The following is a 56,348-nucleotide window of genomic DNA, read 5'->3' as shown; positions in this document are numbered from 1 at the left end:
AGGAAGATCTCCAATCTCCCGATGGCAAGGATGATCCATGGGTCGAGAAAGATTCTGTCGTTATTCAATTACAGGATAGTGGTCCATATAATAACAAACTGATTGTAAGGTTGAAAGGTGGTAGTGAGACTATTGAGCAGTATCAATTTGAGGTGCTCTCAGATGAGTATCGGATCTGCCGGCCGGAAGATGAGGATATACCAATTATAATTCTCCACTATGTTGCTGAGTTTGGATACTACGTCGAAGGAAGTGAGAACGGCCCTTGGGGGCAATATGAGTACTTAATTGATGCAGCCGGTCGCTTCCAGGAGCGAGCGCAGCAGGCAGATAGCCCGGTTACTAACTATCTTTTCCGTATTGTCTCGTCTCAGGTTGAACTGTTGTGTGTGAAACTGGCCTCGGAGTCCAAGCTTAACGATGAAAAGTATGATTTAGAAGCATTAGAGCAAGGAACTGAGGCGGACAGTACAGAGGAAGCAGAATTTATACACGGAACGGTACAGCTTAACAAGCTCCCTCTCTCCGATAGCACGATAATACCTGAGCAGCTCAAAGAATTCGATCTAACTTCCGAGATCGTTCGCCCAAATGAGGGACTTCATGGAGTTGATGTCAATCACTACTACGAGGAGCACCACGGTACTATCGCGGTGATTGTAACCCTTCCGTGGGGGATGAAGTACTTCAAATTTGATGGGGAAGTAAACGGTAAATGCACTCTTGAATTCACAGGTCGAGAAGAGTTACCGGGAATCTTCATAGAAGAGTATCTCAAGAATGAGGCTAATGCAGAAGTTATGAATATTCCAAGAGTTAGAGCCTCAGACTCGAATTTGGAGATGCTCAGAAATTGCCGGATGCTGCTGGATAATATCCGTGAGACTGAGGGGATAAAAAATAGTTCGAGTATGGATTGGTTAGAAACGACTGAGCTTAGGATCAATCTTAGTGAGATGTACTTGAGTCTTCAGGAGTCAGTTGGTGAGGAACAGTTCTTACAAGTTCTAGATGACGTGTTGTCCGAAAGAACAGATGATCTCCGTGTTGATGACTTACGAGAGGCGTCTTTCGAGCAATCTGAAACGATCGTGGTGCTACTTGGATTAGCAGCGCGGCAGTTAGATGCAGATGAAAAGCAAGAGGCCAGTGCCTATATTGAGCGGAAGAATCTGGATGAAGTTGATACTGATGTAATCAGCATCGAGGAATATACGGAATATCTCGCCAAGAAATTATAGTGCTACTGTTGGCTCTCTTACGCACCTGTAGGCGGTGATACACTTGCCGAAGTAAAACGAAAGCTGCGTCAGTCGGTTCCGCTCTTTGTCTCACCGTGACTACGATCTACTGCTGGCGAGTACCGGGACTCGCCGGAAGGAGTTGGTTCGTCCGTCCCGGTTCGTTAACTCCCACGTATAGAGACTAATACGTGCCAGTTGACGAAGATCTCTATCGTCGTCGAGTTCTTTCGGTTCAACAGTCGGGTCAGGCATCCAGAACGCTTGCTGAGTACGGCACTTGTGTGCCTAGCGTGATTCAGGGAATACGTGAACCTAAGGTTCCTCAGGTGCGCCAGGAACACAGTGTTGTTGAGGACTACGAAGTCGTTGAGTTGGATGAACGAAGTAAGGATGTCCAGTTGCACTAGGAGCTTAGTGTACATCCGGGGATGAGCGGTCCTGTACAACACTCCGCGAGCAAGCCGTTTCAGGTAGTGACTGTTCGCCAGGTGACGTAGGCGCGCAACTCGCCAGATGTGCTGCGTGGGCTTAACAGCCACCGGACGTGTTCCACACGCCGGGAGCTGGGCACTCCATGAGAGTGAGTATCGGTGACGCAGGAAGTAGGTGAGGTTACTCACGGTTGACTGGACGTGCCGACCAACGAATTATGTTGGAACACTCTCGTAGTGGACCGTATCATGCCACTCATTCACGACTACTACTGTACGAACGAGGCGTGTGGGTTCTCCGGGCCGAGTGGCTGGGGGTACTATATGTACGCAGAAGCGGACGACGGCGAACGAATTACGTGTCCACATCCTGGTGAGCAAGCAAGAGCTCGTGAGATAATCGGTGAGGATGTGAGTGATGAGGAGTTCGATAGTTGTACTGGATTCAATTACCACTGTGTCTGTATCGACTGTGTTGAGCAGTTTGACCGCGATCCGGGGCGTGATCAATTGCGCTGTCCCAACTGCGAATCCACCGCTGTTGAACTTCTCGTTGAGCTCGTTGGGCAGCCCTGTCCGGAATGCGGGGATGGGAACTTCGTTGCTGAGGATACGGGGGCGATTGCCTGATGACCGTTGAGAGTGTGTTTGAGGATCGTGCAAAGGGAGTCCTGCTGGGACTTGCCTGCGGTGATGCACTTGGTCGCCCAGTAGAGTTCGCGTCGCAGGAGCAGATCAAGCGTGAACATAGGCGCGTGACCGATATGCTCGGAAATGGAACTCACCGTCAGCCAGCAGGCACGATTACGGACGATACTGAGATGGCGCTGTGTATCGCCGGTAGCTTGGTAGAACAGGGGCAGTTTGACCCGGCGGATGTGGCTGAGCGCTTCGTTGCGTGGTATGAAAGTGGCCCGTTTGACATCGGTGGGATGACGCGGCGAGCTCTCAGCCGCATTCAAAACGGGGAGTCATGGGAGACGGCGGGTGAGCGAGAGTGGGACGCAAGCCCAGAGGGAAGTAACGCTGGGAACGGGAGTGTGATGCGGTGCGCACCGCTGGCTGTTGCTTACGCAGATTATCCAGCTGCGCTCGTTAGAACAAGCATTGACTCGTCCCGGATCACCCACGCAGATCCACGCTGTACCTTCGGATGTGCTGTCCTTAACCTCACTATTGCTGCCGCTTTTCAAGGTCAGGATGTACCACTGAGTATGCCTTGTTGAACGCAAGACAGCGTCGGGGTAGGGTCGGTAACTCACGGTTTCACGGCGTTAAAGCACGGTTCTTACACTCAGAAGATGTAGTAGCTGCCGCTGACGGTGTTGCTCGAAGAGTCAAAACTATGCCATCTTACTCCCTTGATCAGATGACGATGGCGATGCCTCTCCCAAATATGTCCGGAGAAGGGGGAGCAGGCGGCGAGCCCTAACTCGCCGCCTGCGTTAGGTTATGGATGATGCACTTCCGCGTGAGCTCCCGGAACTGGCCGTGCCAGCTCCGGGAGCGTAGCTTCTCGCCGTCGTCTTCCTTCAACTGCGAGAAGCCCGTTTCACTCATCCAGCGCTGGTTGTAATCCTCATTCATCCGGGCGTTGTGAGCCTTCTGTAGCGGTGTTTGCTCTCTGTGCTTGATCAGTGGTCGCGTTGAGTTGGAGCGACACTCCTCACGGAGATCGCTCCATGAGTAGTTTGCGTCGGCAGATAACACGCGCAGGTCTTCCGCGTTCCGGCGGAAGACCTGCATCCCAATATGACCGTCCCATGCCTTCTGCGTCGTGAAATGAACGTCCTTGATCGCTAGCGAATTCACGTCGATCAAAATCGTCGTCTTCATCGACTGAAACGAGAAGTCTGCGCGGTCGCGGTAGTGGTAGCTGGTTTGATCGCGTTGAAAGCCGCTTGCGTCAATTGCGGCTTCACCACTCCAGCCCGCCTGCTCCGCCGAAGCGCGGAGCAGGCGGCGGAGTTCACGCATTCGGTACTCCTTTTCCCACCGACAAAACGAGCTGTAGTGCGGTGCGTCGTCAAGATCAAACACGGCGAGGACGCCGGGCATTTCGTTGAGGTAGTCTTCGGTCTCACGGAGACTCTTCTCCAGTTCGACGCGGTACAGGATCAACGCGATCTGCACCCACTCGGCGTACCCGTCCGCGCCGTCCGGCGCGGCGGGTACGTCCGGATCATCAACATGCTGTTTGGCAAGGTCTCGACACATCCAAGCAAGCCGTCTGAGCGATGCCATATCGCCAGACGGCGTCCATTTCCGGGTTAATCTGGCGGAATATTACAGTAAGAGCGTCCCAGACCGTCGTCACTAGGCGGCAAAACAAGGCAACTGAGTACCGCGTTAGATCTGCTCTCCGAGGATTTATCGACAAGTCTACAGCGAACTACTGGCGTGATTCCTGACGGCGCTTCTCCATTGCTCGAAGCGGGGATTCCGGGAGAACTCCGATCTGCTCTTGAAGTAATTCCAAATGAAATTGATCCGTACCAGCTCTCGAACAGTGGCTATGTCGTCGATACGCTTCAGACGGCATTATACGATGCTTTGACTGCTGACTCAGCCGAAGACGCTATCGTTACAGCAGTCAACCGAGGCGGAGATACAGATACGATCGGTGCGATTTCGGGTGCGATTGCTGGGGCGCGATTCGGGACGGCATCACTTCCGGATCGATGGCTCAATGAGATTGACAATCGGAAATATCTTGAGGAGATTGCTAGTGCCCTTGCTGTCCATCCGAATGGGACACGGAGTAGTAGTAATTCCACTGAAAGCGATCAGAATAGGGATTGATTCTGCTGAAGAGGAGCGGTAGGCGCGCTGCTCGGAACAGGGGCACGATCTTGTCGAGATAGATATGTTGACGCCACCCGAAGAAGCGTTCACGAGATTGGGAATCCTCTGTGACTGTCCGCCATTATGATTCCTGGATCGAACTGCGCGGCCGCATCTTCAACGGAGTACTATTCGCTATCGTACGGAAGTTACGATCTGGAACACGCCGACGCGTGCGTCCCCTCAATTCGGGGCTTCCCATGGAGCACGTCTGGCGTTTTTACGATGCGAACTGTGCTACTCGTTCTACTGCGTACTACCGTTTCTCACCCCCGTTTTAACAAAATAAGCGGAGATCTCGTATACACCATAATTTTTACAGTCAATATTAGAGCCGATCCCCACGCCTTCTGTGAATTAAATAGACTAGCCTATGCCAATTGTTGCTATTTCATATTCAGGCACATATTTATTTTGCCAATAAAGATGTGAATAATTCCTCTAAACGGGTCATTTCTCACATAAGGCTAACCGTTTAAAACAAGTCACCCATATCCAAGTTTGCAAAGATGAACAAGAATACTAGGAACGACGTAGGAAATATCGGATTTATTCAGCTCAAAGAAGAACTCCAACAACTAGATATAGATGAGCTGGAAGAAGTTCAGACAAAAATCGCTACCGAACTTGATCGACGCAATAACGGGATTGAGGATGCTGAGAATGTCAACTTGATCAACGGTAAATGGGTCAAGTGGAGATCCCTTTCGGCCCACCCGAATCTCAAGGCAGTCAAGCCGTGGATTCTGCGAGTAACGGGTACTCATGACAAATTCGGTGTTGATGGGGATTGGCTGGATAAGCAGAAAATAGATGGTAAGTACCACATGGACGTAAATAAGTTGGAGAATAGAGACATTATCAAAGTAAGCGGGGCTAGCCATAACAATAGGAAGCACCGCTATTATCGTGTGCTTGAGATAACAGACGACCAACTCTACTACGAGCCGAAACGTGGCCTAAAAGAGGCATCAGTTCTCGAAGAATTTAGCTAAATAACTACCATCTGATAAATATAATGACACATATAGATGCCATTATCACCCCGAGCGAAGAACCGGCGGACAATCTACAGAAGGCGAAGGTAACTAAGTCCGAAAAACAAGGCGCGGTAGGTGTTCCTGTTTTCTTCAGCGCAGAAGACATCCAGAAGCAAGGCATTGATCCAAATGAAGTTGATGAGATCGGAGTTCGCGTCAAAGATGGATTTGTAGTATTTGTACCTTTATCGCCCGAAAAAGGTGATCAGTAGGTGTGTTTTCCAAGCGTTTAATATGCAAAATAGCATCGTCATAATTCACGAGAGTTATGCCCGGGAATAGTAGTGATACTCAGCCGACAATGACATATCCCACTAAGGAGCAGCACGCTCGCTGGAAGAAGGAAGCAGAACAGATGGATATGTCTCTTTCAGAATTCATCCAGGCAATGACAGAGGCAGGGATGAAAAAGTTCGATGTAGATGTAGAAATGGATGAATCTCTGGATGAAGTACGCCGTCAGCGAAACGATCTCAAGAGTGAATTAGACAGAACGCGAGATCGGTTGAGTGACTTGGAAGAGCAGGTTCAATCTAAAGAACGTGCTGAGATCAAGTCCTTTGTTGAAGATAACCCTGGAGCAAATCTACAGGAGATTTCTCAGCGTGTCGTCGAAACGGCAGCCGATCGAGCAATTGAACAGGTCAACCAGATGGTGACGATTGGTGAATTACAGTACGAGAACGGAGAGTACTACATCTAATGCCCAAATCAGAGGACCCCCATCGACGAATAGGGGTTTACAAGGCTTTAGAACAGGTTCCGGAGCACGCCCAGTTGTCACGTTATACAAGATCGTATTTGGGGCGTGACGTGTGGTCTGAGTACTACCAGGCTGAACTGTCTGACGCTGCAGAGACCGTTGAGTATGAGGCTAGTCTCGTTGAAGAATCGTGGAAAGAACATATGGACCAGCGCGACCGGCATTATGCCCTTGCACGCCCTACTGATGTCGAATTATGGTTCTCAAGATTAACTGATCAGATGCAACACAAGCGAGCATACAATCCGTATTGGGTTCGATTGGAAGAGTTCTATGACTATCTAATGTGGCATCCAGATCATCCACACTCATATCACCCGCCGCGGATGGCAGCTGGACAGGATGGGGCCGCAAATGAGGTTTGGCAGTTCAAAATCCGAGAGAGGAATCTATGAGTGAAGAGGATCTGACAATACGAGACAAACGCGAACGGATTGGTGACGAATTTGACTCAGATGTAGACCCTCTCCTGAAGTACGAACAGAAATTTAGAGAAATCCAAGAGGATGGTATTGATCCCTTTGAAATATATCTCGATAAGACAATACGAGGTAGTTCAAAGGCAGATAATACTGTTGGGGGGTATGAGAGACACTTGCGACAGTTTAGAGAGTTTGCGAATAGCAAGGGTCGGCATCCGGTATGTGCGTCGGCCAGCTTGATTGTTGATTTTGCTGAGTACGAAGCGTATCAAAAAGGGAATGGAACCGGGAGTATCAAAAGAAAATTACAACATATTAGAAAAGCATTTGAGTACTTTGAAACTCGCAACGAATATCCACATCAAGATTATAACCCAGTTGATGAGGCTTGGGACGAAATTTTATGGCCTGAACAAGAAGACAGAGAATACCCGAAAGTAACAGTTAAAGAACTACGTGAAGCCCTTGACGATGTTACTCATCTCTTCATCCTTACAGTATTAATGATGGGTCTCAAGCTAGCCATGCGGCAGGCAGAAATTCGGAATGTTAAATTGAAAGACATCCACATAGAAAATTCTGAACTTCAGAAACACTATCCAGAACTCGGCACACATAAGCGACTCACTGACTTCGACAATGCGATCTATATTCCTAGCCAAGATGAGCGACCAGGTAACAAGTCAGAGAATCCACGGGTATTACCACTTGATGACGAAATGCGCCAGGTGCTCACACAATACCTGCTGATACGTCCAGACTGTGGTGAGCCGTGGGTCTTTTTATCACAAACTCATCATGAACGAATCAAGGACAAGGACGGGATAAACAGACACTGGCGAGATCAAATGCGTCCCCATGTTGAAGCTGAGGATTACGAAAGGGAATTAACCAGTCACTTCGGTCGCCATTGGTTTACGAGTTATTGGAAGATCCACAAAAATATGAATAAAGAACTGGTCGAATACATGCGCGGAGACAATATTGGGGATAATGAAGATACTATTAGTGAGTATCTTCACGCGTACTACCCAGATATTGAGGACAAATACCGTGAGAAGATCTACAAACTCCTCGTTTGATTCTTCGGTTACCTTTCGAAGAGGTTGCTAGTGGTAACCGTTTTGGCTCTACACGAATACATACGACTATCCCGTGTCTGAGAGTTCTCTGGAAGGTTGGCTGGAATATTTTGGCTTCAGTGACCCGTATACCAACCAAGATGATGTCATTGAAAGCATCATAAAAACTGCTGAAGACCGTGGTTATCTCGCTATGGAAGGCCCCTGTGGAACGGGCAAAACGATGGCATCTCTTACTGCGGCGAGCTATTTAATTAGGGAAACTGATCAATTCAACAACGCCGTCGTCGTTACGCCGGTAAAGCAGCAACGCCAACAGTTCGTTGAAGATCTTCGAACAATAAATACTGGGCTCGAAGAACCGCTTGACGGCGTAGCACTTGTTGGTAAACGTGATCTATGTCCGTACGGACGAGAAGATGTTTTCCCCGCTGGTAGTAGTGTACAAGACCGGTGCGAAGATCTTCGGGAGAATACTGCTGAACTTGTTGCAGAGGACAGTGAACTAGAAACAGAGCGTCAATTCGTCACGGAAGAGGGTCAGGCCCCACCGTCGCAAACACCTGGAGAGGAGAAATGGTGGGATACAGCAAAGGCCAGAAATCTGGTCGAAACGGCTAGACGAGACCCGATTGATGAAGATACAGAGCCGCTTCATACAGCCGGTCAAACATCTCCATTCCCTCGATCTCAACCAGCTACAACTCCGGAAATGACGCAGTCGCGTCAGCTATACTGTCCATTTGAGGCGGAGTGGTACGCTCATGATAAAGGCTCTCCTGTGACCTTTAGTGCGGATGAAAACCACGTTGTCACAGCAGAGGAATTTCTCCCTGAATCAGTTAACACTGGGATTTGCCCTCACCGGGCAATGATGGTTCTATTGGAAAATGCCGATATTGTCATCGGAAATTATAACCATCTCTTCGATGCCGCGAGCAGGAAAATTGTTGATCCAATCTTGGATGAGAACACGCTAGTGATCATCGATGAAGCGCATCGGATGGAAGAACGAGTTCGGGATTTGCTGACCGATACAATCGGGTATTCGACTGTGAAGCGGGCAGAAAGAGATCTGGGGGTTTTGTTGGAGCGATCACGTCAAGCAGACAAGAATGAGCAAGCCATCGAACGGTGGTTAGCCCAACACGATGTACCGCTAGAAGCGGTAGAGACGGCAAAGCAGTTCTATAGTGACGTAATGGAGTGGCTGGAAGAACGGGTTGATGCTGAACTCCGTGATGAAGTGGACGGCTATGGGACTGGACTTACTTGGAATTCGATCCCGGAGAGAGACTTCGAAGTCCAACTACGCGAACCAAAAAAGCCGGAAACAGACGAATTCACTCGGTGGGCAGAACAGAATGATTACGCTGGAGACACCCTTCGTACGCTAAGCAAAGTCGGCCTCGCTGTTGAGGATGCATTAGAACAGATTGGTAACGAGCGAGATTGTGTTTGTACCGCCATCGGGGCCTTATTCGGACAGTGGTGGGAACGAGACCATACGAACTACTTCCGAGAGATCGAACTGGAGTACTCTGAGAAGGATCTACAAGATATTGAAAAGCCGTGGCAGAACTACTACAATGCGTCTTTAGTGATGTACAACTGTATGCCGTCGCAGAAAATCAAGGACATCCTTGGTGAGTTCGGCGGCGGCGTCCTGATGAGTGCAACGCTAGAGCCGCTTTCAATCTTTGAGGAAGTAACCGGCTTGGAACGGTTGGCTACTGATGATGAAGAACCTCGTATTGTATCGTCACAGACCTACGATCTGACCTTCCCCGAGGAGAATCGAGCAAGTTGGATCGTCGATGTCGAGGCATTCAAAAAGAGAAATAGAGGGAATCCAAGCATTGACAATCGGAACAAGACGCGAGAGAGATATGCTTACGTCGCACGTGAAATTGCAATCAGCCAAGGAAACATTTTGCTTGCTTGGCCGAATTACTCTGAGGCGGAGTGGGCAGCGAACAGGTTACGTGAAGACATCGATAAACCAGTGCTGCTGGATCAGTCATCAAGCCACGAAGAAACCCGTGAGCTGAAACGTGAGTTTGTCCATGGCGAACCGAAAGTTCTCGTTACTAGTACGCGCGGGACATTAACTGAAGGCGTCGATTATGAAGGAGACGAACTTCACACGTGCGCTGTATTCGGAATCCCGCTCGTAAATATCGGTTCACCAAGAGTACAGGCTGTAGAACACGCTTACGGTCATCAGTTCGGTGAGGAGAACGCATTCACGTATGCGTTGACGATCCCAGCGGTACGTCAGGTCAGACAAGCCCTCGGCCGCGTCATTCGTGGCCCAGAAGAGCGAGGAGTTCGAATTGTCGTCGGGGAGCGATTTGTCCCCAGAGCGCTTCACTCGGTCTACGATTACTTCCCAAAAAATGAACGTGAGGAGCTGATTCAGATGAAACCAGATTTCTTAGAATCACAATTCAAGCAGTTCTGGGAAGAGTCATAAATTGAATAGCAACGTAGATCTATTACTATCTGATTCCTAGGGAATAATTGCTCAGGGATGGTTATTGAGAACGGACTGGATGTCAGCTGAAAGGCGTCGATAATAGTTTGCTTGACTACCTAGACTGAAGTTCGCCTGATTTAATCGACTGATCTGAGTATCCAGCTCTCGCAAAAATTCTAAATGTTCATTACTGGGAGTCTGGCTGGATCCAGTACCATAGAGAATGTGTTTATGGAGTGTCGCATAATATGCTTGGCCCATTCGGTCATCGGTCTGCGCTAATTCAATATATGCTCGAATGAGGTCATTTACCACATCTGATTTGAATTGATCTGGTACTGAATTTGTGAGTAGAATCGCTTTCTGTGAGCGTACAAATCCCCAAGCAGCGTTTTTCAATATATCTGACTCACTGTCTGTACCGATTTTTGAGATTGACATCCTGAAATCCCGATTGTGCTGAGTTGGCAAAGTGATTAGTGAACGATAGACAGCAATTGCGTGTTTTAACAAATAGCCGTACGCATTAGGGAACTCCGCAGTTGGATCAGCCGTTGAGTCCAACTCAAAATTGGAGCAGATCTCTTCAACGATTTCGGCAAGGAAGTGTAAGAATATATGGCTGTCAATATCTTGTCTCAGGGCTTGAGAAGCAAAGAGGTCAAATAATTCAATTCCAACCAGAATGGGATCATGCGAGGGCCGCTCGGGGCTGGTTAGTGGGAAATCTTCTGAGCGGCCCACATATTTATCGTCTGGTTGTTCCGATAATGTGCGAAGATAAGACTTGACACTTTCTCTGATTGGGTCCCATATCCGTAATTCAGTAGCAATACTTGAATCTTCGAAGAGAGAAGCCAGTAATAAACTCGAATCTGGAACCTTTCGATCAGCGTGTTGTCCCTCAATAGCTTCTACTTCATGATAGAGAAGACTCATATGATCACGATGTAGGGCCTTTAGATACTCACGAGCGAATACCGTACGGTCAAGTGTACAATTTGGATCCCCAATTATTCTAGCTGCTAAAGAGGGATTCAGCTCACTATGATTCTCAAGGAGACTTTTCGCCGTCAACAATTCTTTAGCCGTCTCACGGCTACGCGGAGCTTGAGAACTTGAGTCGGCCGAAAGAAGTACTGAGTAGTTGTCCTCTATTACAGCTGAGAGCGTATTGAACTGCTGAGTCGCAAAGAGGTTTCGGAGTCTTGTTTCGAGAACTTCGTCATCATAGATTGTTGCTTCATCTTGTAAGAACACGTAGCACGTATACCCGGCTAGAGAGGTTGCGATAAGAACTTGAGAACTTCCTACCCAAAATTGGGCGGGAAGACAAATCAGACCACAACCCCAACTAAAGTTTAAAGATGCGGCTTCTAGGTATAACTCAGATAGATAGAGTAGAATAATACTGACCCCACCTATTATAGCCGCACATTTGGCACGACGGGAGATAGCAAAGTTGGCACGTAGTTGTCGATGTTTAGGTAAAACCGAATACAATGTCACAACGGCTGCAAAGATTGTGAAAACGAATAGTTCCGGCATAGTCGTTAATCCAATCGAATACCTATTTCCTCAATAGCTATATAAAATATGGCCAGATTGGCACACACTCAGCAAGCTGCCAGACTATCTCCAGCTGTACCGCATATCCATCCAATAACAACACTATACCCAACATAGAATCGGTACTTCCCAACTGATGTAATCAGCTGAATTGAATCGCCGGATTGACCACGAGAAAGTGTCTGGGTTCGGATGTGTTCAACCTCCCAAACCCAGACGGGTACCTTTCGGCCTCGGACGTGAAAGACGTAGCGGAAGAAGTCATTGCTCCACTCCCCTTGCCGGGCGTCGAGGGGAGTCCCCTCGACCCCGGCGACATCTGGCTCGTCGTCATCCTCGCCTGTGTCAACCAGACCTCGATCTGGGAAACGTGCAAAGACACCGACGGAACACCCTGTGACGACACGACTTTCACGTGGCTTCACACCCTCGACCGTGACTGGCTTGAGTTCGTCGCTAACCTTCTGCTTGGACGCCTTGCCATGACGATTCTCGACCCTGACCGGTCGAGAATCGTCTCCATCGACTTCATCGACAATCCCTATCATGGCGAGCACTACAACGAGGAAGGCGAACTCTGCTCGATGGCTCCCAAAGACGGGACGACCACTTGCCACCGCTATTGCACGGCCTACGTCGTCTCCAACGAGAAGCCGGTGACGTTGGCGATGACGTACGTCCGCAACGACGAAGACGAGGCCGACGCGGTCGAGCGTGTGCTCGCCCGCGTCGAGAACTACCCCTTTGAGATCGACCTCCTGCTTGCCGACAGCGGGTTCTACAACGAGCGCGTCATCCGCCGTGCTCGTGAGATCGCCGCAACGGTCGTCCACGTCCCAAAGAAGGGCGAGCGGATGAAGGACAAACTCGACACGCACAAGTCGTACATGACGACCTACCGCATGTACAAGGACAGCGAGCGGGAACTGCGCTTCCCGCTCGCGGTCGCTGTTTCCTACCAGAACGGAGATCGGGGCAAGCACGGCGAGGTTGTTCGTGGCTACGTCGCCTGCGGCGTTACTGATCGATCAGCGAAGCAGGTCGAACGCCTCTACAGAAAGCGTTCAGGCATCGAAACGAGCTACCGATTGCTCCGACAAGCACGCGGGATCACGACGACGCGTGATCCCGTCGTGCGGTTTGCGATCATGTTGGTTGCAGCACTGCTGGAGAATCTGTGGCTCGTACTGAGGTGGGCGGTCGTCGCCCGCCCGCGGCGGGGCGGGCGCGACCTGCCCGATGAGTTCACGTTCAAGACGTTCTGTGACTGGATTCGCCACGAACTGGAAGAGGAGTTGCGTCGGCGGTGGAAGATTAGGGCGAACGGGGTTGGTCTACCAGCGTCACAAGCAGTGGCTGCGGGCTGACCAGGGGTCAGCCCACGGCCTGTCCGTTGGGCGGTGAGCGACAGCTCTCGGCAGCTACCGTCGAAATTCGGTTGATCTGGTCTGTTCGGATCGGTATCTTGGAACTGCCTCAATCTATTCTGCGGTAGCAACCGAGATTGACCGTCTAATCATACAGAAAGTGACTGTTTCGTGGCGTTCAGGCAGTGCTCACACGGTTCGTTCGGGAAGTAACGAGAATACTAGTGCTCCGAATAGCACCAGTACTAATAGTATAATGAGTTGTAACGCCTCATTCTCAGTCATAAGTCGGCGTGGATTCCACGTCAAGTTAGATATTCCTATGATCGCGGCCAATAGCGATCAGCACAAACCAGCATAGAGTACTACGTTGACGACGACAGATCCGTTTTCTGGTCAGTTCGGTAGTTGAGCTACAGTAGGAATTCGTGGATTTCTCCGATAAGGGTACAAGTAACCGATCCGTATCATTACCTTCTATTTTGTGCTAGACGGAGCTGCCAATCACTAAACTCAGGGAACCAAAGGTCAAGATCCTCATCAAATAACGGGGGTGGCGCACCTATTGAAGAGGTTCTGATCCTGACGATCATCGGATCAATAAGTTTCATCAAATCCCAGTACACAGGTGTTCCGCTCCATGTCTTAACGAATTGAGCGCTGATCCCGAAAGCAAACACGTTCACCGCATCCAGCAGACTCCCTTCAATACTCTTACTGTACTCATTATCGATCTCAATGCTTTCCAGTGAATACGGATGTACGGCAGAATTCGATGTGTGCTGCCACAGCAACTGATACTCGTCCTCTTTCAATGCGTCACGTTCTGATTTCACAATCGAATCGAATTCATTAATCGTTCGCAACCGGGTTCCTGTGAGCGGTTCAGACCCCATATTATGTAATTGTTCACGGGTCTCATCGTAGATTCTGGCGGCTTGCTTCTTATCCCGGTTCAATCCTTTCAACAACAAGTACATCTCCAAGAGAAATCGAATCTGTGTCCGCGACGGGTTGTATAGACCGTGCCGCAACAAGACGAAACACGATTCGAAGTGATGTACCGATTTTCGAGACATCAAGTACTGCAGCAGTTCCTCTTCATCAGTGTAGTTCCCGGCATGATCGTTGACGTAGTCAATTGCAAGCTTCAGGGATTCAACTGAGGTAAGTAGAGTCCGGCCTTTCAACCAGTTCTCGCTTCCAAGGTCAAAGTCTCGTGTGTTATCTGATTGCTCCGACAGAAGTTCCTCATATCCATCAAACCAATCAGTCATAACACCGTTTTTGCCATACTGGTAAATATAAGTAAATGATGTGACCACCGATCGTTAAGAGCAAGTCAGTAACCGCCGAAACCACCAATATCGCTACATTCTACAACTATCACTGGATAGGGTCAATTTGTTAGTCTTTCCCAGGTAAACGCCACCCACGGCTCATCAGTGTATTTAGCTCTCAATGCGTCTTCGATCAAATCAAATTTCACTCTTGAGATTGCTGCTACGAACACAAGTAAGAACATCAGTCCCTGGAGAAAACCGACAAGAGAAATACCCTTTTGATAACTTAAGGCGGCGTCCATCGTGTCCAGTGAATCAAAGTCTTCTTCGGAACTATATGCGAGGAATTCGAGTGCAGAGGATCTGTAAATAATCGACACTGCGATAACCAATAGCCACCCTTCAATCAGCAACTGTACAGGTATTTCATATATCGAAGACTGTAGCAGCCTCACTCCTGTAAAGTTAGTTGAAAGTAGTACAGCTCCGAGTAGTATTGACAGAAGTGTTTCACCGGTTTCAAGCCTGTTTTTTGCGTCCTGTTTTACTCGTTTAAGCTCTGTGCGATATTTATCAGGGTCTTCAAAATTGAGAGCTCGATCCTCTTCTTCCGCTACAATATTGACCATAATCTCTCGCATTTGACGAACCTGGATAGTGAAGTACGAGATAGCTGCACCATTCGTTACCGATTCTTTCCAGCCACCAGCTTTCTCCCCAAAATACGGAACTATGTAAGTCGTTAAATAGACTAATGCCAAAACGATAGCGATTACACTGACAATGATTGCTTTCATCACCCCAACAACAATCTTAGGGGCAACCAGAATTGTTCCATAAATCACCCCGGCAACGATCTGTGAAATATACACACAAAGTCGTGTAACGAGGAGTAGGTACTTTTTGTACCAGCCATGATGAAGAATATGAAGTATGAATGCTGGAATAAACAAGCCTGCTAGTATATTCTCAACAAACTCTAGTATCATCTCACCACCGTATACGAGGTATAACAACTTACCTCTAACCCGGTTCGTACTCTTGAAAACAACTGTTCCTATGGATATTGGAATAATGAAGGCTAATAACTCTGGATAGAGCACAAATTCATCATAAATGACTTTGTCGTATCTATTAGTAGATCTCAGTCTTCCTACCACGCGTTCGACCCCGTGACGACCGGCACGTTCACCGGCGCGCTGCTCGACGACGCGACGTTCGTCGTCTGCGACGAGGCGCACATGCTCGAACCGCGCGTGCGCGACCTCGTGAGCGACGCGGTCGCGGACGCCAGCCTGCGCGACGCCGAGAACGAACTCACCCGCGTGGTTCAGCCCCTTTCGTTCGAAAGCGCGGGCGCCGAGTCCGAGGACGCCGCGCTCGTTCGCGGCGAACTCGAGGACGCCGACGTGACCGTCGAGGAAATCCGGTCCGTCCGCGACTTCTACGCCGATCTCCGCGGAGAGTTCGACCGCCAAGTGACCGACCGACTCGACCGCGAGCTGCCCGACTGGCGCGCGTCGATGCGCGATCTCGACGACGACGAGATCCCGCTCCGCGACCCGGAGACGCCGGGAGAAGACGAGATCACGGCGTGGGCGAAGCGGGAGGGGTACGACGACCACGTCTGGGCGCGCGCGAAGCAGGTGGGCGCGGTCGTCAAGCGCATCCTCGACTCGCTCGAAGACGAGGACAAGAAGCGGGCCGCGCCGGGCGTCGGCCGCACGCTCAACGCCTGGTACCGCGAGGGTCACGAGGACTTCTTCCGCGCGATCGATCTCGAACGGACGTGGGACGAGACCGCGCCGCCCGACTCGTGGCGGCGCGCCTACAACGCCAGCCTCGCGCTGTACAACTGCCTGCCGAGCGAGCCGATCGGCGACCGGCTCGCGGAGTTCGGCGGCGGCGTCCTCATGAGCGCGACACTGGAGCCGATGGACGTGTTCCGCGAGGTGACCGGCCTCGACCACCTCGAAGCGCGGGGGAGACCGATCGTCGAGCGGACGTACGGTCTCTCGTTTCCCCCGGAGAACCGCGCGAGCTTCGCGGTCGACGCACCGAAGTTCACCCACGAGAACCGCGGTTCGCCGAGCGAGACGAACGACACGCGGCTCGCGCACCTCGACGCGACGGCCGCGGTCGCGGCCCGCGACGGAAACGTGCTGGTCGGAACTCCGAGCTACGCGGAGGCGACGTGGATGGCCGACGCGCTCGACGACCGACTCGACAAGCCCGTCCTCCTCGACGAGTCGTCTGGCGATCGGGCGACAGAGTCGCTGAAAGACGACTTCTTCGCAGGGGACGGAAAGGTGCTCGTGACGAGCCTCCGGGGGACGCTCACGGAGGGAGTCGACTACCGCGGCGACCGGCTCTCGGCGGCCGTCGTCTGTGGCGTTCCGCTCATCAACACGGCGCGTCCCCGGACGCGAGCGGTGATCACCGCGTACGACCGCCGGTTCGAGTCGGGATTCGAGACGGCGCTGACGGTTCCCGCAGTTCGCAAGGCTCGACAGGCCGTGGGACGGGTGATACGCGGTCCAGACGAGCGCGGCGTCCGCGTCCTCCTCGACGCGCGGTACGCCCGCGAGTCGTGGAACAGCGTTCGCGCGTATCTCCCCGAACACGAGCGCGAGGAGTACCGGCCCGTGAGCCCTGACATGCTCGAGTTCGCGCTCGATCGGTTTTCACGAGATCCAGTCGACGACTGACCGGATCGACGGGGACGGTCCCCCGCAGTGAGGTCCTGTGAAGGCATACGTTCGACGAGGGTGCGCGTGAGACGGTCTGTGTTGAAAGATTCGACGGGAACCCGCGTGGTGCGAAAGGCACTGGCTGAGGGGTGAGCCGCGCGGAACGTCGGCAGCCCGCCCGCAACCGACTCGTCGACCGTCGGCCGCGTGTCGACTCAGCCCTTCTCGCCGAGATCGTCCGGGCGATCGACGTCTCGTCGGACCCCCGGATCGTCGACGGCGACGAGCGCGCTCGCGCCGCTCTCCAACAGGATCTCTCGTCCGCCGACGTCGCCGTCGACGGCGGCGAGTCGGGTGAAGAACCGACGATCGAACAACACCGGATTCCCGCGGTCGCCCTCGTAGGCGGCCGCGAGAGCGTCGCCCGCGCCGGCGTCGTACGCCGCGACGAGCGTGTCGACGGTCCGCGGCTCGACGAACGGCATGTCCCCGAGCGCGATGACTGCGGCGTCGACGCCGGAGAGCGCGCCGATCCCCGCGCGGACCGACGTCGACTGTCCCGCCGCGTACGCGTCGTTGACCGCGGATGTGACGGGAAGGCCGGCAACGGCGTCGCGAACGCGGTCGGCTTCGTGTCCGCCGACGACGACCACCGGATCCACTCCGCTGTCGACGAGCGTCCGCGCCGCGCGCCGCACGACCGGCTCGCCCCCGACGGTCGCGAGGAGTTTGTTCTCGTCGCCGAACCGAGTGCTCGGCCCCGCGGCGAGCAGCACGCCGGCGACGCGGGGCGCGTCGGTCGCGTCCGTTCCCTCCGCTTCGCCGGCGTCGAACGGCGGCGAGACGACCGTGAGTCCGCCGTCGCTCATCGCTCGACGACCGGGTAGGGGACGACGGCGACCTCGTCGCCGGCCGACAGCGCCGACTCCGCGAGCACGAAGCCGTCGGCGCGCGTCGCCCGCGTGCTCGACGAGAGCACGCTCGGATCGAACGTCTCGTCGTACACCGACAGCGGCGAGTCGGCGTGTCCGAGCGGCATCGCCTCGCCGTCTGCGAGCGTCACCGGGACGGCGTAGGTGAACCCCGGAACCGCGATCGCGATGTCGCTCGTCATCGCCGCGTCGACGGTCGGGAGCGTCGTGTCTCCGGTGAAGAAGGGCCGCGCGACCAACGAGGTCACCGCGTGCGCCCCGACGGGCTTGCCGGGGATAGCGAAGACGACGGCGTCGCGGTCCGCGAGCGTCGCGACCGCGATCGGTTTTCCGGGGCGCAGCGCGACGCGATGGAACAACACGGTCCCGAGTTCGCGGAGCGCGCGCACCACGTGGTCCTTGTCGCCGACGCTGGTGCCACCGGTCGTCATCACGACGTCGTGATCGTCCGCGACCTCGGCGATCCGGTCTCTGACGCGGTCGTACTCGTCCGGGACGGTGCCCTCGTACGTCGCCTCGCCTCCCCAGCCGTCGACGAGCCCCGCGAGCATCGGCGAGTCGAGATCGGCGTGTCGCCCCTCGTGGATCTCCGTGCCGGTCGCCAGCAGACCGACGGAGGGCCGTTCGGTCACGGGGACTTCCTCGATCCCGAGATCGCCGAGCAGGATAGCGTCCTTCGCTCCGAGCCGCTCGCCGGCCTCGAACAGTCGCTCGCCCGCCGCCACGTTGCTGCCGCGCTCGTAGACGTACGTACCGGGCTCGGTCGGAGAGCCGTCGAGTCGACCGTCCTCGACTGTCACCTCCTCCTGTTTGAGGACGGCGTTGGCCTCGGGAGGCAGCGGCGCACCGGTGAAGATCCGGACCGCCTCGCCGGGCGACAGCGACGGCGGATCGGACTCGGGGAACACCTCTCGGTCGACCAGCTCGTACGGGTACCCCTCGCTCGCGTCGAACGCGTAGCCGTCCATCGTCGCGTGGCTCCGCTCCGGGACGGCGGCCGGCGCGTCGATCGGCTCGGCGAGGGTCCGGCCGGCGATCCGGTTTATCGTCACCGACTCGACGCTCCGTCGGTCGACCCACTCGGTTCCGAGGTCACGGACACGCTCTGCGGCCGCCTGTACCGGCGTTATCTCTCCGTGTCCGTGGCCGTCGTCACCGCCGTGAGCGGTGTCCTCGCTGTCTCCGTGACCGCTCTGCCCGCTCGACTCGTCGGTATTCCGGCTCATCAGTGTTCTCTGGGCCCTTCGTAGGCCGTGTGTCTACTAACTGCGTATCTGCAATGGGTACTAACGGGTATTATGGTGCTACGATATAGCATGGCTCGTGATACTAGTATGCTCATGGGAGGGATATATAAAAGACGACGGTGACAGACGGCCGAGCAACCGCGAGGGGTCGCTGATGGAGTTCGACTGCGAGTTCGAACTCGACGGCGCTCGGCCGTCGCGGACGACGGCTGCGGAACGGGCCTCCGCGACCGCCGCGTTCGAAAGGTGTACGTGGCCTGCGACGCGTTCGAGACCATGGATATGCAACCGGGTGTCTGACATGTCAGAAAGCAACTGGAGCGTTCCGGAGACCGAAGTCGCACAGCGCGTTCAGGACCGCCTCGACGGCGACGGCACCGACGTCCTCGCGACGGTCGTCGACGTCGAGGGCAGCGCCTACCGCCGTCCGGGCGCGAAGATGCTCCTCGACGAGGCGGGCGGAGTCGGCTCGATCACGGCGGGCTGTATCGAGGATGACCTGCTCGCGGCCGCGGGGTCGGTCCGGGAGACCGGCCGACCGGACCGAGTGACCTACGACCTGATGGGCGACGACGCCGACGACGTCTGGGGGCTCGGCGTCGGCTGCAACGGTGTCATCGACATCCTGCTCGAACCCCTCAACGAGACGTACCGACCGGCGGTCGAGGCGTTCGACGACGGTCGCGACGTCGCCGTGCTCACCGTCCTCTCCGCCGACGGCGGCGACGGCGAGACGCCGGACGCACCGCGTCAGCTCGGCGACCGCGCGTACTACCATCCCGGCCAGGATCGCCTGCGGCTTCCCGACGGCTCGGCGGCGGCGAACTGGCCGACTGAGGCGCTGGCGGACCCGGCCGCGGACCTCGCGGGACGCGGCTCCGCCGATGTCGTGACCGTCGAAGGAAGCGACGGCGCGACGCTCACGGCGTTCGTCGACGGCATCGCCGCCCCCGCCGACTTGGTCGTCTTCGGCACGGGCCACGACGTCGGGCCGGTCGTGGAACTAGCCGAACGAACCGACTTCCGGGTCACCGTCGTCGGCTTCCGCGGGGCGGTCGATCTCGACGAACGGTTCCCCGAGGCTCACCGAACCGTCACCACGTCTCCGGGGACGGTCGACGAGGTCCTCGATATCGACGAGCGAACGCACGCGGTCGTGATGACTCACAACTTCGTCGACGACCGCCTCGCCGTCGAGACGCTGCTCCGGTCGCCGGCACCGTACGTCGGACTGATGGGTCCCCACGAGCGGTTCGACGAGATGTTGGAGGCGTTCGACGACGAGGGGACGACGTTCACGGAGGCAGAGCTCGAATCGCTGTACACGCCCGTGGGGATCGATCTGGGCGGCGGCTCGCCGTATCAGATCGCACACAGCATCGTCGCCGAGGCGCTCGCCGTGTGCAACGACCGGACCCCGGGACACCTGCGCCGGCGCGACGGGGCCATCCACGACCGCGTCGACGCGGACGCCCCGTCGTCGCCGTAGCGAGGGGTGCGGACGATGCCGAAACCGACACGGTAATCCTCTTGGCTTGACGACGCGGGACCATGCAGAACAAGCGCGTCCTCGTGACGGGCGGTGCGGGCTTCATCGGTTCGAACCTCGCGAACCGCCTCGCCGCGGACAACGACGTGATCGCGGTCGACGACACCTACCTCGGAACGCCGGAGAACCTCGCGGACGACGTGGAGTTCGTCGAGGCCTCGGTGCTCGACGACGACTACCCCGTCGACGTCGACGCGGTCTTTCACCTCGCCGCGCTCTCCTCGCGGAACATGCACGAAGAGGATCCCCAGCGCGGCTGCCGCGTCAACGTCGAGGGATTCATCAACACCGTCGAGCGCGCCCGCGAGGCAGGGTGTGACACGGTCGTCTACGCGTCCACCTCCTCTATCTACGGGAGCCGCACCGAGCCCTCACCGGTCGAGATGGATGTGGAGGCCCACACGGCTTATGAGGCCTCCAAGCTCTCCCGCGAGCGCTACGCCGAGTACTACGCCAACCACCACGACATGAACATGGCCGGGCTCCGTTTCTTCTCCGTGTATCAGGGCTTCGGCGGCAACGAGGGACACAAGGGCGAGTACGCGAACACGATCGCGCAGTTCGCGGACGCGATCGCCTCCGATGAGGCCCCCGAGCTGTTCGGCGACGGCAGCCAAACGCGGGATTTCACCCACGTCTCGGATGTCGCCCGCGCCTGCGAACTCGCCGCCGACCACGAGCTGACCGGCGTCTACAACGTGGGCACCGAGGAGGCGTACACGTTCAACGAGATGGTAACCATGATCAACGACGCGCTCGGCACCGACATCGATCCGGTGTACATCGAATGTCCCTTCGACGGCTACGTCCACGACACCATGGCCGACTACTCGGCGTTCCACGAGGCCACCGGCTGGGAGCCCGAGATCGACTTCGTGGAGGGCGTCGAGCTGGTGTGTGAGCCGTACCGCGAGGAGTGACCGGTCGACCTGGCACGTCGTGATCGACGCGGCGCGGTGGTGTGGGATCGACGCAGCGCGGTGGTGTGGATCTCTCGCAGTCGGATCAACATATTCACTACAACCCGTCACGAACCGGGAGGTATGAGCACGGACGACGTCTCGCGGCGCACGTTCATCCGGACCGCCGGCGGCGCGGCCGCGGCCGCTGGCGCGGCGACGGCGACCTCGGGAACTGCGGCGGCACAGGAGGTCGAACCCGACTGGCCGAGCGGGGCATCGAGCGGGAACGGCGGCTCCTACCAGGACGCTCGCGGGCAGGACTCGGTGACGATCTCTGTCGGCGCGGGCGATCAGGGACTCGCGTTCGACCCGGCTCTCGTGTGGGTCGACGCGGGCACGACGATCACGTGGGAGTGGACGGGTAACGGCGGTGGACACAACGTTCAGACGGTCGATGACGGCGGTCCGGCGAGCCTCGATAGCGGCGACCCGGTCGATTCGGAGGGCGATACCTACGAGTACGAAACGAGCGAAGACGACGTGGGCATCACTCACTACCACTGCGTCCCCCACACGTCCGTCGGCATGCACGGCGGGATCGCCGTCGGCGAGGACATCGCCACCGTGGAGACTGGCGGTGGCGGTGGCAGCAACGCCGTGTTCGTTCCGCAAGGCGCGCGCGCGCTCGGGATCGCGACGTTCATCGCGATGGTGAGCACGCTCGGGCTCGCGTTCGTCTTCATGAAATACGGCGGAACGATCACCGCCGAAGACGCGTAGCGTCCGTCACAATTCAGTCGGTCGTCACAACTCAGTCGATCGTCACGAGCGACCGATACGCCTCGACGTACCGGTCCAGAACCGCGTCGTGGTCGTACTCCGCGAAATCGCGTTCGATCGTCTTCCTATCGAGGTCGGCGACGGCCACGAACTCATCGGCGAGTTCCGCCGGCGTCGTGACCAGTCGTCCGCGCGCGCGTCCCTCGACCAGTTCGTGTGCGCTGGAGTCCGCCTGGTACTCGACGAGCGCGACGCAACCGCACGCGAGCGCCCACAGCAGCTCCGTCGCGAACGTCTCCCACGTCGCCGTCGCGACGACGACGTGCGTCCCCTTGAACAGAGAGACGCGGTCGCGGAGCGGCAGGTCGCCGAGGAACGACACTCGGTCGTCGATCCGGAGGTCGCTCGCCATCGACTCGATCCGAGCGCGCTCGGGGCCGTCGCCCACGACCGCGGCGGTCCAGTCGCGGCCGCGAAGCTCGGCGAGCCCGAGCAGGAACGTCTCGACGTTGGCGTGACGGTCGAGCCGGCGCGAGTACACCGCGTCGAACCGGTCGTCGACGGGGGTGTCTTCGACGAGGTCGAAGTCGATGCTCTCCGGGACGACCCGCACGTCGTCGCCGTCGGCACCGTGTTCGCGCACCTGCGTCTTGACCGTCCGCGAGGGGGTCGTCACGAGGTCGGCGCTCCGCGCGAGCAAGCGGTACCGTCGCGCGGCGTCCGCGGGGTGATCGTGCCACCAGTCGACGACGACCGGAGTCCGCGCAAGCGTCCCGGCGACCGTCGCACCGATTCCCGGCGTCGGCGGGCTGTTGACCGCGTGGACCACGTCGGGGGCGACTCGTCGGAGCACGACCGGGAGCCGCGCCGCGAACGCCGACGGAGCGGGGTCGGCGGTGACCGACCGGTACGCGATTCCGTCCTCTTCGAAGACGTCGTGGTCCCCGCCCCACCATCGGGCGCAGAGCCACGTCACCTCGTGACCGCGGTCGACGAGCCCGCGGGCCACTCGCCGCGTTCGGCTCCGGGCGGGGGTGTCACCGTGGCCGGGAGCGAAAAGCGAGACGAACGCGACGCGCATACGCCGACCGCACGGTGGCGGCGAATAAAAAGACACGGCATCGACGCGTCTCGCCGGAGCGCGCGACCACCCGAAACGGTTTCACACCGCGTGCGGAACTGGTTGCCATGCACCGGTACGACATCGAGCGATACCTCAACGTGCGCACCGCCGGCGGGGCCGACTTGGGTCCGGACGGCCGCCTCTCCTTTCTCCTGAACACGACGGGAACCGGTCAGGTGTGGTCGATCGAAGGGCCGCTTTCGTGGCCCACACAGCGCACCTTCTTCGAGGAGTCCGTCTCGTTCGTCGACACCTCTCCCGAGCGCGCCGAGGCCGTCTTCGGTATGGACGAGGGCGGAAACGAGCGCACGCAGCTGTACCTCCTCAACTACGAGTCGGGCGAGATCGTCGATCTCACCGACCGTCCGGAGGCGAAACACCGCTGGGGCGGCTGGGACGGTGAGGGAGACCGGTTCGCGTTCGCCTCGAACCGCCGCGACGAGTCCGTCTTCGACGTGTACGTGCAGGATCGCGCGGGAGACTCGATCGAGGGTTCGACGGGAGACGCGAGCGACGCGGCCGATGCGGAACTGGTGTACGAGGGCGATGGCTGGCTCTCGGTTGCCGGGTGGTCGCCGAGCGACGACCGCCTGATCGTCCACGAGGCGCACGCCTCCTTCGACCACGACGTGTACACCCTCGACATCGAGAGCGGCGAGTTGACCCACCACACGCCACACGAGGGCGACGTCCGCTACGGGAGCCCCGAGTGGGGACCCGACGGCGACGCGCTCTACCTCGTCACCGACCGCGACAGCGACACGCTTCGTCTGGAGCGGCTCGACCTCGCGAGCGGCGAGTTCGCAGTCGTCGCCGACGGCGGGGAGTGGAACGTTGACGGCGTCGCGCTCCACGAGGAGTCCCGGCGAGTGGTCTACTCGCGCAACGTCGACGGGTACACGGAACTGACGGTCGGCGAGTTGAGCGCTCCGGACCGGATCGATGAACTGCCCGCGCCCGACCTTCCCGACGGAGTCGCCGGCGGCGTGAGCTTCGGGCCGGACGGCGACCGGTTCGCGGTCACCGCGACTGGGAGCACGCACAACGCGAACGTCCACGTCGTCGAGACGGCGACGGGCGAGTCGGAGCGGTGGACCGCGGCCGCGACCGCGGGTATCCCGCCGGACACGTTCGTCGAGCGCGAACTGGTTCACTACCCCACCTTCGATGCGAGGGACGTCCCCGCGTTCCTCTCGGTGCCCGAGACCGAGCCGCCCGAGGGCGGGTACCCAGTCGTCGTCGACATCCACGGCGGGCCGGAGTCGCAGCGCCGGCCGTCCTTTTCGTCGGTCACGCAGTACCTGTTGAACAGCGGATACGCGGTCTTCGAGCCGAACGTCCGCGGTTCCTCCGGGTACGGAAAGGCCTACGCCGCCCTCGACGACGTCGAAAAGCGGATGGACTCGGTGAAAGACGTTCGAGCCGGCGTCGAGTGGCTCCACGACCACCCCGAGATCGACCCCGACCGCGTCGTCGCCATGGGCGGCTCCTACGGCGGGTTCATGGTGCTTGCGTCGCTGACGGAGTATCCCGATCTGTGGGCCGCTGGCGTCGACGTCGTCGGCATCGCGAACTTCGTGACGTTCCTCGAAAACACCGGCGACTGGCGGCGCTCGCTTCGCGAGGCCGAGTACGGCTCGCTGGAGACCGACCGGGAGTTCCTCGAATCTATCTCGCCGATCAACAACGTCGATCGCATCGCGTCGCCGCTCTGTGTCCTCCACGGTGCGAACGATCCGCGAGTCCCCGTCGACGAGGCCGAACAGATCGTCGAGGAGGCGCGCGAGCGGGGCGTTCCAGTCCGGAAGCTGATCTTCGACGACGAGGGACACGGCTTCTCGAAGTTAGAGAACCGCATCGAGGCGTACCGCGCGATCGTCGAGTTCCTCGACGAACACGTGTAGATGGTAGGGCGTGGACGGACGCGATATGCTGTCGCGGAATCCCCTTCGAGAGCATTCGGTCGCGCTCTGTATTCGGGTCCGCACGGGCCCTATCGAGCATCGCAGTACGATCGAGAGTCCATCCCAGATGCTCGTACGGAGCAGGTCGGCGACGCGACCGAATACCCTCGGTCCGAGAGAACTCTCGCGACGTTCTCGTTGCTCTATCTCCCGCTGTTCGATCTTGTTCAGTAGAGTCTCATTAGCGTGTTTTTCCTACCAATCCACGCCAGTAGCCGTTCCGCTATCCCACGTTATCGCCTGAACGAACTCATTGAGGAACGCGAGTAACAGATGTACTACGCCTACAAGTACCGTCTCAAGCCGTCCGACGCCCATCGAGAGGAGTTGGACCGCCACCGAGACATCTGTAGGCAACTATACAACCACACGCTCTACCGTCTCAACGAGTACCAAGACGAACACGGCGAACTGCCGTCCATGACAACCTTGCGGTCGGAACTCCCCGACCTCAAGGAGTGGTGGGACGACCTCTCCGACGTGTACTCGAAAGTTCTCCAAACCGTCGTGGAACGCCTGTTCGACAACCTCAAAGGCCTCTCCAAACTCAAGGAGAACGGCTACGGCGTCGGTCAACTCAAGTGGAAGCCGCCACGGGAGTTCCGCAGTTTCACGTACAGTCAGTCTGGCTTCAAGCTCGACAAGAAGGGCGGTCAGACTGTGCTGTCACTCTCGAAACTCGGAGACATACCGATTCGGCTCCACCGCGCCATTCCCGACGACGCGAAGCGCAAGCAGGTCACGGTCAAGAAGGAACCGACGGGCGAGTGGTTCGCCACCTTCGGCGTCGAAATGGATCGTGAACCACCCGAACCGCCTGAGAACCCCGAGACGTGCGTCGGTATCGACGTGGGGATTCTCAAGTACGCCCACGACACCGACGGCACGGCTGTCGGGTCGCTCGACCTCTCAGACGAACGCGACCGCTTGGAGCGCGAGCAACGGAAGCTCTCGCGCAAACAGCACGGGTCGAACAACTACGAGAAGCAACGGCGTCAAGTCGCGGAGTGTCACGCCGACCTCCGACGGAAGCGCCGCGACTTCCTCCACAAACTCTCGAACTACTACGCGCGGGAGTACGACCTCGTGGCGGTCGAAAACCTGAACGTGAAGGGGATGATGGAATCGCCGTCGAACAGTCGCAACACGGCGTCGGCGGCGTGGCGAACGTTCCTGTCGTTGCTCGAACACAAGTGTGAGCGAGAAGGGACGCACTTCGTGGCGGTCAACCCGAGAGGGACGACCAAGGAGTGTGCGTCCTGCGGCGTCTCGACGGAGAAGCCGTTGTGGGTCCGTGAACACTCCTGTCCCGCCTGTGGGTTCGAGGCGGACAGGGATGCCAACGCGGCGTGGAACATTCTTTCTCGCGGCCTCGAAGACGTAGGAGTGGGACACTCCGAAGGAACGCCTGTGGAGACTGCGCTCCCTGTGGATACCTCGGTATCTGCAAAGCGCGTCGTGGAAGCAGGAAGCCCTACCCTCAAGAAGCGAACGGCGTCAGCCGTGAGCGAGTAGGGTAGGGTAGTTCACCGAGAAATATCATTCGAGACTAGGCAATCGCGAGTCCTTCGTCCCCATCGGAATCAGAGAGCTGGGTTACGTCTGTGTAGAGTTGAAGTGCGTGTTTCGAGAGACGAATTTCTGTCTCCAGAGTCTCCCACGTTGAGGCAGCATTCCGAATGGTACGCATTTCCTCTGTAGAGAGGTCTTCTTCAACTAGCTTGTTGCGCAGTTCGGAAAGAGTCTCGACCTCGTATTCCTCTCGTAGTGATTCAACCTGAGCGGTGTGCTCAACGAGGGCCGATTCGAGTTCATCGCGAGAATTCTCGCTGATGAGGTCAAGCACTTCCTCGATGAGTATCTGAACCGGGTTTGGCGCGTATTTCGTCTGACCGTCGACCGTATGTTCTTCCGCTTTGTTCTCTGCCATGAGGTTCTCTAGTTCGCTGTCGGCGGTCGCCCACGCGACATCCGCTCTGTCTGCAATGGCAGTAACTGTCTCCGGCTCGCCGAGTGTCTCGACAACTACACGGACTCTTTCACGCCCGCTATACTCCTCTTTCCACGCCTCTTCATTTGGTTCGCCCATTTCTTGTTTGCTCTACGCACAAGAGACACAAATAATTTTGTTCTACTTGAATATGTGAGGGCAGTCGAGTCTCGGTGATACAAAGTAGCAGATTTCAATACTAAAGAGGGTGTCATAGAACGGTTACCACACCAAAGAGCAGGGTGAATGCTGAGGTGGTATGGACTCAGCGACCCTGCAAGATGATCCTTCGGTAGAGACGTTCTTCAATGTCGCGGAGACCGAGACGTTAGCGTTGTTTGAGCATCTCTCCTTCGAGTTTCTCGCCGAGTTCGACGTGTTCGCCCCGGCGCAGACGGGGCGAACACGAGAGCATGAACCACCAGAGTTGATGCGTGGCTTCCTCCACTGCTATTACCGTGATATCTACGGGATTCGTCCTGTTGAGCGGGAGCTTCAGAATACGGTCGTCTGGCTGAGCTGTGGCTTCGATCGACCGCCGTCGAGAGACGCGGTCGATCGCTTTCTCACCGACCTCGAACACGTCGTCGACGAGGTCTTCAACCGACTCGTCGAGCAGGCCGCCCGGCGCGGCCTGCTCGATGTGACCTACTGCATTGATTCAACCGACGTGAGGGCGATGCCCGCCGATCAAGACGCGTCGAAGTGCTACGATCCAACCGACGACGAGTACTACTACGGCTACGGTTGCACGATCGTCTCGACCGGGCAAAAGATCCCGATCGCAGCGGAGTTCACAGAGAGTAAGCAAGCGCCAGAGGAGACGGCGATGCGCGTCACGCGTGACGCGCTCGCCGTCGATACACCGGTGTGGATGGTCGGTGACAGCGCCTACGACACGCTCGACTGGCACGACCACCTGCTGGCCGCAGGGGTCGTGCCAGTCGCTCCGTACAACGCGCGAAACACCGACGAACCGAAAGATATCAAGTACAGGGTCGAAGACCGGATCGAACAACACAGCGAGGACGTTCAGCTGAAGCAGTCCACGTTGGATGAGACGTACAACCGCCGTACTGGAGTCGAACGAACCAACGAATCAGTGAAGGACTGCGGCCTCGGGCGTGCGTTCGCCCGAGGCCGCGTCCACGCACGAGCGCAGGTGTTCCTTGCTCTGTGCCTTCGCCTCGTCGTCGCAATTACCAACTACGAACGCGGAGACAATCCAGGAAGCACGATCATCAAGGTGTGAGAAGAGTTCTATGACACCCTCTACTAAAACCTGGTATCTAGTTGGTCCGCGCAGTCTGCTGATTTTTCTGATTACTACTTAAACAGAATATAAACACCTGTTCTGAGAATCGCCAATTCGGCCACGGTCAGTCGGTTTTCCTATTATGTCTTTGCTCTACCTTGTTCAGTTCGATCAGCAGCCGGAAGATGGCCTTCACGAGGTTGGCGTCGACGTCGAAGCGCTCGGCGTTGTCGCCGGCGCGCTCCATCACGCGCTCTTCTTGGCCCTCGTCGGTTGTCGGGAGATCGCGCTCCGCTTTCACTGCCGCCACGGTGTCGGCGACGTACGTCCGGCGGGCGATCAGTTCGACGATCTCTCGGTCGATGTCCTCGATCTCGTGTCGCAGTTCGTCGAGGCTTCGGTCCTCGGAGTTCGGTGTGTCACTCATTGGTAGGGTCACTCGACGGCCGCGCCGTCGTTTCTCGTTGTCGTTCGTCGCAGCGTTCCGGGGCGGTCGCCCCACGCGTCGGCGACCGCGTCGAGGTCGGCGTCGGGATCAGTCGGGTCCGCGACGGCGACGACGCTCGGTCCGGTCCCCGACAGCGACACGCCGGAGGCGTGCGGCATGGCCTCGACCGCGGGGTCGGCGTCGAACCCGAGCGCGGCCGAGAAGGCGAGCCCGTTGACCGTCATCGCCTCGGCGTATCGTCCGTCGAGCGCGAGGTCGGCGACGAGGTCGGCCATCGGCGCGATCGCCTCGCACCGTCCGACGTCGGCGTCGGCGGTGTACGCGCGTTCGGGCGGGGTCCACACGAGCACGTCCCAATCGACGGGGTCGCGGGACCGGAGTTCGTCGCTTCCGTTGTCGGTGACAGCGATACCGCCGAGCATCGAGGCGGCGGCGTCGTCGAACGCGCCCGTGACCGTAACGCCGGCCTCGCGGGCCGCCCGGACGCCGAGCCGACAGGCCTCGAGGCGCGTGACGTCGACCGACGGATCGTCCGGGTCGTCGCCGATCGTCAGCCCGAGCGCGTCACAGGTCGCGAGCACGGTCGCGTTGGCGGCCGCGCTGGAGCTTTTGAGCCCGGCCGCGAGCGGGACGTCGCTGTCGGTTCGGACGGTGCCCCCCTCGCTGTCGCCCCAGCGGTCGACCGCGAGGGCGACGCAGCGCTCGATCAGCTCGGTGTCGGCGTCGGCGTCCTCGGCGATCATCCCGTCGACGGCGTCGCTGTCGGAGTCGAGCGCGACCGTCGCGCGCGTCTCGACGTCGATGCCGAAGGCCGCGCCGGTGCCGGTCGCGAGCGCGTTCAACACGGTGCCGGCTCCGAGCGCCGCTGCCCGTCCCTCCATGCACTCACGGCTCGCGAGCGCGAACAAAGAGGTAGCGATAACGGCGAGTCTCTCACGGCTCCGTTTCGCGGTGGCGTTGTACTCCCGTCCCTAGCCGGCGCGTCCCGGGTCGCTTTTGAGGCGTGCGCTCGGACCGGTCCGTATGTCAGCGCCTTCGCGAAGCGACGTTCCGCCGACGTCGATCGGGATCGACCTCCGGGAGGAGGGCGTCGTCGTCGAGTACCTCGACGGGCGGACGACCCTCTACCGTGGCGTTCCGGACGCCGTCGAGGGCTCCGTGACGGCCGGCCCCGGCAAGGAGACGCACGTCCTCGTCACCGATCCGACGGAGACCGAGGGCGTGATGACGTACGTCAACGACTACAACACGGACGACGAGATACTGGAGGACTCGGGCGTCGGCCGCGTCATCGTCGAGGAGGGCGAACGCGACGAGGTATTCCCCGGCGTCATCGTCGGTCGAACGGGGCAGCGAAACGAAGTGATCGCCGACCCCGAGATCGCCGGCGGACGCGTGTTCGTCTTCGTCGAAGACGGCTGGACGGAGGGGAGCTACGAGATCGTCGAAGGGCCGGACGACGGGATCGACGCGCATCGGTGATTCGGGATTTTCCGAGTTTTCGGGGTTTTCGAAGTCCGAAAAGCGTCTCGTGAACTTCGGGCGTCGCGGTGACCGACGGAGCCACCGCAGACGGTGAGAACGATCGACAGACGAAAGTCGCGTCGGCGTCGACGGGACGTATGAGCGACGCCGACGAGACGGCGGCGGACACCGACGCGAATGACGGAACCGACCGCGACGAGATCGTCCGAGCGAGCGACATCGGCGGCGAGGGGCCGCCAGTCGACGAGAAGCCGTATAAGATCGTCTTCGAGGCCAACAAGTGCTTCGGGGCGGGCAAGTGCGCGGAGGTCGCGGACAATTGGGTGATGGACATCCAGAGCGGGATGGGCAAGCCGCGATCGTACTATATCGGTGAGGACGAACTCGATGAGAATATCCGCGCCGCGGAGGTGTGTCCGGCGAAAAAAGACCAGGGCGTGATCCACGTCGTCGACCGGCGCACGGACGAGGAAATCGCGCCGGACCCGCACGGCGACGGAACGCTCTCGGTCGACTGGTAGGCCGCGGGTCGGTCAGCGCCCGGCCGCGGAGCCGGCGTCTCGTCTCGGCATTCGAAAGGGGTTTGACCCCGCCGCTTGAACCCGGACCTGCGCGGGGGTGGCTGAGCCTGGCCAAAAGCGGCGGACTTAAGATCCGCTCCTGTAGAGGTTCGAGGGTTCGAATCCCTTCCCCCGCATTGCTGTCGCGAACAATACGTGAGCGACAGTAATCGGAACGAGGAAGGTTTCGAATCAGGGAACGGAGCGAGCGAAGCGAGCGGAGTGAGTGAGGTTCGAATCCCTTCCCCCGCATTGCTGTCGCGAACAATACGTGAGCGACAGTAATCGGAACGAGGAAGGTTTCGAATCAGGGAACGGAGCGAGCGAAGCGAGCGGAGTGAGTGAGGTTCGAATCCCTTCCCCCGCATACCTGCGGCGAGCACTTCGCGAGCGCTGCGGCTCGGTGTGTGATCGGATAGCGACGAGACGAGTCTCGGTAGGGCGAATCCGGAGGTATTTGTCCGCCGATCGCGTCCGGTAGGTCATGCGAACGCTCGTCTTCGACGGCCGAACCGGTGCCGCCGGCGACATGATCTGCGCCGCGCTGATAGCGGCCGGCGCTGACCCGGCCGTGCTGGAGCCCGTGTCCGAGCGGCTACCGGTCCGATACGAGGTGAGCGAGACGACGAGAAACGGCATACGCGCGACCGCCGTCGACGTGCTCCTCGACCGCGAGGGAGACGGAACCGAACCGTCGGACGACGGCGACGGCGGGACCCGCGGACACAGCCACGGACAGGACCGCGAGCACGAGCACACTCACGACCGCGAGCACGAGCACACTCACGACCGCGAGCACAGTCACGATCACGCCGAAGGCGCTGGCGTCACCCGGAGCTACGCCGAGGTCGGCGCGCTCGTCGAGTCGATGGAGCTACCCGAGCCGGTCGAGTCGCTCGCGCTCGACGCCTTCGAGCTGCTCGGCCGCGCCGAGGCGTCGATTCACGGAACGCCCCTCGACGAGACGCACTTCCACGAGGTCGGCGCGGACGACGCGATCGCGGACGTCGTCGGGGCGGCCCTCCTCCTCGACGACCTCGATCCGGACCGCGTCCTCACCACGCCGGTCGCCGTCGGAAGCGGCGAGGTGACGATGGCCCACGGCGCCTATCCGATCCCGGCGCCGGCGACGGCGGAGATCGCGGAGCGAGCCGGGTTCGCGATCCGCGGCGGTCCGGTCGACGCCGAACTGCTGACGCCCACGGGCGCGGCGATCCTCGGTGCGGTCGCCGAGGGCGTGGGCTCGGTCCCGACCCTCGCCGTCGACGCCACCGGATACGGCGCGGGCGACGTGACGTTCCCGGGTCGTCCGAACGTGTTGCGTGTCCTCGTCGGAGACGGGGAGCGAGACACCGCCGGGGGACTCGTCCGCGACGATATCGCGGTCCTTGAGACGAACCTCGACGACGCCACGCCAGAGGTGCTCGGCGGGCTCCACGAGACGCTCTCGCGGGCCGGTGCGAGGGACGTGACGGTCGTTCCGACGACGATGAAGAAGTCGCGTCCCGGTCACCTCGTGAAGGTGATCTGTCCCCCGGACGACGCCGAGGCGGTCGCGGAGGCGCTCGCTCGCGAGACGGGCACGCTCGGCGTCCGGCAGTCGGGAGCGAGCCACCGGTGGATCGCCGAGCGCGCGTTCGAAACGGCGACGATCACCGTCGACGGCACCGACCACGAGGTGTCGGTGAAGGTCGCGTCGACCGACGACGGGGGGGTCTACGACGTCAGCGCCGAGTACGACGACGCGGCCGCGGTCGCCGAGGCGACGGGACTCTCGGTTCGAGACGTGCTCCGACGCGCGGAAGCGCGGGTCCGCGCGGCGATCGACGGCTGACACGACGGGAATCACGGACGAGACCGCCCAGTGCGTTCGGTTCCGTCGACGGCGAGACGACAGGCCTATGACGGCCGCCCGACCAGTGAGACGTAACTCACGTCTCCATGATCGAGCGTATCCACACGTCGGCTGTCGAACCGGACGCGGACGAGGTCGCCATCGCCGGCCACGTCCACGAGATCCGCGATCTGGGCGGCCTCGTCTTCCTCATCGTGCGCGACCGCGAGGGGCTCATCCAGATCGTCTTCAAGGAGGAGCGCGAGCCGGACCTGTTCGAGGCCGTCCAAGACGTCGGCGCCGAAGACGTCGTTCGCGTCGTCGGCGAGCCGCTGGAGAGCGATCAGGCGCCCGGCGGCGTCGAGATCGCGCCGACCGAGTACGAGGTCATAGACGAGGCGGGCTCCCCGCTTCCGCTGGAGATCTCGAAGGACATCGAGGTCGACCTCTCCACGCGGCTCGACAACCGCGCGCTCGACCTCCGGAAACCGGAGACGCTCGCCGTGTTCACGCTGCGCTCGAAGCTTATCACGGCGATGGAGGAGTGGTTCGACGACGAGGGGTTCGTCGACATCAAGACGCCGCTCATCTCGAAGGGCGGAGCAGAGGGAGGCGCGGAGCTGTTCCCCATCCTCTATTACAACCAGGACGCGTTCCTCTCGCAGAGCCCGCAGCTGTACAAGCAGATGCTCATGGCGTCGGGCTACGAGGCCGTCTACGAGACCGGTACCGCGTTCCGCGCCGAGGACTTCGCGACCTCCCGACACGTCTCCGAGATCGCGATGTTCGACGTCGAACTGGCGTACATAGACGACCACGACGACGTGATGGACGTCCAAGAGGAGTCGCTGCGGTACGCGCTCCGCGCGGTCGCCGAGAACGCCGAGCGCGAACTGGGTCTGCTCGACGTCGACCTGCAGGTGCCCGAAGACGACTTCCCACGGATCACCTTCGACGAAGCGCTCGACATCTTGGAGACTGAATACGGTCACTTCCCGGACGATCCCACCGACCTCGACACGAAAGGAGAGAAGCTGCTCGGCGAGCACTTCGAGGAACAGGGACATCCCGCGTTCTTCGTCGTCGGCTACCCCGACGAGAAGTTCTACTACATGCAGGACGTCGACGACGACGACATCGCCTCCCGGAAGTTCGACCTCATTTACAAGGGACAGGAGCTGTCGTCGGGCGGGCAGCGCGAACACGACGTCGAGCGCATGGTCGAGGTCATGGAGGCGGAGGGGGTCGAGACGGCCAACTTCGAGTTCTACATCGAGGCGCTGAGTTACGGCACGCCGCCGCACGGCGGCTACGGTCTCGGTATCGATCGGCTGGTGCAGAAGGTCGCCGACCTCTCGAACATCAAGGAGGCGATCATGTTCCCCCGAGATCCGAACCGGCTGGAGCCCTGAGCGAGGGTCGAGCGCGGCCGTCTGTCGACGCGCGGTTCAGATCTTGTTTTCGGCGTCGTCGGCGAGTTCTTCCATCCGCTTGCCGACGCGACCGGCGGGCGAGAACTCGTCTTCGCTCATCGCGTTCGCGAGGGCGTTGCCGAGCACGAACACGGCGTGTTTGTGTTCGCTCTTGGACTTATGGACGTGCGACGGGTCGACGTCGAGTTCGTCGTACGGATCGAAAAGCGAGCTGTCGACCGTTTCGTGGTCGCGGAAGTGCTCCATGATCGTCACCATCTGTTCGTGGAGTTCGAGCAGCTCGTCTTTGTGCATACCCTCAAATACGGGTCCTTGTCCTTTTAAGCGTTGTTGAGGGGCGTGCGCACGGTTTTCGTCCGTCGCCAGTGCGGCCCCCCGGACATACGCAGTGAAACGCCGCCGTCCCGGTCAGAACACGTACTCGTCTTCGTGGCCCATCATCCCCTCGTCCTCGAAGCCGCCCGACTCTTCGTCGTCTCGCGGGCCGCTCGTCTTGTACGCCTTGATACCCGTCGAAAGCAGCTCCTCGACCGCCTCCTCTCGGTTGAGGAACTCCCCCTGCTCCACCATCTGGGCGATCTGCATTTCCAGATGCTCCGGCACAGTTATCTCCACTCGTGGCATTTTCTGTCCGGGAGTAATGGTAATGGGTATATAAATGTGGCGTCGAAGATACGGATATGAGAAACCAAACACAGAATATTCTAAAATTTCTGTTTGAATATTTCTAACTCAGGTTCGATATTTCAGAACAACCATGCCTGAAGTGATATTTTTGGTCTCCCACGGTGTCGAACGACACCGATAGGTGCGCGCCCCGTTAACCGGGTCGCATGACCGGTACTGCGGCTGACGACGCGACGGATCTCACCGGGCTTTATCGGGAGTACGGCGACGACCGACTCCCACCGGGACAGCGCGAGACCGACCGCTTCCCGGTGCTCTCGAAAGGCGAGACCCCCCCGTGGGACGCGGAGTCGTTCGCCTTCGAGGTGTGGGGTGCCGTCGATGAGCCCCGCTCGTTCTCGCTCGCGGAGTTCCGCGACCTCCCGGCCGTCACCCAGAGACAGGACTTCCACTGCGTCACCGGCTGGAGCAAGTTCGACTGCACGTTCACCGGCGTCGAGTTCGCTGAGATCGCCGAGCGGGCCGGCCTCAACGACGACGTCGAACACGTCATGTTCCACGCGCTCGACGGCTACACGACGAACCTCTCGCTCGACGAGTGCACCGAGCCGGGCGTGCTGTTCGCGCACGGCTACGACGGCGGTGACCTGCCGGCCGACCACGGCGGGCCTATTCGAGTCGTAACTCCCCACAAGTACGCGTACAAGGGCGCGAAGTGGGTGACAGGCGTCGAGTTCCTCACCGAGAAGGCGCTCGGCTACTGGGAGAAACGCGGCTACAGCGACACGGCGAACCCCTGGAACGAAGAGCGGTACGGCTAGCGAACACGCCGCGGTTCGGTCGCTCGTATCTCGGTCGCCGAGCGGAGCGACTCCCCCGATAGTCAGGATAAAGGTTCCTCGGCCCCGACTTCGGCGCAATGGAACAGGCGCGTTCGACGACGTCGCCGTCGCTCGTCAGCCGCACGACCGAGATCGACGCGCCGGCCTTCGCGGCGGCGTTCGACGCGCTTCCGGCCCCGCGGACGACGTGGAACGCGCCGGACGACGCGCTGGTGCTCGGCAGCGGAACGGCCGCGACGCTGACCGGAAGCGGTGTCGACCGGTTCGCCGAGATCCGCACCGCCGCCACCGACCTGTTCGACTCCGGAGACGTGCACGCCGGTACCGAGGCCGCCCGTCCCCGCGTGTTCGGCGGTTTCGCGTTCCACGACGGAAGCTGTGACGGCGACCCGTGGGAGCCGTTTCCGGAGGCTCGGTTCGTGCTCCCGCGCGTGCAGGTGACGTTCGCTGACAACGGCGTCTGGCTGACGGTGAACGCGACCGGATCGGACGCGTCCGTGCCCGACGTCGAATCCCGCCTCGAATCCGAGGTCGCTCGTCTTTCTGGCCTCGATACGACCGCGGAGCGGCCCCCGCGTCCCGGGATATCGACGAGCCACCGCACCACGAGCCGCGAGGCGTGGCGTACGGGCGTCGAAGCCGCGGTCGACCGCATCCGCGGCGGCGACTTACGGAAGGTCGTGCTCGCGCAGGCGCTGGAGGCGGAGCTGTCTGCCCCGTTCCCGCGCGCGGCGACGCTGGATCGACTCGCCGAGAAGTACCCGGACTGTCACCGGTACTACTTCGAGCCCGACGGTGACAGCCGGGGGAGCGCCTTCTTCGGCGCGACCCCCGAGCGGTTGGTCGCGCTGCGTGGCCGGACGGTGGAGACGGACGCGCTCGCCGGCACCACCGGCCGCGGCGAGACCCCCGAAGAGGACGAGTGGCTCGCGCGAGAGCTACTCGCTGACACCAAGAACGTCCACGAACACGAGCTGGTCGCGGAGACGGTCCGCGAGCAGCTGGAACCGTTCGCGGCCTCGATCTCGGCCGGAGATCGACGCGTCCGACGGCTCGCTACGGTCCAACACCTGCACACTCCGATCACTGCGAAGCTCGGCGACGACCGCCACGTCCTCGAACTGGTCGAAGCGCTGCATCCGACGCCCGCAGTCGGCGGGCTCCCCCCGGATCGAGCGCTCGACACCATCCGCGAGACGGAGCCGTTCGACCGCGGGTGGTACGCCGCGCCGGTCGGCTGGATCGACGCCGCCGGCAACGGCGCGTTCGCGGTCGCGATACGGTCGGCGGTCGCGCGTCCCCGCCGCGCGACGCTGTTCGCCGGCGTCGGGATCGTCTCCGACTCCGACCCCGACCGCGAGTGGGACGAGGTCCAGCTCAAGTACCGTCCCATCCTCGACGAGCTGGAGGACGGAGTCGATGGGTCCGGCGGAGGGACGGGACGCGAGCGCGACGACTAGGTCGCGTCCGTCACTGAAACATCTTCAGCGGCTCCGCCTGCGAACTCTCCTCGTTCGCCTGTCGCATCTGCTCTGCGAGCTGCTGTTTCGCGTCGCGGATCTCGGTCGCCTGATCGACGAGGCCGTCGGTCGGCGTCTCGGTCCCGGCGATCGGGTCGATGCCGTCCCGAATGAGGACCCGAGCGGCCTCCGGGTCCGGGAACTGCGGGTCGGATTCGACGATGAGCCCGACGGCGTCGCGGCCGCGCTCCAGCGACGCCGCGAGCATCGCGCCGGTCGGCCCGGAGACGAGTCCCGACTCCGGGGGGTCGTCGACCGTCGCACGCGACAGCGCGTCGCCGCCGTCGCCGGTCGCGATCCCGTACAGCGCCGGTGGCTCTTCTCCCTTCTCGCGCCCGAGCCCCGAGAGGAACACCGGAAACGCCTCCGTCTCGTCGAACCAGCCGTCGAGGCAGTTCGCGACCTCGGTGGCCGCGTTCGGGTGGACCGGAACGTCGCTGCGGAGCGCGATGAGGTCGCGCTCCGGGTCGGCGTACAGCCGCACCGGCGTCGTCACCGCCGGGTCCGACTCGCGGTACACCGCCACCCGCGGCAGGCCGTCGCAGTGGACGTTGGCGTAGTGGACCATCTCGTGTGCCTCGATCATGTGATCGGTCGCGATCTTTCCGACGAGCCCCACGCCGGGGAACCCCTCCACGAGAGTCGGTTCGGACAGCGATACCTCGTCGTCGAGAACGGAGATGCGCGCCATGTGCGGCGGTACGTCGCCGACCGACCTAAAGGTGGGGCGGGATGCTGAGGTTCGGACGCGTTTCCCGTCACGCCGGAGGTCGCTCCGCCGAACGCACGTCGGCCCGTCCCGAAACCGACTAACGCCCCGGTGAGAAACACGGACCATGAATCCGCTCGACCGGTACGAGTCGCTCGTCGACGACGTCGACGCGTTCCGTGCGGCGTGTGACCGCCCGCTGCCGTCGGTCGTGCGCGCGAACGGGATCGCCGCCTCGCCGGCGCGCGTCAGCGAGGCGTTCGAGGAGGAGGGGGTGGCCTACGAGCCGGTCGACTGGCACGACGGGCTCTTTCGGCTCCCCGACGGGAACCCCGGCGGGAACTGGCCGTACGTCCACGGCTGGACCCACGGACAGGAGGAGGTCTCCGTGCTCCCGGGGCTCGCGCTCGATCCGCAACCCGGAGAGCGCGTCTGGGACGCCTGTGCGGCCCCGGGAAGCAAGACGACCCAGATCGCCGACGCCATGAACGACGAGGGGACCGTCGTCGCCAACGACAACAGCCTCGGGCGGATCTCGGCGCTGCGGCACAACGCCGAGCGTCTCGGCGTGACGAACGCGGTCGTCACGAATCAGGACGCGCGGAACTACTCTCTGAAGCCGCTCGCGTTCGACGCGTTCGACCGCGCGCTGGTCGACGCGCCCTGCTCGTGTGAGGGCACCTGCCGGAAGAACCCGGACGTGCTCGACCAGTGGACGCTGGACCACGTCCACGGCGTCGCCGGGGTGCAAAAGGGAATCCTCGCGCGCGCCGTGCAGGCGACCCGTCCGGGCGGCACCGTCGTCTACTCGACGTGCACGTTCGCGCCCGAGGAGAACGAGGCCGTCCTCGACCACGTCCTCGCGAACGAGGCGTGTGAGATAGTCGAGTTCGACCTCCCGCTCGAAACCGATCCGGGCGTCACCGAGTGGGAGGGCGAGACCTACGACGAGTCCGTGACCCGCGCGAAGCGGATCTACCCGCACCGAAACGACACGGGCGGGTTCTTCTGTGCGAAGCTTCGGGTCGACGGAGGAGATCCCGACGGTGACGGCCGCGACGAGCCGGTCGACGAGACGGAGGTGGCGGCGTGAGCGACCGCAGCGACGGCGACGAGCCGGTCGACCCGACCAACGACGGCCAGCGGTTCGACCGGCTCCCCGAGACGCCGGCGGACCGGGTGGTCGAGGGGCGCGCGAGCCGTGCCGAGGTGCTCGACTGGTGGCGAGAGCGGTTCGGGATCGGACCTGACGTCTTCGAGGGGTACAGCTTCTGGGAGAAGGGGGCCGGGAAGATATGGATATTCAACGGGGAGGCGACCGATCCCAGCGAGGTGGAGGCGGTCGGAATGACGTTCCTCCGGACGCGACAGGAGCACTGGAAACCCACCGGCCGGGCGGTGTCGCGGTTCGGCGCACACGCGACGCGAAACGTGATCGAACTGGACCCCGAACGGGCCGCCCGGTTCGCGGCCGGCGAGGATCAGGACCTCCCCGAGTGGGACGGCGACTGGGGATACCTGATCGCGACCCGCGAGATCGCCGGCGAACGGGTCCCGATCGGCGTCGGGCTCTACCTCTACGACGAGCTTCGCTCCGTCGTGCCGAAGGGGAGCCGGGCTGACCTGCCGGTCGTCGAGTGACGCTCGACGCGGAAGCGGTCACTCGCTCGGCTCGACCGTCAGCCGTAGCGCCGCCGGTGCGCCGGCCGCGAGCGCAGCGACGAGGTCGCGGTCGAGGTCGCCGGCCGCGGCGTCACCCTCGACGAACATCGTCCGCTCGTCGTCGGTGTACGCGCTCGTCCGGCCGACCATCGAGCGGTCGTCGAGGAGGGTCAACTCGGGGTCGCCGCGGCCGACGATAGTTTCCGAGTGGACGGTCTCGTCGAGTTCGACCGTCTCGCTGTCGGGCGATCCCACCGCGATCTCTGCCGTGATCGTCGCGTCCGCGTCTCGGCACGCCTCCCGGAACTCGGCCGAGAAGTCTCGCGGGGCGCGGTCGGCCGCGACGCCGACGATGCAGTCGCCCGCGGGCGTGAGCCAGTCGTCGGTGGTGAACTCGACCGTGCTCGCGTGCTCGGCCGTGACGTGTTCGTGACCGGTCGCGCGGACGACCTCGACGTGTGGGGGTTCGGCGTCGGTCATTGACGGCGAGTCGGCGATGCGACGACAAGTGGCTACCGTCTCGGGTCGGGAGTCGTTCGGGTCAGACGTCCGCGCCCTCGGCGAGCGCGGGCACCAGCCGTACCGGGTTCTTCGCGAACACCCGGCGCATCAGGTCCTCGGAGACGTCGAGCGTGAGCACCTCCATCACGCCGACGTTCGGGTGCGCGTCGGGCGCGCCGGAGCCGAACAGCACGCGGTCGGGGTGCTCCAAGATGCCGCGTTCGAGCACCTCGCGGTAGCGCACGGCGGTCGTGTCGACGTACAGTCGGTCGTGCTCGTCGAGGAGGTCGAGCGTCTCGCCCATCAGGTCCGCGTCGAGCGGGTGGCCGCCGAAGCTCCCGAGCACCACGGGGAGGTCGTAGCCGAGCAGCTCCGTCTCGACCGCCGCCGGCGGGAACCGCTTCCCGGCGTGGACGATGAGCGGAAGGTCCGCCTCCTCCAGCCGCGTCAACACGTCCTCGTTCGGGAGCCCGTCGACGGACGGCGCGAGCGTGAACCCGTGGAATCGGTCGTCGTAGGAGTATTGCTCGACGTCGTCCGGGCGAGCGTGGTGGTCCTCGCGCTCCGCGCGGAGGTTGCGAACGACGGACATCGGGCCGGTCCCGGCGTCCCGCGGACCGTTGAGGCGAGCGAACGCGACGAAGGGGCGATCGATGGAGAGGCGCGCGACGGCGTTGTTCGCCCGGAGGTAGCTCCGACCGGGTGCGCGCTGGCCGGGGCTCGCGACGGCGCGGACGATCCCGGCCTGAAGCATCTCCCGCTCCAGCCGCTCCGGCGAGATGTCCCGTCCGTGGGTCGCGACAGACGACTCGTCGGGATCGAGCGTCGCCCGGGTGTCGACGATCCGGAAGTCGTGTTCGAGCCCCAGCATGACCGGTGTCTACCGACCCCTCTCTCCGGTACCGGATGTGTCTATCGATCGCACGGAGGGCGCACCCGACGCCTCGGGCCTCCGGGGCGGGTCACGGCCCCGCCGTCGAGACGATCTTGATCACGTCTCCCTCCGACAGCTCTCGGTCCTCTCCGATCCGCCGAGAGGAGCGCGCGTCGACCGCGTGGAGGTACCCCTCGCCGATGTCGGTGTGGACGGCGTACGCCAGGTCTCGCGGCGTCGAGCCGGCGGGCAAAAGGAACGCGTCGGGGAGGACGTTCCCGGTGCCGTCCGTCCACTTCGAGGCGTCCTGCACCGGGTACACCGTGATCCGATCGAGGAGGCCGTAGACGGCCGAGTTCAGCGCCCTCTGCACGCCCGTCCCGCCGTGAGCGGCCATCGCGTCGGCGATCGCGTCGAGTCCCGCCCGCTGGCTCTCGGAGACGTCGCCGACGGTCTCGAACGTCTCGTCGCCCGGATCGTAGTCGACAACGCCGGCCTCGGCGGCGCGGCGAAGGGCGCGCTCGCCGTCCGCGGTCGCGGGGATCACCGGCTTGTCGGTCCCGTCGCGGATGCGGTCGATCGCGCCCGCCGGCGCGGCGTCGACCTTGTTTGCGACGACGACGATCGGCTTGGTCCGGCGGCGGACCGCCCGCGCCAGCGTCTCTCGGTCGCCGTCGGTCCACGCCTTCGGGTCGCCGGGGTAGTCCAGTCCGCGGAGCACCGCCGTCACGTCGTGTTCGCTCGCGCCGAACCCCGTGAGCATCTCCGTGAGCGCCGCTTCCAGGTCGAACTCGGGCGAGCGCGACTTGCGCTCGACGCTCTCCCAGTTGCGGTCGACGATCCCCGTGAGCCACAGGTCCATCTCCTCTTCGATGAAGTCGACGTCGTCGAGCGGGTCGCGGCTCCCGGGCTCGACCGGCTCGCCCTCGGCGTTCGTCGCCCCGGAGGCGTCGACGACGTTCACCACCACGTCCGCGTTCGTCAGCTCGTCGAGGAACTGATTTCCGAGGCCCTTTCCCTCGTGCGCGCCCGGGACGAGCCCGGCCACGTCGAGGAGTTCGATCGGGACGTACCGTTTGCCGCCGCGACAGCGCTCGTTGCCGCAGCGCTCATCGCGGTCGAGACAGGGACACTCGGTCCGGACGTGAGTCACTCCGCGGTTGGCGTCGATCGTCGTGAACGGGTAGTTCGCGACGTCGGCGTCGGCCATCGTCGCGGCGGTGTAGAAGGTGGACTTGCCGGCGTTCGGCTTCCCCGCCAGCGCGACCGTGATCATACCCGAGGCTCGCGGGCCCGCGAAAAGCGCCTTTCGGTCGTCGCCCGTCTGCGCGCGTCACCTCCGTCATGCCTGCGTGCGTCACCTCCGTCCGCCTGCGCGCGTCGCCCCCGTTGGCGAACCGACGGCTATTCGGGTGCCGCCCCCGGAGCGGCGGGCGTGATAGCGATCGTCGTGAGTCGGGCCGACAGCGCCTCGGTACGCATCGGAGAGCAGCTGCTTTCGATCGGCGACTGGGAGTCTCGCGAGGACACGGCGCGCCCCGACGCGGCGGGCGGCGGCGCCTACTATCGAACCGACGGCTTCGAGCTTCGCGAGTTCGACGGCCTCCACATCGATCTGGACGACCCGACGGACGCGTTCGAAACGGACGGCGAAGCCCCGGAGTTCCTCGTATTCGTCTCTCGGCACTCCGGGGACAGCGGCGAGCTGTTGACCGCACACGTCACCGGGAACTTCGGTCCCGCGCCGTACGGCGGGGAGCCGGAGACGCTCTCACGGGCCGCGCCCGGCGCGGAAAAGCGTGTGATCGCAGCGTTGGCGACGCACGCGCCGGCGGGGTACGATGTGGGGATCGAGTGTACGCACCACGGGCCGACGGACGTGTCGGTCCCCTCGCTGTTCGTCGAACTCGGCTCGGACGAGCCGCAGTGGAGGGACACGGACGCCGCCCGCGCGGTCGCGCGAGCGGTCCTCGATCTGCGGGGGACGGGGCCGGACTTACACGCGTCGGGCTCCGGTGACGGGGAGGCAGACCCTCGTCACGTCGTCGGCTTCGGCGGCGGCCACTACGCCCCGCGGTTCACGCGGATAGTTCGCGAGACAGCGTGGGCGGTCGGCCACGTCGGCGCGGACTGGTCCCTCGGTGAGATGGGCGCGCCCGACGCGAACCGGGACGTGATCGAACGGGCCTTCGAGCGGAGCCGGGCTGACCTCGCCGTTGTCGAGGGCGACAGGCCCGCACTCTCGTCGGTGATCGACGACCTCGGCTACCGCGTCGTGAGCGAGACGTGGGTCCGGACGGTCGGCGACAGGCCGCTCGCGCTCGTGGAGCGGCTGGAGACCGATCTCGCGACGGTCGACGACGGGCTCCGGTTCGGCGAGGTCACTCCCGCGTCGGCGGGTCCCGACGCGATCCGAGTCCGCGAGCTGCCAGCGGCACTGCTGTCGCGGGCCCAGGGTGTAGACTCGGCTGCGGCCCGCGCGGCGGTCGAGGCGACCGCCGTCGCCTTCGAGACCGATCAGGCCGGGACGCGAGCCGTCGATCGATGTGCGTTCGCGACCGGCACCGAGACGCCCGGATACGCCGACCTCGTCGCCGAACTCGCGACCGTCTTAGAGCGCCGGTACGACGCGGTCGATATCGAGTACGGCGACGCGGATGTCGAGGTCAACGCGGATGTCGAGTGCGGCTCGGATATCGAGGTCGGCGACGCGGTCGACGTCGGGCCGACCGCCGCCGAACCGACGGCCGTCGTCGCGCGAGAGACGGCCTTCGACCCGTCGCTCGCCGCCGATCGGGGCGTCCCGGAGGGGCCGGCGTTCGGGCGGCTCGCCGACGGTGAGCCGGTCGCCGTCGACGGCGAGACGATCGAGCCGGCGGACGTGTCGCGGACGCGAGTCGACCGTTTTTCGACCGCGACGACCGGAGCCGACGAGCGTCACACCTGATCACCCCGCGGCCGAAGGCCGCACGGCGGGCTCCGATCGGCGGAGTTCGTCCGACCATCGTCAGACGATCGGGCAAAAATAAATACGTCCGGGTCGCAACCACACCACATAATGGACTCTATCGTAGAGGACGCCATCGACGAAGCCGAGGAAGCCCCGGCCGACGACGCCGGGGAGGCCGGCACCGATGCCGGCGCCGGCGACGGAACCGCCGGTGCACCGCCACAGACCGGGACGATGACCGACGACGAGTTGCAGGACGTTCTCCAAGACCTCCAGACGAACATCACGGTGGTCGGCTGCGGCGGGGCCGGCGGCAACACCGTCAACCGGATGACAGAGGAGGGAATCCACGGCGCGAAGCTCGTCGCCGCTAACACGGACGTTCAGCACCTCGTCAACATCGAGGCGGACACGAAGATCCTCATGGGCCAGCAGAAGACGCAGGGCCGCGGTGCCGGCTCGCTCCCACAGGTCGGCGAGGAGGCCGCCATCGAGTCCCAAGAGGAGATCCAGGACGCGATCGACGGCTCCGACATGGTGTTCGTCACCGCCGGCCTCGGCGGCGGCACCGGGACCGGCTCCGCCCCGGTGGTCGCGAAGGCCGCCCGCGAGTCGGGGGCCCTGACCATCGCCATCGTCACGACCCCGTTCACCGCCGAGGGCGAGGTTCGCCGAACGAACGCCGAGGCCGGCCTCGAACGCCTCCGTGACGTGAGCGACACCGTCATCGTCGTCCCCAACGACCGCCTGCTCGACGCGGTCGGGAAGCTCCCCGTTCGACAGGCGTTCAAGGTGTCCGACGAGGTGCTCATGCGCTCGGTGAAGGGTATCACCGAACTGATCACTATGCCCGGCCTGGTGAACCTCGACTTCGCCGACGTTCGCACCGTCATGGAGAAAGGCGGCGTCGCGATGATCGGACTCGGCGAGTCAGACTCCGATTCGAAGGCGCAGGATTCGGTGAAGTCGGCGCTCCGCTCGCCGCTGCTCGACGTCGACATCTCCGGCGCGAACTCCGCGCTGGTCAACGTCACGGGCGGCACCGACATGTCCATCGAGGAGGCCGAGGGAGTCGTCGAGGAGATCTACGACCGGATCGACCCCGACGCGCGGATCATCTGGGGAACCTCCGTCGACGACGATCTGGAAGGCGAGATGCGGACGATGATCGTCGTGACCGGCGTGGAGTCCCCGCAGATCTACGGCCGCAACGGCGAAGCGCCGGAGGGCGCGTCCGAGGTCGAAGACATCGACTACGTGGAGTGACCGACGCCGTACGGTCCGACCCTCGACCGAGATAGAGTCTTTCGAACCGAGCGATTTTCGAACTGGGCGTTCCCTCCGAGGCGGACGTGCTGTCCGACGCCTCCGCCCGCGATTTCTCCGGGCGGACGTCGATCCGCCGACAGCCCGTCATCAAAAGGTAAAAACCGTCTCGTCTCGAAGCCGCTCGTAACATGGACGTTCCGTACGACCTCAACAGCTACATTCGGGTGCTGAAGCTGGCGAGCACGCCGAGCACCGACGAGTTTCTTCAGGTGTCGAAGATCGCCGGCGCGGGTATCCTCCTCATCGGCTTCATCGGCTTCCTGATGTTCGCGATCATGAGCCTCCTGCCGGGGGTCGGCGCGTAATGCCGATCTTCTCGGTCAAGACCACCGCGAGCCAGGAGCGGACCGTCGCCGACATGCTCGCCGAAAAGGAGATGCCGGAGATTCAGGCGGTCATCGCCCCCGACCAACTCACGAGCTACGTGATGGTCGAAGCCACGGACGGGAGCGTGTTCGCTCGAATCCTCGACGAGATCCCGCACGCTCGTGGCGTGATCCAAGGATCGGACGGCCCGGCGCGGAGTCCCTTCTCAGAGGTCGAGCACTTCCTCTCGCCGACTCCCGACGTCGAGGGGATCGCTGAGGGCGACATCGTCGAGCTGATCGCCGGTCCGTTCAAGGGCGAGAAGGCTCGCGTTCAGCGGATTGACGAAGGCAAAGATCAGGTGACCGTTGAGCTGTACGAAGCGACCGTCCCCATTCCGGTCACCGTCCGCGGCGACCAGATCCGCGTGCTCGACAGCGAGGAGCGTTAACCGACCCGAACGGCGGTAGACCGTCGTCCGTCGGCGATCCGCGCTCCGATACCCGAGGCACCGTCGGCAACGACAAGGGCTTTATCCGACGACGACCGACGAATCGGATATGTTCGGTCCCGGCGTGCCGGCGATCATGAGTCTGGTCCCGGACACGTTCACGTTCGCGTGGATCGTCGCGATCTTATTCGCCGCCGCGTGGCTGCTCGACAGCCGCGGACTGGCGGTCGGTCGCACGCTCGCAGCCGGGACGTGGGTACTGTTCGGACTGTTCTGGCTGTCGACGGTGCCGTACTTCGCGTTCGAACACCAGAGCTACGTCGAGTCGATCCTCGCACTCGTGGGATTTCCCGCCAGCGTGTACGCCGGATACCTGTTGTACAGCGGCCGCGCGTCCCTTTTCACGCTCACGCGAGCGATTTCGATCATGCTGTTCATCTACCTCCCGTTCGAGACGATCCCCGCGTTCACGGTCGGCGGTGTGGCGGTCCCGGAGCCGCGGCGGGTGCTGATCGAGATCGTCGCGAGCCAAACGGGGGCGCTCATCGACCTACTCGGATACGCGCCCGAAGCGGTGACGAGCAGCGAGGGATACGACGCGGCGTACTCTTGGACGCTTGAGGACGGCCACACTGTCGTCATCCATATCGTGCTGGCGTGTACGGGGCTCGGGAGTATGGCCATCTTCGGCGGATTGGTCGCCGCCGTGGAGGCCCCGCTGTCGCGGAAGCTCCGCGCGCTCGCGGTGTCGCTCCCGCTCATCTACGTCCTCAATATCCTCAGAACTACGTTCATCTCCGTCGTCGCCGGCAACCAGTATATGCACTGGTACCCGGACCTCGTGTTGACGATGTTCGGCGCGACCGACCCGTACCGCGTCTCATTTCTGATCTCCGACCGGATCATGAGCCAGCTCCTCGCGGTCGTCGCGCTCGTCGGGATAACGTTCCTCGTGGTGCGGCAGATGCCCGAGCTCGTCGTCGTCCTCGAAGACGTGCTCTACCTCCTCACGGGCGAGGAACACGACCTCACCGAGTCACTCGACCTCCCGCGAGAGCCGACGAACCGGTGAACGGAGGCGCGTCCGACGCGCTGAGTGTGGTGATAGCAAGTTATAGGCGTCGCTGTCGCGTGGTTCGGCGCATGCGCGGTACTGCCTCGGCGGCCGACAGACGCCGGGTCGCGACTCGACGGAGGGGGTGCCGGTGGTAGACGCCGTCGACCCGCTCGTGTACCTCCAGACGAACGTCGCGAGGCTGGTGTTGGCGACGGCGCTCGGGATGTTCCTCGGACTGGAGCGGGAGTGGTCTCATAAGTCGGCCGGGATCCGGACGTTCGCGCTGATCAGCCTCGCGGCCGCGGTGTTCTCTCTCGTCGGCAGCGACGGGCTCCTGATCGTCGGGGGGATCCTCATCGTCGCGATCGCGGTGCTGCTTGCGGTCCGAAGCTTCGTCGAGCCCGATGTCGACGGGCTCTCGCTCACGACCTCCGTCTCGATGCTCGTCACGTACGGGGTCGGGGCGCTCGTCGCGAACGAGTTCTTCATCGAGGCGGTGACGGTGGCCGTGCTCTCCTCGCTGCTGCTCGTGTTGAAACGCGAGCTACACCAGTTCGCGTGGGGGCTCTCCAGAGAGGAGGTTCGGAGCGCCGTCGAGTTCACGATCCTCGCGTTCGTCGTCTTCCCGCTGCTTCCGGCGGAGACCGTCGATCCGTGGGGGGCGATCCAACCGCGGCTCGTCTGGTCGCTCGTCGTCGCGGTCAGCGGTATCGGTTTCGTGAACTACGTGCTCGTGAAGCGGTACCAGAGCCGCGGCTACGCGGTCACCGGCTTCTTCGGCGGCCTCGTGAACTCCACCGCGGTCGTCGCCGAGATGGCCAAGCGGGCGCGGGGTCACGCGGACCTCCACGGCATCGCCGTCGGGTCGATCCTGCTCGCGAACGCGGCGATGGCGCTCCGGAACGCGGCGGTCGTCGCGGTCTTCGTGCCGGACGCGGCCCTCGTCGTCGGCGTGCCCCTCGGGGCGATCACGGTCGTCGGGGTGGCCGTGGCGGTGTGGCAGAGCGACTGGGAGACGCCGATAGAGACCGACCTCACGTCGCCGTTCAGCCTGCAGAACGCGCTCACTTTCGGCGCGTTGTTCCTCGCGGTGCTTCTCGCCTCCGCGGGCGCAGAGCGCGCGTTCGGTGCGGGCGGGTTCGTCGCGACCTCGTTCCTCTCGGGGCTGGTTTCGTCGGGGACCTCGACGGCGACCGCGGTGTCACTGCTCGGAACCGGACAGATAACCGTCGACACCGCGGTCGCCGGCGTGATCGCCGGAACGGTCGCGAGCATCCTCGTGAAGACGGCCTTCGCTGCGAGCGTCGCGCGCGAACTCGTTCGACCGGTGTTGGTCTGGAACCTCGTGTTGATCGCCGCCGGCGTCGCCGCGGGCGTTCCGCTGTTGATCCTGTGACCCGGTGCGACCGGCTCGTCAGGTCGTCACGAGAGGTGCTCGGCCACGTCCGTCGACGAGACCATCCCGACGTAGTCGTCGTCGACGACCGGGAGGTGTTTGACGCCGTACATCGTCATCATCGCCGCGACTTCCTCCATCATGAGGTCGGGCGTCACGGTCTCGACGTTCTCGGTCATCACGTCGCGGACGGTCGTCGACTCGATGTCGCGCTCCTCGGCGACCGCGCCGATGATGTCGCTCTGGGTGACGATACAGCCGCCGCCGGTCGTCACGACGAGCGCGCTGATCCCGTCGGCGTGCATCCGCCGAGCCGCGTCCCGAAGCGGCTCGTCCGCACCGATCGTCTCCAGTGGCGTCGACATGATGTCGCTGACGCGGGTCCGATCGTTTAGGTCCATGCTGTGACGTGTGCTATCACATCTGATTACTCTTCCGGAATGCGCAACGGAGGATTCCGTTCACACGTTGCTACCGAACCGCCGAGAGGAACGCGGTGAGATCGGTCGTCGAGACCATGCCGATCAGTTCGTCGTTCTCGGCGGTCACCGGTAGATGTGTGTATCCGTGCGCCGTCGGTTCGGCCAGTTCCTCGACCGTGTCGTCGGGGCCGATAGTGACGACGTCGCGTGTCATGAACGCGTCGACCGGCGTCTCGTCTTCGGGGTCGTTCTCCCGGACGAGCGTGACGAAGTCGGTGGCGGTGATCAGTCCCGCGAGCCGCCCGTCATCGACGACGAGAATCGAACTCACACCGGTTTCGAGCATTCGCGCCGCGGCGTCGGCGGCCGTGGCGCCCGGCCCGATCGTGACGAGGTCCGTCGACATGACCGCCTCGACTGTCGTCGTATCCATGTGACGCGGTAACGTGAACCAGTAATATCAAACGTGGGGTCGCGGATCCGGGTACGCACTCGGCCGTTCCTCGATCGTTCACTCCCCGAGCAGCTCCGACGGCGCGCCCGCCAGCCCGGCGAGCGCGTCGGCTTCCACGTGATGGAGGTCGCCGGGGATCACGAGCAGGTGGAGCGGATCGCCGAAGTCGCGGCCGGCGAGCTCGGAGAGTCGATCCGCCTCGACGACGGCGTCCGGCGACCCCGCGCGGGCGACGACGACCGCCAGCTCGTCTGCCCAGCCGTCGGCGAGCAGCTCGGCCGCGACATCGGCGGTCATGTACTCCTCGTGGTCGGGGTCGAGACCGGTCGGGCCGGTGCCGACTTTGATGTCCAGATACACGACCGTGTGGAGCCCGCGCTCGCGGTTCGCCTCGATCGTCTCGACCACGCTCTGTGGGACGTCGTCGCCGCCGTGTGCGTACGGGAACGGGAGCGTCGTCGCCTTGCCGAACCGGTAATTCTGAAGCCCCGTGAGGCTCGACGCGGCCGATTGCGCTGTCACGCCGTGGATCACGCGCGTGTCGATCCCGCGTTCCTCGGCGCGGAGTCGGAGGTCCGTGTGGGTCGTGGAGATCATCGTATCACCGGCCGTCAGGAACGCGGCGTCCCCGTCCGTGGCCGCGTCGAGGACCGGCCCCGGATCTCGTTCGACGCCCTCGCGCGGACGCACCTCGATCTCGACGCCGTGGTACGCGTCCAGATCGGCCACGTCCGCGCCGACGAGCCTGCTGGTGTAGAACTCGGCGAAGACGCGATCGGCCGCCCGGATCGCCTCGCGTCCCTCGACGGTGACCGACCGCTCGTCGTAGAGGCCGAGTCCGATGAACGTGAGCATGCCCTCGGTCGGTGTGGCGGCGGCTAAAAGGGTGCGGAACCGCGTCGCCGCCGGCGGCTCGTTTCGGGTTCTTCACGATCGTCCCTTGTGATTCCATAGCAAGCACTAAGAGGTAACCAACACAAAGTCAAGCCACGAGGCCTACACGGGCTCACATACCACTATGACTGATGATGAACTCATCTGGCGAATATCGGGGGGATCCGGTGACGGGATCGCGTCGACGAGCCAGAACTTCGCAAAGGCCCTGATGCGCTCGGGGCTGAACGTCTTCACGCATCGCCACTACCCGTCGCGGATCCGCGGGGGCCACACGTACACCGAGATTCGCGCGTCCGGGGACCCGGTACAGTCCCGCGGAGACGGCTACAACTTCCTGCTGGCGCTCGGCGACTCGTTCGCTCGCAACCCGCAGGAGGAATCCGTCTACGGGAACGAAGAGATCAAACCGCTCTCCGAGAATCTCGACGAGCTTCGCGAGGGCGGCGTCATCGTGTACGACGAGGGCCTGCTCGACGCCTCCGAGATCCCGAACTTCGAGGAGCGCGCCGAAGAGAACAACTGGCACGTCTACCCGCTCGATCTCCGCGGACTCGCCCGTGACATGGGCCGGGAAGTGATGCGGAACACCGCCGGTGTCGGCGCGACCCTCGCGCTGATCGGGATGGACCCCGAGCACGTCGAGGACCTCATGCGCGACGCGATGCCGGAGAAGATCCTCGATCCGAACCTGGAGATCCTAGAGACCGCGTACAATCAGGTCCAGGAGGAGTACGATATCGACGCGCCCGACGTGACCGTCCCGACGGGCGAACACGACGAGACCCAACTGCTCATGTCCGGGTCGGACGCCATCTCCTACGGCGCTATCGACGAGGGCTGCCGGTTCATCGCCGGCTACCCGATGACGCCGTGGACCGAGGTGTTCACTATCATGACGAAGCACCTGCCGAAACTCGGCGGGATCTCGGAGCAGGTCGAAGACGAGATCGCGGCGGCCGCGCTCGCGGTCGGCGCGTCTCACGCCGGCGTCAAGGCCATGTCCGGCTCCTCCGGCGGTGGCTTCGCGCTGATGTCGGAGCCGCTCGGACTCGCGGAGATGACGGAGACGCCCGTCGTCCTCGTCGAGGCCATGCGCGCCGGTCCCTCGACCGGGATGCCGACGAAGCCGGAGCAGTCCGACCTCGAACACGTCCTGTACACCTCACAGGGCGATTCCCAGCGCGTCGTCTTGGCGCCCGGGACCGTCGAGGAGGCGTACACGCAGTCGCGGATCGCCTTCCGGCTGGCCTACGAGTACCAGATACCGTCGATCCTGCTGTACGACCAGAAGCTCGGCGGCGAGCTCGTCAACGTCCCCAAGAGCCACTTCGACCGCGACCCCAACCCGACGCTCGGCAAGACGCTGACGGAGGACGCGCTGGCCGAGGAGCCACACTCGGCCGACGGGAAGTTCCACCGGTTCCAGCACGACGTCGAGGACGGGGTCTCCCCCCGGTCCATCCCCGGTCAGAAGGGCGGTCGCTTCCTCGCGACCGGCAACGAGCACAGCCCGACCGGCCACATCGAGGAGTCGCCGGACAACCGCGTCGCGCAGATCGACCGGCGGACCCAGAAGCTGGAGGCGATCCGCGCGGACCTCGATCAGGAGGACACCGGTTCGTACACCGGTCCCGAGGACGCCCAGTACGGCATCCTCACCTTCGGGAGCCAACAGGGAACCGTCGAGGAGGCCGTCGGACGACTCAACGATGCGGGCGTCTCCGTGAAGTCGTACGGCGTCTCCGACATGCTCCCGTTCCCGACCGAGCAGGTCGAGGCGTTCGTCGAGAGCGTCGACGAGGTGCTCGTCGTCGAGATGACCGCCTCGGGACAGTTCCGCGGGCTCATCCAGAAGAACCTCGGCCGCTACGGCGAGAAGCTGTCGAGCCTGCTGAAGTACAACGGGAACCCGTTCGAGCCGGCGGAGATCGTCGACGGGTTCGAGACCGCCATTATCGAGGACGACGGCGACGCGTCCGGCCATCAGACCACCTTCGTCCCAGCCGCAGGTGACTAACAATGAGCACGTTTTCAGCAATCGGAGAGGAGCGAGAGATCGACCGCGACGAGTACACCCCCGGCGTCGAGCCGCAGCCGACGTGGTGTCCGGGCTGCGGTGACTTCAGCGTCCTGAAGGCGCTGAAACAGGCCCTACCCGAGGTCGGGCGCACGCCCGAGGAGACTCTTCTGTGTACCGGGATCGGCTGTTCCGGCAAGCTGAACAGCTATCTCGACACGTACGGGTTCCACACGATCCACGGGCGCTCGCTGCCCGTGGCCCGCGCCGCGAAGCTCGCCAACCCGGATCTCGAAGTCATCGCCGCCGGCGGCGACGGCGACGGGTACGGGATCGGCGGGAACCACTTCCTCCACACTGCTCGGGAGAACCACGACATGACGTACATCGTCTTCAACAACGAGATCTTCGGCCTCACGAAGGGACAGACGTCCCCCACCAGTCCGAAGGGCCACAAATCGAAGACGCAGCCGTCCGGCAGCGCTAAGGAGCCACTCAAGCCACTCTCGCTGTCGCTCAACGCCGGTGCCTCCTACGTCGCCCGCACCGCCGCGGTCAACCCGAACCAGGCGAAGGAGATCATCATCGAGGCGATCGAGCACGACGGCTTCGCGCACGTCGACTTCCTCACCCAGTGTCCGACCTGGAACAAGGACGCGCGTCAGTACGTCCCGTACATCGACGTGAACGAGTCCGACGACTACGACTTCGACAAGACGGATCGCGTCGAGGCCGCGGAGATGATGCGCGAGACCGAGGAGTCGCTGTACGAGGGTGAGGTACTCACCGGCCGCTACTACGTCGACGAGGACCGCCCGTCCTACGGCGAGGAAAAGCAGGCCATCGGCGAGATGCCCGAGGAGCCGCTCGCCGAGCGCTACTGGGATGACGACTACGAGTGGGAGCGCTCTCACGACCAGTTCCTCGACAAGCACGCCTGACACGGGTAGAGACCGGAACATCCGGTCGATCCCGCTCTGATTCGTTGTCCGTTCGTCTTGTTTTTCTATTCGCAAGGTATTTTTTCCATGGCGACAAACCAGTAGCTATGAGTACGGTATCGACGGAAGAACGGATCCTGTCTGTGCTAGAGGAGGACGCGCAGGCCTCCTGTGCGGAGATCGCCGACAGAGCCGACGTCTCGAAGCCGACGGTACGAAAGTACATCGACCGCCTCGAAGAGAAGGGCGTGATCGTGGGATATTCGGCGGAGATCGATCCGAAGAAACTCTCGTCGCAGTCGATCGCGATGGTCGGAATGGACGTCGACTCCGGTCAGTACGTGGGTGCGACCCGCAAGCTGAAGGAACTCAACGAGATACAGGCGCTGTACACCTCATCCGGTGACCACATGCTGATGGCCGAGGTCCGCGCCGGCGACGGCGACGAACTCGGCGACGTCATCTCCGAGAAGCTGCTGGCGATCGACGGGGTCACTGCTGCACACCCTTCATTCCTGCAGGAACGCTTGAAGTAGGCGACCGGTTCGCGGTCAGTGGGTCCGCCGCCGACCGCGGTGATCGGGTTTTTAATCACTTCGACCGTACCGTCGTCCGAAATGTACTCCGAGATTCTCGTTCCGACTGACGGCAGTCCGGCGTCCGACGCGGCGATCGAACACGCGCTCGATCTCGCCGCACAGTACGACGCACGCGTTCACGCGCTCTACGTCGTCGACGGGAGCGCGTATTCCTCGCTCGAAGCGGGCGCGGAGCTCGTCGTCGAGGCGCTCGAAGACGAGGGAGCGGCGGCGACCGACCGCGTCGCCGCCGCCGCCGCCGAGGCGGGGATCGACTGCGAGACGACCGTCACCACGGGAACCGCCTATCAATCGATCCGCGACTACGTCGAGGAGAACGACATAGACGTGATCGTCATGGGCACCCACGGCCGCAAGGGGCTCGACCGGTACCTCCTCGGCAGCGTCACGGAGCGCGTCGTCCGGACCGCCGACGTCCCCGTACTGACGGTCCGACAGCCGACGAATGAGTAGCGTTCTGCGGAGCGCGTCGAGTGTCGGTACCGAACGACCAGCGTCGCCGCTCCGCAGGCCGCGGTGATCGTCGTGCGCGACTGGCTGTCTCACCGCGTCGTGGCCTCACCCGATGCGACCGCGCTCGTGCGGGCCGAGGACGGCGAGGCGTGGACGTACACCGACCTCGATCACCTCGTCTCCGAGACGGCTGGGCGGCTCGTCGCCCGCGGAATTACGGAGGGAGATCGGCTCGGTGTCCTCACGCCGCCGTACGTCGGGACGGTCGGGCTCGTCCACGCGGCGATGCGGATCGGTGCGACGTTCGTACCGCTCGGGCCGGACCTCACCGAACACGAATTGCGCGAACGCGTCGAACGGGCCGGCTTATCGGCCGTCGTCTGTGCGGAATCGACGGAGGACGCCGCGTGCTCGGCGGTCGACGACATCGAAAGCGTACCGGTGTACTCGGTCGACGAACCGACAATCGACACCGTCGAGGCCGTCCACGCAGTGGATCCGGAGCCCGTGGAGCCGGTCGAGTGGGGGTTCTCCGACCACCTCTGTCTGCTCTTCACCTCCGGAACGACTGGCGACCCCAAAGGGGTCCCGCTCACCGCCGGGAACGTCTATAGCTCCGCGGTCGCGTCCGCGTTCAGGCTCGGTGTGGATCCGGACGACCGGTGGCTCGTGTCGTTGTCTTTACACCACATGGGCGGGCTCGCACCGGTGTACCGGTCGGTGCTGTACGGAACGACACTGGTGCTCCGCGAGGGGTTCCGTCCCGGCGAGACGGCGGACGACATTGACACCTACGATGTCACCGGCGTGTCGCTCGTCCCGACGATGCTCACGCAGATGCTCGACAGGCGCGGAACGCTCTCGGACTCGCTCCGAGCGGTTCTCCTCGGCGGTGCGCCCGCGCCGGACGACCTGCTCGAACGGTGTCGCGACTACTCGATACCCGTCTATCCCACCTACGGAATGACCGAGTCGGCCTCCCAGATCGCCACGGCGACGTCGACCGAGACGAGCGATCGGCTCGGGACGGTCGGTCGCCCCCTGTTCGGCACCGACGTGACGGTCGTCGACGAGGCGGGAACGCCGGTCGATCCGGGCGAGCGGGGCGAGATCGTGGTCGACGGCCCGACCGTCACGCCGGGATACGCGGATCCCGACGCGCCGAGAGAGTTGGACCGGTCGGCGTTCGGCGAGTACGGACTACACACCGGAGATGTCGGTCGGTTCGACGAGGACGGATACCTGTACGTGCTCAATCGCCTCGACGACCGGATCATCAGCGGCGGCGAGAACGTCGACCCCGGAGAGGTGCTCGACGCGCTCCGCTCGGTTCCAGGTATCGAGGACGCCGCCGTCGTCGGACTCGACGACGACTTGTGGGGAGAACGCGTCGCCGCCCTGATCGTCGCGGAGAGAGATGTCGTCGGTACTGCTGATACCGCTGATACGGAATCCGGCGAGAGCGTCGACATCGATGACGGAAACGGAGATATCGATGACGGCGAGAGCGACGAGGAAGACGGCGACGTCGATATCGATGACGGCGAGAGCGACGAGGAAGACGGCGATATCGGCGATATCGATGACGGCGAGGGCGACGAGGAAGCGCAGACGGCGGCGACCGA

The 56,348-nt window shown here is 62.0% G+C and carries 53 protein-coding genes, 1 tRNA gene and 2 pseudogenes (2 of these 56 running past the window's edge); 37 read left to right on the top strand and 19 right to left on the bottom strand.

The window, feature by feature from the left end; translation table 11 throughout:
- The 3 genes and pseudogenes from ACZ45C_RS09645 to ACZ45C_RS09635 all read left to right on the top strand — a co-directional run.
- Nucleotides 1-1,241, top strand: partial view of a hypothetical protein gene (locus ACZ45C_RS09645; protein ID WP_460561945.1) — the 3' portion only. The gene continues 55 nt to the left of window position 1, outside the view; the window shows 1,241 of its 1,296 coding nt (coding positions 56-1,296); the start codon falls outside the window, past its left edge; it ends in the stop codon at nt 1,239-1,241.
- 683 nt (nt 1,242-1,924) lie between these two features.
- Nucleotides 1,925-2,305, top strand: coding sequence for a hypothetical protein (locus tag ACZ45C_RS09640; protein ID WP_460561947.1), 381 nt, complete (start codon nt 1,925-1,927; stop codon nt 2,303-2,305).
- 14 nt (nt 2,306-2,319) lie between these two features.
- Nucleotides 2,320-2,886, top strand: a pseudogene (locus tag ACZ45C_RS09635) (ADP-ribosylglycohydrolase family protein); the annotation flags it as partial.
- 217 nt (nt 2,887-3,103) lie between these two features.
- Here the strand turns inward: ACZ45C_RS09635 and ACZ45C_RS09630 are convergent.
- Entirely contained in the window at nt 3,104-3,919 is an 816-nt protein-coding gene (locus ACZ45C_RS09630; protein WP_464374304.1) for an IS5 family transposase, read from the bottom strand.
- Between the two features lie 156 nt (nt 3,920-4,075).
- Between ACZ45C_RS09630 and ACZ45C_RS09625 the strand changes: the two genes are divergently transcribed.
- From ACZ45C_RS09625 to ACZ45C_RS09600, 6 genes are all read left to right on the top strand, one after another.
- Nucleotides 4,076-4,477 carry an ADP-ribosylglycohydrolase family protein gene (locus ACZ45C_RS09625; RefSeq protein WP_460561894.1) on the top strand — a complete coding sequence of 134 codons (402 nt, stop codon included), beginning with the start codon at nt 4,076-4,078 and terminating at the stop codon, nt 4,475-4,477.
- 551 nt (nt 4,478-5,028) lie between these two features.
- Nucleotides 5,029-5,514, top strand: a complete 486-nt coding sequence (locus tag ACZ45C_RS09620; protein WP_460561896.1) for a hypothetical protein — start codon at nt 5,029-5,031, stop codon at nt 5,512-5,514.
- 23 nt (nt 5,515-5,537) lie between these two features.
- Nucleotides 5,538-5,771 (top strand): hypothetical protein, encoded by a 234-nt coding sequence (locus ACZ45C_RS09615; RefSeq protein ID WP_460561898.1) that lies wholly within the window; start codon nt 5,538-5,540, stop codon nt 5,769-5,771.
- A gap of 89 nt (nt 5,772-5,860) precedes the next feature.
- Nucleotides 5,861-6,262 carry a hypothetical protein gene (locus ACZ45C_RS09610; protein ID WP_460561900.1) on the top strand — a complete coding sequence of 134 codons (402 nt, stop codon included), beginning with the start codon at nt 5,861-5,863 and terminating at the stop codon, nt 6,260-6,262.
- Nucleotides 6,263-6,713: 451 nt separating this feature from the next.
- Nucleotides 6,714-7,826 (top strand): tyrosine-type recombinase/integrase, encoded by a 1,113-nt coding sequence (locus tag ACZ45C_RS09605; protein ID WP_460561902.1) that lies wholly within the window; start codon nt 6,714-6,716, stop codon nt 7,824-7,826.
- Nucleotides 7,827-7,899: 73 nt separating this feature from the next.
- Nucleotides 7,900-10,302 carry an ATP-dependent DNA helicase gene (locus tag ACZ45C_RS09600; protein ID WP_460561904.1) on the top strand — a complete coding sequence of 801 codons (2,403 nt, stop codon included), beginning with the start codon at nt 7,900-7,902 and terminating at the stop codon, nt 10,300-10,302.
- Nucleotides 10,303-10,353: 51 nt separating this feature from the next.
- Here the strand turns inward: ACZ45C_RS09600 and ACZ45C_RS09595 are convergent, their stop codons facing one another.
- A complete protein-coding gene (locus ACZ45C_RS09595; protein WP_464374312.1) occupies nt 10,354-11,565 on the bottom strand; it encodes a hypothetical protein in 1,212 nt (403 codons plus the stop codon).
- A gap of 503 nt (nt 11,566-12,068) precedes the next feature.
- Between ACZ45C_RS09595 and ACZ45C_RS09590 the strand changes: the two genes are divergently transcribed.
- On the top strand, nt 12,069-13,241 hold the full coding sequence (locus ACZ45C_RS09590; RefSeq protein WP_460561835.1) for an ISH3 family transposase: 1,173 nt from the start codon (nt 12,069-12,071) through the stop codon (nt 13,239-13,241).
- A gap of 470 nt (nt 13,242-13,711) precedes the next feature.
- Here ACZ45C_RS09590 and ACZ45C_RS09585 read toward each other — a convergent pair whose 3' ends face one another.
- Together ACZ45C_RS09585 and ACZ45C_RS09580 are read right to left on the bottom strand one after the other, a co-directional pair.
- Nucleotides 13,712-14,518, bottom strand: coding sequence for a hypothetical protein (locus ACZ45C_RS09585; protein ID WP_460558835.1), 807 nt, complete (start codon nt 14,516-14,518; stop codon nt 13,712-13,714).
- Between the two features lie 122 nt (nt 14,519-14,640).
- The gene (locus ACZ45C_RS09580; RefSeq protein ID WP_460558833.1) at nt 14,641-15,684 is read right to left on the bottom strand and encodes a hypothetical protein; all 1,044 of its coding nucleotides are present in this window, start codon (nt 15,682-15,684) and stop codon (nt 14,641-14,643) included.
- Between ACZ45C_RS09580 and ACZ45C_RS09575 the strand changes: the two are divergent.
- Nucleotides 15,679-17,232, top strand: a pseudogene (locus ACZ45C_RS09575) (ATP-dependent DNA helicase); the annotation flags it as partial. The gene ACZ45C_RS09580 and the pseudogene ACZ45C_RS09575 overlap by 6 nt on opposite strands.
- Before the next feature lie 197 nt (nt 17,233-17,429).
- Here the strand turns inward: ACZ45C_RS09575 and ACZ45C_RS09570 are convergent.
- Together ACZ45C_RS09570 and ACZ45C_RS09565 are read right to left on the bottom strand one after the other, a co-directional pair.
- Nucleotides 17,430-18,083: a nucleotidyltransferase family protein gene (locus ACZ45C_RS09570; RefSeq protein ID WP_460558831.1), complete on the bottom strand. Its 654-nt coding sequence runs from the start codon at nt 18,081-18,083 to the stop codon at nt 17,430-17,432.
- Entirely contained in the window at nt 18,080-19,372 is a 1,293-nt protein-coding gene (locus tag ACZ45C_RS09565) for a molybdopterin molybdotransferase MoeA (RefSeq protein WP_460558829.1), read from the bottom strand. The genes ACZ45C_RS09570 and ACZ45C_RS09565 overlap by 4 nt, the downstream gene beginning before the upstream one ends.
- 322 nt (nt 19,373-19,694) lie before the next feature.
- On the opposite strand from ACZ45C_RS09565, the gene ACZ45C_RS09560 reads away from it, so the two are divergent.
- From ACZ45C_RS09560 to ACZ45C_RS09550, 3 genes are all read left to right on the top strand, one after another.
- Nucleotides 19,695-20,882, top strand: a complete 1,188-nt coding sequence (locus tag ACZ45C_RS09560; RefSeq protein WP_460558827.1) for an XdhC family protein — start codon at nt 19,695-19,697, stop codon at nt 20,880-20,882.
- Between the two features lie 62 nt (nt 20,883-20,944).
- On the top strand, nt 20,945-21,862 hold the full coding sequence (locus ACZ45C_RS09555; RefSeq protein WP_460558825.1) for an NAD-dependent epimerase/dehydratase family protein: 918 nt from the start codon (nt 20,945-20,947) through the stop codon (nt 21,860-21,862).
- Nucleotides 21,863-21,985: 123 nt separating this feature from the next.
- Entirely contained in the window at nt 21,986-22,624 is a 639-nt protein-coding gene (locus tag ACZ45C_RS09550; RefSeq protein WP_460558823.1) for a halocyanin domain-containing protein, read from the top strand.
- A gap of 31 nt (nt 22,625-22,655) precedes the next feature.
- On the opposite strand, the gene ACZ45C_RS09545 is transcribed toward ACZ45C_RS09550, so the two are convergent.
- Nucleotides 22,656-23,705 (bottom strand): glycosyltransferase, encoded by a 1,050-nt coding sequence (locus ACZ45C_RS09545; protein ID WP_460558821.1) that lies wholly within the window; start codon nt 23,703-23,705, stop codon nt 22,656-22,658.
- Nucleotides 23,706-23,812: 107 nt separating this feature from the next.
- On the opposite strand from ACZ45C_RS09545, the gene ACZ45C_RS09540 reads away from it, so the two are divergent.
- Together ACZ45C_RS09540 and ACZ45C_RS09535 are read left to right on the top strand one after the other, a co-directional pair.
- A complete protein-coding gene (locus ACZ45C_RS09540; protein ID WP_460558820.1) occupies nt 23,813-25,651 on the top strand; it encodes a S9 family peptidase in 1,839 nt (612 codons plus the stop codon).
- Nucleotides 25,652-25,984: 333 nt separating this feature from the next.
- Nucleotides 25,985-27,226, top strand: a complete 1,242-nt coding sequence (locus ACZ45C_RS09535) for an RNA-guided endonuclease InsQ/TnpB family protein (protein ID WP_460558818.1) — start codon at nt 25,985-25,987, stop codon at nt 27,224-27,226.
- A 34-nt stretch (nt 27,227-27,260) separates the two neighbouring features.
- Here the strand turns inward: ACZ45C_RS09535 and ACZ45C_RS09530 are convergent, their stop codons facing one another.
- The gene (locus ACZ45C_RS09530; protein ID WP_460558816.1) at nt 27,261-27,800 is read right to left on the bottom strand and encodes a DUF7342 family protein; all 540 of its coding nucleotides are present in this window, start codon (nt 27,798-27,800) and stop codon (nt 27,261-27,263) included.
- Nucleotides 27,801-27,960: 160 nt separating this feature from the next.
- Here ACZ45C_RS09530 and ACZ45C_RS09525 point away from each other — a divergent pair, with 160 nt between their 5' ends.
- The gene (locus ACZ45C_RS09525; RefSeq protein ID WP_460558814.1) at nt 27,961-28,953 is read left to right on the top strand and encodes a transposase; all 993 of its coding nucleotides are present in this window, start codon (nt 27,961-27,963) and stop codon (nt 28,951-28,953) included.
- A gap of 127 nt (nt 28,954-29,080) precedes the next feature.
- On the opposite strand, the gene ACZ45C_RS09520 is transcribed toward ACZ45C_RS09525, so the two are convergent.
- Both ACZ45C_RS09520 and ACZ45C_RS09515 read right to left on the bottom strand, forming a co-directional pair.
- Nucleotides 29,081-29,383 carry a chorismate mutase gene (locus tag ACZ45C_RS09520; protein ID WP_460558812.1) on the bottom strand — a complete coding sequence of 101 codons (303 nt, stop codon included), beginning with the start codon at nt 29,381-29,383 and terminating at the stop codon, nt 29,081-29,083.
- An 8-nt stretch (nt 29,384-29,391) separates the two neighbouring features.
- Entirely contained in the window at nt 29,392-30,285 is an 894-nt protein-coding gene (locus tag ACZ45C_RS09515) for a shikimate kinase (protein WP_460558810.1), read from the bottom strand.
- Nucleotides 30,286-30,427: 142 nt separating this feature from the next.
- On the opposite strand from ACZ45C_RS09515, the gene ACZ45C_RS09510 reads away from it, so the two are divergent.
- The 5 genes from ACZ45C_RS09510 (at nt 30,428) to aspS (ending at nt 34,695) form a co-directional block, all read left to right on the top strand.
- Entirely contained in the window at nt 30,428-30,886 is a 459-nt protein-coding gene (locus ACZ45C_RS09510) for a DUF5796 family protein (RefSeq protein ID WP_460558807.1), read from the top strand.
- Nucleotides 30,887-31,026: 140 nt separating this feature from the next.
- Entirely contained in the window at nt 31,027-31,410 is a 384-nt protein-coding gene (locus tag ACZ45C_RS09505; RefSeq protein ID WP_460558805.1) for a ferredoxin, read from the top strand.
- 91 nt (nt 31,411-31,501) lie between these two features.
- Nucleotides 31,502-31,586: transfer RNA gene (locus tag ACZ45C_RS09500), tRNA-Leu, on the top strand.
- A gap of 347 nt (nt 31,587-31,933) precedes the next feature.
- On the top strand, nt 31,934-33,283 hold the full coding sequence (larC, locus tag ACZ45C_RS09495; protein ID WP_460558803.1) for a nickel pincer cofactor biosynthesis protein LarC: 1,350 nt from the start codon (nt 31,934-31,936) through the stop codon (nt 33,281-33,283).
- Nucleotides 33,284-33,390: 107 nt separating this feature from the next.
- Nucleotides 33,391-34,695, top strand: coding sequence for an aspartate--tRNA(Asn) ligase (gene aspS / locus ACZ45C_RS09490; protein WP_460558801.1), 1,305 nt, complete (start codon nt 33,391-33,393; stop codon nt 34,693-34,695).
- 36 nt (nt 34,696-34,731) lie between these two features.
- On the opposite strand, the gene ACZ45C_RS09485 is transcribed toward aspS, so the two are convergent.
- Entirely contained in the window at nt 34,732-35,010 is a 279-nt protein-coding gene (locus ACZ45C_RS09485) for a UPF0058 family protein (RefSeq protein ID WP_460558799.1), read from the bottom strand.
- A 114-nt stretch (nt 35,011-35,124) separates the two neighbouring features.
- Entirely contained in the window at nt 35,125-35,340 is a 216-nt protein-coding gene (locus tag ACZ45C_RS09480) for a DUF7120 family protein (RefSeq protein ID WP_460558797.1), read from the bottom strand.
- Between the two features lie 209 nt (nt 35,341-35,549).
- Here ACZ45C_RS09480 and ACZ45C_RS09475 point away from each other — a divergent pair, with 209 nt between their 5' ends.
- Together ACZ45C_RS09475 and ACZ45C_RS09470 are read left to right on the top strand one after the other, a co-directional pair.
- On the top strand, nt 35,550-36,164 hold the full coding sequence (locus ACZ45C_RS09475) for a sulfite oxidase-like oxidoreductase (RefSeq protein ID WP_460558795.1): 615 nt from the start codon (nt 35,550-35,552) through the stop codon (nt 36,162-36,164).
- A gap of 98 nt (nt 36,165-36,262) precedes the next feature.
- The gene (locus tag ACZ45C_RS09470) at nt 36,263-37,645 is read left to right on the top strand and encodes an isochorismate synthase (protein ID WP_460558793.1); all 1,383 of its coding nucleotides are present in this window, start codon (nt 36,263-36,265) and stop codon (nt 37,643-37,645) included.
- A gap of 10 nt (nt 37,646-37,655) precedes the next feature.
- Here the strand turns inward: ACZ45C_RS09470 and ACZ45C_RS09465 are convergent, their stop codons facing one another.
- A complete protein-coding gene (locus tag ACZ45C_RS09465; protein ID WP_460558791.1) occupies nt 37,656-38,396 on the bottom strand; it encodes a proteasome assembly chaperone family protein in 741 nt (246 codons plus the stop codon).
- Between the two features lie 145 nt (nt 38,397-38,541).
- On the opposite strand from ACZ45C_RS09465, the gene ACZ45C_RS09460 reads away from it, so the two are divergent.
- Both ACZ45C_RS09460 and ACZ45C_RS09455 read left to right on the top strand, forming a co-directional pair.
- Nucleotides 38,542-39,507, top strand: a complete 966-nt coding sequence (locus tag ACZ45C_RS09460; RefSeq protein WP_460558789.1) for an RsmB/NOP family class I SAM-dependent RNA methyltransferase — start codon at nt 38,542-38,544, stop codon at nt 39,505-39,507.
- A complete protein-coding gene (locus ACZ45C_RS09455) occupies nt 39,504-40,055 on the top strand; it encodes a DUF7122 family protein (protein ID WP_460558787.1) in 552 nt (183 codons plus the stop codon). The genes ACZ45C_RS09460 and ACZ45C_RS09455 overlap by 4 nt, the downstream gene beginning before the upstream one ends.
- A gap of 18 nt (nt 40,056-40,073) precedes the next feature.
- On the opposite strand, the gene ACZ45C_RS09450 is transcribed toward ACZ45C_RS09455, so the two are convergent.
- The 3 genes from ACZ45C_RS09450 to ACZ45C_RS09440 all read right to left on the bottom strand — a co-directional run bounded on the left by ACZ45C_RS09450 (nt 40,074) and on the right by ACZ45C_RS09440 (nt 42,727).
- Nucleotides 40,074-40,556 carry a DUF371 domain-containing protein gene (locus ACZ45C_RS09450; RefSeq protein ID WP_460558785.1) on the bottom strand — a complete coding sequence of 161 codons (483 nt, stop codon included), beginning with the start codon at nt 40,554-40,556 and terminating at the stop codon, nt 40,074-40,076.
- Between the two features lie 61 nt (nt 40,557-40,617).
- On the bottom strand, nt 40,618-41,448 hold the full coding sequence (locus ACZ45C_RS09445; protein WP_460558783.1) for an amidohydrolase family protein: 831 nt from the start codon (nt 41,446-41,448) through the stop codon (nt 40,618-40,620).
- Nucleotides 41,449-41,539: 91 nt separating this feature from the next.
- A complete protein-coding gene (locus tag ACZ45C_RS09440) occupies nt 41,540-42,727 on the bottom strand; it encodes a redox-regulated ATPase YchF (RefSeq protein ID WP_460558781.1) in 1,188 nt (395 codons plus the stop codon).
- A 159-nt stretch (nt 42,728-42,886) separates the two neighbouring features.
- On the opposite strand from ACZ45C_RS09440, the gene ACZ45C_RS09435 reads away from it, so the two are divergent.
- The 6 genes from ACZ45C_RS09435 to ACZ45C_RS09410 all read left to right on the top strand — a co-directional run bounded on the left by ACZ45C_RS09435 (nt 42,887) and on the right by ACZ45C_RS09410 (nt 48,940).
- A complete protein-coding gene (locus ACZ45C_RS09435; protein WP_460558779.1) occupies nt 42,887-44,398 on the top strand; it encodes a D-aminoacyl-tRNA deacylase in 1,512 nt (503 codons plus the stop codon).
- Nucleotides 44,399-44,509: 111 nt separating this feature from the next.
- Entirely contained in the window at nt 44,510-45,667 is a 1,158-nt protein-coding gene (ftsZ, locus tag ACZ45C_RS09430; protein WP_460558777.1) for a cell division protein FtsZ, read from the top strand.
- A 191-nt stretch (nt 45,668-45,858) separates the two neighbouring features.
- Complete coding sequence (locus ACZ45C_RS09425; RefSeq protein WP_006628863.1) at nt 45,859-46,035, top strand: protein translocase SEC61 complex subunit gamma; 177 nt, start codon at nt 45,859-45,861, stop codon at nt 46,033-46,035.
- The gene (locus ACZ45C_RS09420) at nt 46,035-46,487 is read left to right on the top strand and encodes a transcription elongation factor Spt5 (protein WP_460558774.1); all 453 of its coding nucleotides are present in this window, start codon (nt 46,035-46,037) and stop codon (nt 46,485-46,487) included. The genes ACZ45C_RS09425 and ACZ45C_RS09420 overlap by 1 nt, the downstream gene beginning before the upstream one ends.
- 109 nt (nt 46,488-46,596) lie before the next feature.
- Nucleotides 46,597-47,559: an archaeosortase A gene (gene artA / locus ACZ45C_RS09415; RefSeq protein WP_460558772.1), complete on the top strand. Its 963-nt coding sequence runs from the start codon at nt 46,597-46,599 to the stop codon at nt 47,557-47,559.
- A 133-nt stretch (nt 47,560-47,692) separates the two neighbouring features.
- Complete coding sequence (locus tag ACZ45C_RS09410) at nt 47,693-48,940, top strand: MgtC/SapB family protein (protein WP_460558770.1); 1,248 nt, start codon at nt 47,693-47,695, stop codon at nt 48,938-48,940.
- Between the two features lie 26 nt (nt 48,941-48,966).
- Here ACZ45C_RS09410 and ACZ45C_RS09405 read toward each other — a convergent pair whose 3' ends face one another.
- The 3 genes from ACZ45C_RS09405 to dph5 form a co-directional block, all read right to left on the bottom strand.
- On the bottom strand, nt 48,967-49,341 hold the full coding sequence (locus ACZ45C_RS09405) for a CBS domain-containing protein (RefSeq protein ID WP_460558768.1): 375 nt from the start codon (nt 49,339-49,341) through the stop codon (nt 48,967-48,969).
- Between the two features lie 70 nt (nt 49,342-49,411).
- The gene (locus tag ACZ45C_RS09400) at nt 49,412-49,795 is read right to left on the bottom strand and encodes a CBS domain-containing protein (RefSeq protein ID WP_460558766.1); all 384 of its coding nucleotides are present in this window, start codon (nt 49,793-49,795) and stop codon (nt 49,412-49,414) included.
- Between the two features lie 78 nt (nt 49,796-49,873).
- On the bottom strand, nt 49,874-50,671 hold the full coding sequence (gene dph5 / locus ACZ45C_RS09395) for a diphthine synthase (protein WP_460558764.1): 798 nt from the start codon (nt 50,669-50,671) through the stop codon (nt 49,874-49,876).
- A gap of 163 nt (nt 50,672-50,834) precedes the next feature.
- Here dph5 and ACZ45C_RS09390 point away from each other — a divergent pair, with 163 nt between their 5' ends.
- The 5 genes from ACZ45C_RS09390 to ACZ45C_RS09370 all read left to right on the top strand — a co-directional run.
- Nucleotides 50,835-52,730, top strand: a complete 1,896-nt coding sequence (locus tag ACZ45C_RS09390) for a 2-oxoacid:acceptor oxidoreductase subunit alpha (protein ID WP_460558762.1) — start codon at nt 50,835-50,837, stop codon at nt 52,728-52,730.
- A 2-nt stretch (nt 52,731-52,732) separates the two neighbouring features.
- Nucleotides 52,733-53,671, top strand: coding sequence for a thiamine pyrophosphate-dependent enzyme (locus tag ACZ45C_RS09385; RefSeq protein ID WP_460558760.1), 939 nt, complete (start codon nt 52,733-52,735; stop codon nt 53,669-53,671).
- 107 nt (nt 53,672-53,778) lie between these two features.
- Nucleotides 53,779-54,207, top strand: a complete 429-nt coding sequence (lrpA1, locus tag ACZ45C_RS09380; protein WP_460558758.1) for an HTH-type transcriptional regulator LrpA1 — start codon at nt 53,779-53,781, stop codon at nt 54,205-54,207.
- Nucleotides 54,208-54,288: 81 nt separating this feature from the next.
- On the top strand, nt 54,289-54,723 hold the full coding sequence (locus tag ACZ45C_RS09375) for a universal stress protein (protein WP_460558756.1): 435 nt from the start codon (nt 54,289-54,291) through the stop codon (nt 54,721-54,723).
- A 72-nt stretch (nt 54,724-54,795) separates the two neighbouring features.
- Nucleotides 54,796-56,348: the 5' portion of a class I adenylate-forming enzyme family protein gene (locus ACZ45C_RS09370; RefSeq protein WP_460558754.1), read on the top strand. It continues 520 nt past the right edge of the window; only the first 1,553 of its 2,073 coding nucleotides appear in the window; its start codon is at nt 54,796-54,798; the stop codon falls past the right edge of the window.

The organism is Halorubrum pallidum (genome assembly GCF_055380345.1).
Note: the sequence above shows the minus strand (reverse complement) of the source record. Positions and strands in the feature narration are given on the sequence as shown.

What these genes read in the sequence shown, in the direction of transcription:
- ACZ45C_RS09640 (WP_460561947.1), top strand. Translation starts at nt 1,925, where the DNA reads ATGCCACTCATTCACGACTACTACTGTACGAACGAGGCGTGTGGGTTC.
- ACZ45C_RS09630 (WP_464374304.1), bottom strand. Translation starts at nt 3,919, where the DNA reads ATGGCATCGCTCAGACGGCTTGCTTGGATGTGTCGAGACCTTGCCAAA.
- ACZ45C_RS09620 (WP_460561896.1), top strand. Translation starts at nt 5,029, where the DNA reads ATGAACAAGAATACTAGGAACGACGTAGGAAATATCGGATTTATTCAG.
- ACZ45C_RS09615 (WP_460561898.1), top strand. Translation starts at nt 5,538, where the DNA reads ATGACACATATAGATGCCATTATCACCCCGAGCGAAGAACCGGCGGAC.
- ACZ45C_RS09610 (WP_460561900.1), top strand. Translation starts at nt 5,861, where the DNA reads ATGACATATCCCACTAAGGAGCAGCACGCTCGCTGGAAGAAGGAAGCA.
- ACZ45C_RS09605 (WP_460561902.1), top strand. Translation starts at nt 6,714, where the DNA reads ATGAGTGAAGAGGATCTGACAATACGAGACAAACGCGAACGGATTGGT.
- ACZ45C_RS09585 (WP_460558835.1), bottom strand. Translation starts at nt 14,518, where the DNA reads ATGACTGATTGGTTTGATGGATATGAGGAACTTCTGTCGGAGCAATCA.
- ACZ45C_RS09570 (WP_460558831.1), bottom strand. Translation starts at nt 18,083, where the DNA reads ATGAGCGACGGCGGACTCACGGTCGTCTCGCCGCCGTTCGACGCCGGC.
- ACZ45C_RS09565 (WP_460558829.1), bottom strand. Translation starts at nt 19,372, where the DNA reads ATGAGCCGGAATACCGACGAGTCGAGCGGGCAGAGCGGTCACGGAGAC.
- ACZ45C_RS09560 (WP_460558827.1), top strand. Translation starts at nt 19,695, where the DNA reads ATGTCAGAAAGCAACTGGAGCGTTCCGGAGACCGAAGTCGCACAGCGC.
- ACZ45C_RS09555 (WP_460558825.1), top strand. Translation starts at nt 20,945, where the DNA reads ATGCAGAACAAGCGCGTCCTCGTGACGGGCGGTGCGGGCTTCATCGGT.
- ACZ45C_RS09550 (WP_460558823.1), top strand. Translation starts at nt 21,986, where the DNA reads ATGAGCACGGACGACGTCTCGCGGCGCACGTTCATCCGGACCGCCGGC.
- ACZ45C_RS09545 (WP_460558821.1), bottom strand. Translation starts at nt 23,705, where the DNA reads ATGCGCGTCGCGTTCGTCTCGCTTTTCGCTCCCGGCCACGGTGACACC.
- ACZ45C_RS09540 (WP_460558820.1), top strand. Translation starts at nt 23,813, where the DNA reads ATGCACCGGTACGACATCGAGCGATACCTCAACGTGCGCACCGCCGGC.
- ACZ45C_RS09535 (WP_460558818.1), top strand. Translation starts at nt 25,985, where the DNA reads ATGTACTACGCCTACAAGTACCGTCTCAAGCCGTCCGACGCCCATCGA.
- ACZ45C_RS09530 (WP_460558816.1), bottom strand. Translation starts at nt 27,800, where the DNA reads ATGGGCGAACCAAATGAAGAGGCGTGGAAAGAGGAGTATAGCGGGCGT.
- ACZ45C_RS09525 (WP_460558814.1), top strand. Translation starts at nt 27,961, where the DNA reads ATGGACTCAGCGACCCTGCAAGATGATCCTTCGGTAGAGACGTTCTTC.
- ACZ45C_RS09520 (WP_460558812.1), bottom strand. Translation starts at nt 29,383, where the DNA reads ATGAGTGACACACCGAACTCCGAGGACCGAAGCCTCGACGAACTGCGA.
- ACZ45C_RS09515 (WP_460558810.1), bottom strand. Translation starts at nt 30,285, where the DNA reads ATGGAGGGACGGGCAGCGGCGCTCGGAGCCGGCACCGTGTTGAACGCG.
- ACZ45C_RS09510 (WP_460558807.1), top strand. Translation starts at nt 30,428, where the DNA reads ATGTCAGCGCCTTCGCGAAGCGACGTTCCGCCGACGTCGATCGGGATC.
- ACZ45C_RS09505 (WP_460558805.1), top strand. Translation starts at nt 31,027, where the DNA reads ATGAGCGACGCCGACGAGACGGCGGCGGACACCGACGCGAATGACGGA.
- larC (WP_460558803.1), top strand. Translation starts at nt 31,934, where the DNA reads ATGCGAACGCTCGTCTTCGACGGCCGAACCGGTGCCGCCGGCGACATG.
- aspS (WP_460558801.1), top strand. Translation starts at nt 33,391, where the DNA reads ATGATCGAGCGTATCCACACGTCGGCTGTCGAACCGGACGCGGACGAG.
- ACZ45C_RS09485 (WP_460558799.1), bottom strand. Translation starts at nt 35,010, where the DNA reads ATGCACAAAGACGAGCTGCTCGAACTCCACGAACAGATGGTGACGATC.
- ACZ45C_RS09480 (WP_460558797.1), bottom strand. Translation starts at nt 35,340, where the DNA reads ATGCCACGAGTGGAGATAACTGTGCCGGAGCATCTGGAAATGCAGATC.
- ACZ45C_RS09475 (WP_460558795.1), top strand. Translation starts at nt 35,550, where the DNA reads ATGACCGGTACTGCGGCTGACGACGCGACGGATCTCACCGGGCTTTAT.
- ACZ45C_RS09470 (WP_460558793.1), top strand. Translation starts at nt 36,263, where the DNA reads ATGGAACAGGCGCGTTCGACGACGTCGCCGTCGCTCGTCAGCCGCACG.
- ACZ45C_RS09465 (WP_460558791.1), bottom strand. Translation starts at nt 38,396, where the DNA reads ATGGCGCGCATCTCCGTTCTCGACGACGAGGTATCGCTGTCCGAACCG.
- ACZ45C_RS09460 (WP_460558789.1), top strand. Translation starts at nt 38,542, where the DNA reads ATGAATCCGCTCGACCGGTACGAGTCGCTCGTCGACGACGTCGACGCG.
- ACZ45C_RS09450 (WP_460558785.1), bottom strand. Translation starts at nt 40,556, where the DNA reads ATGACCGACGCCGAACCCCCACACGTCGAGGTCGTCCGCGCGACCGGT.
- ACZ45C_RS09445 (WP_460558783.1), bottom strand. Translation starts at nt 41,448, where the DNA reads ATGCTGGGGCTCGAACACGACTTCCGGATCGTCGACACCCGGGCGACG.
- ACZ45C_RS09440 (WP_460558781.1), bottom strand. Translation starts at nt 42,727, where the DNA reads ATGATCACGGTCGCGCTGGCGGGGAAGCCGAACGCCGGCAAGTCCACC.
- ftsZ (WP_460558777.1), top strand. Translation starts at nt 44,510, where the DNA reads ATGGACTCTATCGTAGAGGACGCCATCGACGAAGCCGAGGAAGCCCCG.
- ACZ45C_RS09425 (WP_006628863.1), top strand. Translation starts at nt 45,859, where the DNA reads ATGGACGTTCCGTACGACCTCAACAGCTACATTCGGGTGCTGAAGCTG.
- ACZ45C_RS09420 (WP_460558774.1), top strand. Translation starts at nt 46,035, where the DNA reads ATGCCGATCTTCTCGGTCAAGACCACCGCGAGCCAGGAGCGGACCGTC.
- artA (WP_460558772.1), top strand. Translation starts at nt 46,597, where the DNA reads ATGTTCGGTCCCGGCGTGCCGGCGATCATGAGTCTGGTCCCGGACACG.
- ACZ45C_RS09405 (WP_460558768.1), bottom strand. Translation starts at nt 49,341, where the DNA reads ATGGACCTAAACGATCGGACCCGCGTCAGCGACATCATGTCGACGCCA.
- ACZ45C_RS09400 (WP_460558766.1), bottom strand. Translation starts at nt 49,795, where the DNA reads ATGGATACGACGACAGTCGAGGCGGTCATGTCGACGGACCTCGTCACG.
- dph5 (WP_460558764.1), bottom strand. Translation starts at nt 50,671, where the DNA reads ATGCTCACGTTCATCGGACTCGGCCTCTACGACGAGCGGTCGGTCACC.
- ACZ45C_RS09390 (WP_460558762.1), top strand. Translation starts at nt 50,835, where the DNA reads ATGACTGATGATGAACTCATCTGGCGAATATCGGGGGGATCCGGTGAC.
- ACZ45C_RS09385 (WP_460558760.1), top strand. Translation starts at nt 52,733, where the DNA reads ATGAGCACGTTTTCAGCAATCGGAGAGGAGCGAGAGATCGACCGCGAC.
- lrpA1 (WP_460558758.1), top strand. Translation starts at nt 53,779, where the DNA reads ATGAGTACGGTATCGACGGAAGAACGGATCCTGTCTGTGCTAGAGGAG.
- ACZ45C_RS09375 (WP_460558756.1), top strand. Translation starts at nt 54,289, where the DNA reads ATGTACTCCGAGATTCTCGTTCCGACTGACGGCAGTCCGGCGTCCGAC.